The organism is Streptomyces sp. WY228 (assembly GCF_019287315.1).
Lineage (GTDB): Bacteria > Actinomycetota > Actinomycetes > Streptomycetales > Streptomycetaceae > Streptomyces > Streptomyces caviscabies.
Genome location: NZ_CP079114.1, coordinates 2,874,412 through 2,928,957, shown reverse-complemented (window position 1 = coordinate 2,928,957; position 54,546 = coordinate 2,874,412). Strand labels below are relative to the sequence as shown.

Here is a 54,546-nt window from a genome sequence, read left to right as displayed (position 1 = left end):
GGTTGCCGAACGGCACGGTGGTGGTCGCCCTGACCCTGACCAGACCGGCCGACGGCACCGGATCCTGCGGCGGTACGGAAGCCGGGCCCGGAGCCCCGGTACGGGTGCTGGTGCACGCGGTGAACCGGGCGCGCGCCCTGACCAGGCTGCGCAATCTGGGGCTGCGGGCGGTCTATCTGCGCGGCAACGACCAGCCGCCGACGCCGGACGAGGTCACGGCGGTGCTGCACCATCCGGACGGGCTGCTGTGGCGGGCCGCGCCACCGGCGGACCCGTCCGCGCTCCCCGGCGGCCTGGGGCGTCAGGCGGCCGGGCCGGTGTCGTCGTGCCAGGAGCTGTGGCACCCGATCAGGGCGCTGCTGGGCCCCGGCGGGTACGCCGGACCGGCCCGCCCGGCCGCGTAGGGCGCTGCCGGGTCCCGACGGATATCCGGCGGCCGGAGAGGGCTACGACGCGACGACGGGAGTGCCGGAGAGCTTCACGCCCGCCGTACGCAGCTCCGCCAGGGCCCGCTCGGTGGTCGCCCCGGACACGCCCGCGGTCAGATCGAGCAGCACGTGCGTGACGAAGCCCTCACGGGCCGCGTCCAGCGCGGTGGCCCGCACACAGTGGTCGGTGGCGATGCCGACCACGTCGACCTCGGTGACCTCGCGGTCGCGCAGCCACTGGGCGAGGCCGGTCCCGTTCTCGTCGGAGCCCTCGAACCCGCTGTACGCGGCCGCATACGCCCCCTTGTCGAACACCGTGTCGATCGCACCGGAGGCGACGGCGGGCGCGAAGTTCGGATGGAAGCCGACGCCCTCCGTGCCGGCGACGCAGTGCACCGGCCAGGAGTCGACGTAGTCCGGGTTCGGCGAGAAGTGGCCGCCCGGGTCGATGTGGTGGTCACGGGTGGCCACCACATGGCGGTAGGCGGGCTGGGCGTCGCCGATCAGGTCGGTGATGGCTGCGGCGACGTCGGCACCGCCCGCCACCGCGAGGCTGCCGCCCTCGCAGAAGTCGTTCTGAACGTCCACGACGATCAATGCGCGGTGCATGGCGGGTGTCCTTCGGTGGGGGCGGGAGCGGATGGGGTGGAAGCCGGAGCGGTGCGGCCGGGACGGGGGTGCCCGGGTGGGTCCGAGGGTTCGAGCCTAGGCACTGGAACGTCACAATCAAGCCCGTCGGCCAAACCCCCGGTTCCGGACCCGGCCGGTCCGGACGGCCGGGGCGGCCCACCGCGGGCCGCCCGAGCCGTTCCCGGGAGTTCTCCGGCGTGCTCACCGGCGTACTTCACGCGTGCTCAGGCGTACTCGGTCGGGATCACCGGCTCGCCCCGCGACAGCTGGATCGCCGACATCGGCAGCTCCGAGCGCGCGGCCACGTGCCGCTCGCGGACGGCTTCCAGGGGCTCCCGTACGAGCACCTCGCCGCCGCGCACCAGCTCCACCAGCAGCGGCCGGCCGGCCGACGCGGGCACCGGGCCGGTGCCGATCACCTCGGCCTCGGCGACGCCGTGCTCATCGGTCCGGCGCGCCGCCCACTTGCGACCGCCCTTCGACGACTTCGCGCCGAGCGACTTCTTCGCCACCGGCACCAGCGGGGCGTCCGGCTCCGCCGAGCCGGCGCGGGCCACCAGCTTGTAGACCATCGAGCAGGTGGGGTGCCCGCTCCCGGTGACCAGCTGGGTGCCGACCCCGTACGCGTCCACCGGCGCGGCGGCCAGCGAGGCGATGGCGTACTCGTCCAGGTCCGAGGTCACCACGATCTTCGTGCCTGTCGCCCCCAGCTCGTCCAGCTGCTGCCGCACCCGGTGCGCGACCAGCAGCAGGTCCCCGGAGTCGATCCGCACGGCGCCCAGCTCGGGCCCCGCGATCTCGACGGCCGCCCGGACCGCCTCGGTCACGTCGTAGGTGTCGACCAGCAGCGTCGTGCCCCGGCCCAGCGAGTCCACCTGCGCCCGGAACGCGTCGCGCTCGGTGTCGTGCAGCAGGGTGAAGGCGTGGGCGCTGGTGCCGACGGTCGGGATCGCGTAGCGGAAGCCCGCCGCCAGGTCGGAGGTGGCGTCGAAGCCGCCGACGTACGCCGCGCGGGCCGAGGCCACCGCGGAGAGCTCGTGGGTGCGCCGGGCGCCCATCTCGATCAGTCGGCGGCCCCCGGCGGCGGCCGACATCCGCGAGGCCGCGGCGGCGATGGCGGAGTCGTGGTTGAGGATGGAGAGGATCACCGTCTCCAGCAGCACGCACTCGGCGAAGGAACCCTCCACCCGCAGGATCGGGGAGCCGGGGAAGTAGACCTCGCCCTCCGGATAGCCCCAGATGTCGCCGCTGAAGCGGTATCCGGCCAGCCATTCGAGGGTCGGCTCGTCGACGATCTCCTGCTGCCGGAGGAAACCGATCATCTCGTCGTCGAAGTGGAAGTTCTCCACCGCGTCCAGCACCCGCCCGGTGCCCGCGACGACACCGTAGCGCCGCCCCTCGGGCAGCCGGCGGGTGAACGCCTCGAAGACCGAGTGCCGGTCGGCGGTGCCGGCCTTGAGGGCCGCCTGCACCATGGTCAGCTCGTACTGGTCGGTGAAGAGCGCGGTCGACGGAACGCCGACCCGTCGCCCGAGGTCCGCTGTGTTCATGGCTGAGATGCTACCCCCTATTCGTCAAAGTGACGAGATGTGGGTCCGTTTGTGCGCCGGACCCGCCCGGGTGGCAGCATGGGACAGGTGAGCGTTGCTACCCCGCTAGAGATCGAACGTCCCGATTCGGCCGAGGAGACCTTCGCGGTCCCCGAGCCGGACGTCCCGTGGGTGACGCTCGTCCACAATGACCCGGTCAACCTGATGAGCTATGTGACCTACGTCTTCCAGGCCTACTTCGGCTACCCGAAGGACAAGGCCCACAAGCTCATGCTGGACGTGCACCAGAAGGGTCGCGCCGTCGTCTCCAGCGGGAGCCGCGAGGAGATGGAGCGCGACGTCCAGGCCATGCACGGGTACGGGCTGTGGGCCACCCTCACCCAGGACCGCAACTGACCCCTGCGAGCGTCACCCGCCCCGCCCCCACCCGCCCCGCCCCCACCCGCCCCGCTCGACCCACCATCGGAGAATCCATGGCCGGCCATTTCGAGGCCACCCCAGGCGGCGGCGCGGCCGTCGCGCTCGACGAGGTCGAGATCTCCATCCTGCGCTCCCTCGTCGTCCAGCTGCTCGAACTGATCGGCCCGGGCGACCAGCCCGCCGAAGGAGAGGACCCGCTCGCCGCCCTCTTCGCCGAGGGTCCCAGCAAGCCGCCCTCCGACCCGGCGCTCGCCCGGCTCTTCCCGGACGCCTACAACGGCCCCGACCGGCCCGCCGACGGCGGAACGCCGGAGGAGGAGCTGCGCGCGCTGTCCGCGGAGTTCCGCCGCTTCACCGAGATGGACCTGCGCTCGCGCAAGCGCGACGACGCCGTCGCCGCCGTGCGCACCCTGGACGCGCTCTCGCCCGTCGGGGACGGCGGCGCGGTCCTCACCCTCACCGGTGACGAGTGCCGCAACTGGCTGGGCACCCTCAACGACCTGCGGCTGACCATCGGCACCCGGCTGGAGGTCGCCGACGAGGACCAGGGCGAGGAGGGCTCCCTCTACCGCCTCCCGGACACCGATCCGCGCAAGCCGATGGTGATGGCCTACCTCTGGCTCGGCGCCCTCCAGGAATCCCTGGTCGAGACCTTGATGCCGTAGGCAGCCTCCGGAAAACAGGAGCCGCCCACCCCGACGGGTGGGCGGCTCCTGTTCGCTCAACGGACGCTCAGATCCGAGTAACGATCCACCCAAGTCATTCGGGTCATTCGTTCCGGGCGGGGCTCTATGTCCTCTTATGCCTGTGGTGTGCACCACAGAATGTCCCATGGTGTCCCGTGACGGCCGTGATAAATCTTCACGACCGCCCGGGGACGCCACCCCTGTTTCCCGGGGGCGCTACACACCGGCCGAACGCCGGTCGCACTCCATCCATATCCGGGGGGATCAGGACCTGATCCGCAGCCTTTTACGGCGCGGATCGGCGTGGAGAAAGGCGCACCACCATGACATCGGCGCAGGTCGACGAGGGACAGGTCGACAAGGGTCGGCCCGGCGGCGACGCCGGGGACGCCGGAACCGGTGGCGAGGGATACCAGCGCGGTCTGGGAGCTCGTCAGATTCAGATGATCGCCATCGGCGGAGCCATCGGCACCGGGCTCTTCCTCGGCGCGGGCAAGGCCATCGACCGGGCCGGGCCCAGCCTCATCCTGGCCTACGTGATCGCGGGCCTGGTCATCTTCTTCATCATGCGGGCACTGGGCGAACTCCTCATGTACCGCCCCGTCTCCGGCTCCTTCTCGGAGTACGCCCGGGAATTCATCGGCCCGTTCTTCGGATTCGTGACCGGCTGGACGTACTGGCTCTTCTGGGTCGTCACCGGAATCACCGAAGTCACCGCCGCGGCCACCTACATGACGTACTGGTGGAACATTCCGCAGTGGCTGTCCGCCCTGGTGTTCACCGTCATTCTGTACGGCGCGAACCTGATCTCCGTGAAGCTCTTCGGTGAGCTGGAGTTCTGGTTCTCCATGGTCAAGGTCACCGCCATCATCGGCATGATCCTGATCTGCGCGGGCGTCCTCACCGTCGGATTCTCCGACGCCGGCGACACCGCGACCGTCTCCAATCTCTGGAACGACGGCGGCTTCTTCCCGAACGGCATCACCGGCACGCTCATGACGCTCCAGATCGTCATGTTCGCCTTCCTCGCCGTGGAACTCGTCGGCGTCACCGCCGGGGAGTCCAAGGACCCCAAGACCGTGCTGCCCAAGGCCATCAACACCGTGCCGTGGCGCATCGCCGTCTTCTACGTCGGCGCGCTCATCATGATCCTGTCGGTCGTGCCCTGGTCCACCTTCAAGCCCGGCGTCTCGCCGTTCGTGAAGGCCTTCGAGGAGATGGGCCTCGGCATCGGCGCCGCCATCGTCAACTTCGTCGTCCTCACCGCGGCGCTCTCCTCCTGCAACTCCGGCATGTACTCCACCGGCCGCATGCTCCGCGACCTCGCCCTCAACGGCCAGGGCCCCCGCGCCTTCACCAAGCTGACGAAGAACGGCCTGCCGCTGGTGGGCACCACGTTCTCCGCCGCCCTGATGCTCGTCGGCGTGTGGATCAACTACCAGTGGCCGGGCGAGGCGTTCAACTACGTCGTCTCCTTCGCGACCATCTCCGGCATGTGGGCCTGGATCATGATCCTGATCAGCCAGATCCGCTACCGCCGCATGGCCGACGCGGGCATGCTGCCGCAGTCCTCGTTCAGGGCCCCCGGCGCGCCGTACACCAGCTGGTTCGCGCTCGCCTTCATCGGCATGGTCATCGTGATGATGGCGATCGACAAGGACGCCAGGATCTCGCTCTACTGCGCACCGCTGTGGGCGCTCATCCTCTTCGTCTCCTACCGGGTGCTCCAGTCGCGCACCCCGGAGAAGACCGGGAAGGCCACCTCCGGCACCCACTGACCCGGGCGGCGGGCCCCACACCGCCCCCTTCCTCCCGGACCGCCCCCGGCCTCCCCAAAGGCCGACGGCGTCCAGCATGCGGGCCCCCGCGTACCACCCACCGGTACGGGGGGCCCGCCTGCATATCCTGGCGCCATGCTGACCATCACCCAGACGCTCTACGACCAGATCGTCGCCCACTCCCGGGCCGACCACCCCGACGAGGCGTGCGGAGTGGTCGCGGGCCCGGCCGGGACGGACCGGCCCGAGCGCTTCATCCCGATGCTGAACGCCGCCCGCTCGCCCACGTTCTACGAGTTCGACTCGGCCGACCTCCTCAAGCTCTACCGCGAGATGGACGACCGCGACGAGGAGCCCGTGATCGTCTACCACTCGCACACGGCGACCGAGGCCTACCCCTCCCGCACCGACGTGACCTACGCCAACGAGCCCGGCGCCCACTACGTCCTCGTCTCCACCGCCGACACCGACGGCTCCGGCCCCTTCCAGTTCCGCTCGTACCGCATCGTGGACGGCGAGATCACCGAGGAAGACGTGCAGGTCGTCGAGGCGTACTGAGCACCCGGGCAGCTCACGGACCCGCCGCGCGGGTCTGGCACACTGCACCCCAGACCCGACCACAAGGCAGCAGGATCCAGGAAGCCGGTGCGAATCCGGCACGGTCCCGCCACTGTGACCGGGCCCCCTCCCGTACGGACTCCGACTCCGTGCCGGAGGGCGGCCCGGAAGCCAGGAACTGGCCCGCCGCCTTCTCGCATCGACCAGGGGACGCGGAAATCCCCCGGAGAGGCCCCGCCATGTCCCGGCGCACCCCCGCGCTCATAGCCGCCGCCGTGCTGCTCCCGCTCGCCCTCACCGCCTGCTCCGCCTCGGAGCGCGCCGAGCCCGAGGCCGCGGCCACGAGCGACGGCTTCCCGTACACCGTCAAGAACTGCGGTGTCACCACCACGTACCAGGCCCCGCCGAAGCGCGTGGTCACCATGAACCAGCATGTCACCGAGATCATGCTGGAACTGGGCCTGAAGAGCTCCCTCGTCGGCACCGCCTACCTCGACGACCAGGTCCTGCCGAAGTACGCGAAGGACTACGCCGCCGTCCCGGTCCTCGCCAAGGAGTACCCCTCCTACGAGCAGGTCCTCGCCGCCGACCCCGACTTCGTCTACGGCGGCTACGCCAGCGCGTTCGCGGCAGGCGACGGGCGCGGCCGCGAGGCGCTGAAGAAGTCCGGCATCGAGACCCGGCTCAACACCGAGAGCTGCGCCAAGACCGGCACCCCGATGGAGACCCTCTACGAGGAGATCCGCGAGGTCGGCCGCACCTTCGGCGTCCCGGACCGCGCCGAGGCCTGGATCAAGCAGGCCAAGGCCGACAACGCCGCCACCGCGAAGAAGCTGGCGGACCTGAAGCCGCTCCCCGTCTTCGTCTACGACAGCGGCGACAAGACCGCGTTCACCGCGGGCGGCAAGGGCATCGGCAACGAGCTGATCGAGCGGGCCGGCGGCGCCAACGTCTTCGCCGACCTCGACAAGGCCTTCGGCGACGCCTCCTGGGAGAACGTCGTCGCCCGCAAGCCCGAAGCCATCGTGATCTACGACTACGGCTCCACCACCGTCGAACAGAAGAAGAAGCGCCTCCTGACCGACCCGGCCCTCGCCGACGTCCCCGCCATCAAGAACAAGCGCTTCGCCGTCATGCCGCTTTCCGACGCGGTCCTCGGCGTCCGCGTCCCCGCCGCCGTCGACAAGCTCGCGGCCCAGCTCCACCCGGAGGCGGTCAAGGCGGCCACCACCCCGTGAGCTGCCGCGCCTCCGCACCGCGGCGGCCGCTCGGTTACGTCCTGGTGCTCGGCGTCCTCGCCGCGCTCCTGGCCGCCGCCGTGCTCGCCGCCCTCGCCCTCGGCTCCGTCCGCATCCCGCCCGGCCAGGTCCTCGACATCCTGACCGGGCGGGCGGAGGCGAGCCCGTTCCGCACGATCGTCCTGGACGTGCGGCTGCCCCGGGTGCTGCTCGGCATCGTCGTCGGCGCCGGACTCGCCGTCATCGGCACCGTCCTCCAGGCCCTCGTACGCAACCAGCTCGCCGACCCGTTCCTCCTCGGCGTCTCCTCCGGAGCCTCCACCGGCGCGGTCCTGGTGATCGTCCTCGGCATCGGCGCCACCCTCGCCACCACCGTCACGATCCCCGCCGCCGCCTTCGCCGGAGCGCTGCTCTCGCTGCTGCTCGTCTACACCCTGGCGCGCGGCGGGGGCGGCCTCACCACCAACCGGCTCGTCCTCGCCGGGGTCGCCGTCTCCTACGTCCTGTCCGCCCTGACCAGCCTGATCCTGGTCACCTCGGCCCGCGCCGACCACCTCCAGGAAGTCCTCTACTGGACCCTCGGCGGCCTCGGCGCGGCCCGCTGGGACATGCTCGCGCTGCCCGCGATCACCCTGGTCGCCGGCACCGCCGTCCTCCTCACCCTGGCCCGGCCGCTCGACCTGCTCCTGGTGGGGGAGGAGGGCGCCACCGTCCTCGGCCTCGACACCGCCCGCTTCCGGGCCGCCGTCTTCGTCCTCGCCTCCCTGATGACCGGCGTGCTCGTCGCGTACAGCGGGGCCATCGGCTTCGTCGGCCTGATGGTCCCGCACATGGCCCGCATGGTCGTCGGAGCGGCCCACCGCGCACTGCTGCCCGTGGTCGCCCTCGGCGGAGCGGCGTTCCTGGTCCTCGCCGACCTGGCCGCCCGGACGCTCGCCGCCCCGCAGGACATCCCGGTCGGCGTGCTCACCGCCCTGACCGGCGGCCCGTTCTTCCTCTGGATGCTGCGCCGCAGGCCGGAAGGAGCGCCCGCATGAGGCCAGTTCCCGCCCGGAGCACCGGCATGAGGCCCTTCGCCGCCCGGAGCGCCCGCACGACGACCGTTCGCACGGCTGAGGGAGCCCACCCGTGACCACCCTGCGCACCGAAGGCCTCTCGTACGGGACCGGCGAGGGCCGCCATCTCGTCGACGCCGTCGACCTCACCGCCGCCGACGGCGAGACCGTCGGCCTCGTCGGCCCCAACGGCAGCGGCAAGACCACCCTCCTGCGCTGCGTCTACGGCACCCTGCGCCCCACCCACGGCCGGGTCCTGCTCGACGGCGACGACCTCGCCACCCTCCCGGTGAAGGCCCGCGCCCAGCGCATCGCCACCGTCCCGCAGGACGGCCACGCCGGATTCGAGCTCACCGTCGGCCAGGTCGTCGCGATGGGCCGCGCCCCGCACAAACGGTTCTGGGAGGCCGACACCGCCGCCGACACCGCCCTCGTCACCGAGGCCCTCGACCGGGTCGGCATCGCCGCCCTCGAACCCCGTACGTTCGCCTCCCTCTCCGGCGGCGAACGCCAGCGCGCCCTGGTCGCCCGCGCCCTGGTCCAGCAGCCCTCGCTCGTCGTCCTGGACGAACCGACCAACCACCTGGACATCCGCTACCAGCTGGAGATCCTCTCCCTGGTCCGCGACCTCGGCACCACCAACCTCCTCGCCCTGCACGACCTCAACCTCGCCGCGTACTACTGCGACCGGATCTACGTCCTCCAGGACGGCCGCGTCGTCGCGTCCGGCACCCCGGAGAAGGTCCTCACGGCCGAGCTGCTGAGCGAGGTGTACGGCGTGACCGCCGAGGTCAGCACCCACCCGAAGACCGGCGCACCCACGGTCGTCTACCTCCCGGAGGGCCGCGCCGCGCGGCAGAAGTCCACATAGCGGTCGCTGACCATCCACCATGCGGGACGGCACTCGGGTTTCCGCACAGGGAATCGATACGATGCCCGCATGGTTCCCCATGACGTGAGCAACAAGACGCCGGGCACGCTGCTCGTCGCGCGGCTGCACGTCGACCTGTGCAGGCTCGCGAGCGCGATCTGTCCCACCGCAGCCTGCCCGTGAGCCGCCCGGCCTGAGCCGCGGTCCGCGCGCCCACCCACACGCACCACCCCCTGCGCGGGGGCAGAAACGCGCGCCCCACGCCACCACTCCGCTTTCGACAGGAGCCCACGCCATGGCCATCGAGGTCCGCATCCCGACCATCCTCCGCACCTACACCGACGGCGCGAAGGCCGTCGAAGGCAACGGGGACACCCTCGCCGACCTCTTCGCCGACCTGGAGAGCCGCCACACCGGCATCCGTGAGCGCATTGTCGACGGCGAACAGCTCCGCCGCTTCGTGAACGTCTACCTCAACGACGAGGACGTCCGCTTCCTCGACGGCATCTCCACCAAGCTCAGCGACGGCGACAACGTCACGATCCTTCCGGCCGTCGCCGGCGGCATGCGCTGATGCGGTACGACTCCCCGCTGGCGGCCGTGGGGAACACTCCCCTCGTCCGCCTCCCGCGGCTGTCCCCGTCCGAGGACGTCCGCATCTGGGCCAAGCTGGAGGACCGCAACCCCACCGGCTCGATCAAGGACCGCCCGGCGCTCCACATGGTCGAACAGGCCGAGAAGGACGGCCGGCTCACCCCCGGCTGCACCATCCTGGAGCCCACCAGCGGCAACACCGGCATCTCGCTCGCCATGGCGGCCAAGCTCAAGGGCTACCGCATCGTCTGCGTCATGCCGGAGAACACCTCCCAGGAGCGGCGCGACCTGCTCGCCATGTGGGGAGCCGAGATCATCTCCTCCCCGGCCGCGGGCGGCTCCAACACGGCGGTCCGCGTCGCGAAGGAACTGTCGGCCGAGCACCCGGACTGGGTGATGCTCTACCAGTACGGCAACCCGGACAACGCGGGCGCGCACTACGCCACCACCGGACCCGAGATCCTCACCGACCTCCCGTCCATCACGCACTTCGTCGCGGGCCTCGGCACCACCGGCACCCTCATGGGCGTCGGCCGCTACCTCCGCGAGAACCGCCCCGGCATCCAGATCGTCGCCGCCGAACCGCGCTACGACGACCTGGTCTACGGCCTCCGCAACCTCGACGAGGGCTTCGTCCCCGAGCTCTACGACGCCTCGGTCCTCACCACCCGCTTCTCGGTCGGCTCGGCTGACGCGGTCACCCGCACCCGCGAACTCCTCCAGCAGGAGGGCATCTTCGCGGGCGTCTCCACCGGCGCCGCCCTCCACGCGGCGATCGGCGTGGGGAAGAAGGCGGTCAAGGCGGGGGAGAGCGCCGACATCGTCTTCGTGGTGGCGGACGGCGGCTGGAAGTACCTGTCGACGGGCGTCTACACGGCGGAGACGACAGAAGCCGCGATCGAAACCCTCCAGGGCCAACTCTGGGCGTAGAGCCCGCCCGCTTTCAGCCCGTCCGGACGCACCTCTCAGCCCGGCCGGGCACACCTTCCAGCTCGCCCGCGCAAACCCAGCCCGTCCGGCGCTTGAGGACACCTTTCAAGCCCGGCCGGGCACACCCTCCGGCCCGCCCGCGCAACCCAGCCCGTCCGGCGCTTGAGGACGCCTTTTCAAGCCCCTCCGGCGATTGAGGAGCGGGGCCCGGGGCAGCGCCCCGGAAACGCCCCGCCCCTCACCCCGCCCCCAGCTTCCGCACGCGCTCCCACAACGACGGATCCACCGCCCCCACCCGCCGCCGGAACCCGGCGAGCCGGACCTCGCGCAGCTCGTCCGTCTCCAGAAAGCTCTGCCGCCCCTGCCGGTCCCCGACCGTCCCGGCGGGCAGCGCGATCACCCCGGGCCGCTCCTCGTGATGCTTGCTGGTGATCTTCGCGACCAGCGCCGTGCGCCCCCGGCCCCGCCCCCGTACCGAGATCACCAGACACGGCCGGTCCTTCGACCCGGGCCCGTCCTCGTACGGCACGTCGGCCCACCACACCTCACCGGCCCGCGGCGTCCGCCCCTCCTCGCGCCCGCCCCCACGCGCGTCCGGACCCGAAGGCCGGGACGGCCGCGAAGGCCGGGACGGCGGCCGGGCCGACCCCACCGGCTGCCGGGGCCGCCGCGAACGGGGCCCGCGGTCCGAGCGCCCCCGCCCGTCCACCACCGCGGCGACGAGCGCGAGCAGAACCACGGCGGCCAGCGCCACCCACCAGAACGTGTCCATTCACCGACCGTACCCGTGGGCGCGCTTCCATCGAACCGGTGACAGAGCAGGTGAGTTCCCCCACAACGGCGGGCAGCGGAGGAGCGACGTGGAGTTTCGCGCCTTACGCTCGACAAACCGCAAAACCCGTCCGGCAGGAACCGCAGGAACCGTACGAAGCTCCGGCGGCATCGCACGAACCCTCCCCGTTCCCACGTCTCGGAGGTTCACGCTCCATGAAGCTCACCGTCGTCGGCTGCTCCGGCTCGTTCCCGTCCACGGGTTCGGCATGCTCGAGCTACCTCGTAGAGGCCGACGGCTTCCGGCTGCTCCTCGACATGGGCAACGGCGCCCTCGGCGAGTTGCAGCGCCACGTCGGTCTCTACGACCTCGACGCGATCTTCCTCAGCCATCTGCACGCCGACCACTGCATCGACATGTGCGCGTACTTCGTCGTGCGCTACTACCGGCACGACGGCGCCCGCCCCGTCCCCATCCCGGTCTACGGCCCCGAGGGCACCGAGCAGCGCCTGACCGCCGCCCATGGCGACACCCCGTCCGACCGGGCGATGAGCGAGGTCTTCGACTTCCACACCCTCAAGTCGGGGTCCTTCGAGATCGGCCCCTTCTCGGTCCGTACGGAGAAGGTCTGCCATCCCGTCGACACCTTCGGCATCCGGGTCGAGCACGGCGGTTCCTCCCTCGTCTACTCCGGCGACACGGGGACCTGCGACGCGCTGGAGGACCTGGCCACCGACGCGGACCTGTTCCTCTGCGAGGCGTCGTTCGTCGACGGCAAGGAGGACATCCCCGACCTGCACCTCAACGGCCGAGAGGCCGGCGAGGCGGCGGCCCGCGCCGGAGTGCGCCGGCTCGTCCTCACCCACATCCCGCCGTGGACCGACGCCGACCGCAACGTCGCCGACGCCCGTGCGGTCTACCCGGGCCCGGTGGAGCTGGCGGTACCGGGCGCGGTGTACGAGATCTGAGCGCCGGCCGCCGCACCGCGGCCCGCTCTGCGAGACTCCCGGGATGATCACGATCAGACCCGCCCGGGTGGGCGATCTCGACGGCTTCCTGACCCTGGCGTCCCAGGTCGAGCACTGGTTCGGGCCGATGGTCGGGGAGCCGGGCTTCCACCGGGCGGTGAACGCCCACATCCGTGACGGAGCGGCCCTGCTCGCCGAGTCCACGGACCCCGCCGGCCCGCCCGGCCCGGCCGGCGGTCTGCTGTTCGGCGCCGAGCCGCCCGCGTACCACGTGCACTGGCTCGTCACCGCCGAGCGCTGCCGGGGCACGGGCGTGGGCCGCCTGCTGATGGCGGAGGCGATGCGCCGGTACGTGAGCGGGCCCGGCACCGTCGAGGTGGTCACCTTCGGGCCCGACCACCCGGGGGCGGTGGCGAGCGGGGCCCGGGTCTTCTACGAGAGGCTCGGCTTCGCGCCCGCCGAGCCCACCGAGCCCGGCCCGGAGGGCGGCTCCCGCCAGATCTACCGGCTGGACGTGCCCGTACGCCAAGGGTGACGCGCCCGTACGAAAGACACACCGAAGCCCCCGCCACCCGGAGAACATCTCGGGCGGCGGGGGCTTCGGCGTAGGGACGTACGGGGAAGCGGCGGAGGCTACTTCGCCTCGGCCTTCTGCAGCTCGGCGAGCTCCTCGTCCGACTCCCGGCCCGGGGTCGGGAGGTTGAACTTGATGATCGCGAAGCGGAAGACCACGTAGTAGACCACCGCGAAGCAGAGGCCGACCAGGACCAGCAGCCACGGCTTCGACGCGATGCCGAGGTTCAGCAGGAAGTCGACCAGACCGGCGGAGAAGCCGAAGCCGTCCTTCATGCCGAGCGCCCAGGTCAGGGCCATCGACACACCGGTCAGCACCGCGTGGATCGCGTACAGCACCGGGGCGATGAACATGAACGTGAACTCGATCGGCTCGGTCACACCGGTGACGAACGAGGTCAGCGCGAGGGAGAACATCATGCCGCCGACGACCTTGCGGCGCTCGGGGCGGGCGCAGTGGACGATCGCGAGGCAGGCCGCCGGGAGGGCGAACATCATGATCGGGAAGAAGCCGGTCATGAACTGTCCGGCGTCGGGGTCACCGGCCAGGAAGCGCGCGATGTCACCGTGGGCGCCGTCGTACTCGCCCGCCTGGAACCACGGGAAGGAGTTCAGCAGGTGGTGCATGCCGACCGGGATCAGCGCACGGTTGGCGACACCGAAGATGCCCGCGCCGACGGCGCCGGAGCCGACGAGCCACTCACCGAAGTTGTGCAGACCGGCGCCGAGGACCGGCCAGATCAGACCGAAGACGATACCGATGACGAGACCCGCGAAGGCGGAGAGGATCGGGACCAGACGGCGGCCGCTGAAGAAGCCCGCCCAGTCGGGCAGCTTCGTCCGGTAGAACTTCTGGTAGATCAGGGCGACGACTATGCCCATCACGACACCGCCGAGGACACCGGCGTTGACGGGCGCGTCGTTCATCACGATCTTGCCGTCGACGACGCTCGCGACCTGGGGCAGGTTGCTGTCGGTGAAGGTGGCGAGCACCTTCTGGAAGACCAGGTAGCCGGTGACGGCGGCCAGCGCGGTGGAGCCGTCCGACTTCTTCGCGAAGCCGATGGCGATACCGACGGCGAAGAGCAGCGCCATGTTGTCGAGGATCGCGCCGCCGCCCGCGGCCATGTAGCCGGCGAGCTTGGTGATGAAGGTCGGGAACGAGTCGCGGCCCAGCATGTCGCCGTTGCCGAGGCGGACCAGGAGCGCGGCGGCCGGCAGCACGGCGACCGGCAGCATGAGGCTGCGGCCGATGCGCTGCATGACGGCCATCGCGCCGGCGCCCTTCTTCTTCTCGGCCGCGGGTGCGGTCTCAGCCGTGGTCATCAACTTCCTCCATGGGACACGGTGCCGCCCAGGTCGTTGATGCGGGGAGGCGGCGACTCGACAGACCCTGCGGCAGAGCGCCGTGGTCTGGACCACTCAGTGGTGTAGACCAGTTTTAGCACGGTGAGGGTTAGATAAGGAACCTTCAATTCCCTATCTCATTCGCAGTAGCAGACGCGATACGTTCGGTGACATGCCGAAGGCCCCCGGACCGGGCGGTCCGAGGGCCTTGCGGGGCCGGGGGTGAAGCCCCGGTGTGCTGCTACTTCGTCAGATCCCTCTCGATCTCCTTCTCGATCTCCTCGGGTTCGCGCCCCGGTGTCTTGAGGTTGAACTTGGTGATCGCGAAGCGGAAGATCACGTAGTAGACGACCGCGAAGCACGCGCCGATCGGGAGGATCAGCCAGGGTTTCGTATCGAGGTGCCAGTTGACGACGTAGTCGATCAACCCGGCCGAGAAGGTGAACCCGGCATGCACCCCCAGCAGCCAGGTGATGCCCATCGAGGCCCCGGTGAGCACCGCGTGCACGCCGTACAGCAGCGGCGCGACGAACATGAACGAGAACTCGATCGGCTCGGTCACCCCGGTGATGAACGAGGTCAGCGCCACCGAGAACATCAGCCCGCCCACCTCCTTGCGGCGCTCGGGCCGTGCGGTGTGGGTGATGGCCAGGGCCGCGGCGGGCAGGCCGAACATCATGATCGGGAAGAAGCCCGAGGTGAACTGTCCGGCCGACGGGTCCCCGGCGAAGAAGCGGGTGATGTCGCCCTGGACGGTCGCGCCGTTGGCTCCCGTGAACTCGCCCGCCTGGAACCAGAAGAACGTGTTCAGGAACTGGTGCATACCGACCGGGATCAGCAGCCGGTTCGCGAAACCGAAGATCGCCGCGCCCCATGAGCCGAGGTCGATCAGCTGCTTGGAGAACCACGTCAGCCCGTCGCCCACCGGCTGCCACAACAGCCCGAACAGCACGCCGAGGATGACGCAGAGGAACGCCATCAGGATCGGGACCAGGCGGCGGCCGTTGAAGAAGCCGAGCCAGTCCACCAGCTTGGTGCGGTGGTAGCGCTGCCAGACGACGGCGGTCAGCAGTCCGATGAGGATGCCGCCCAGCACTCCGGGGTTCTGCGGCTCACCGGCCGGCAGCTCGTCGGTCACCGTGCCGTCCATGGGGAAGGCGGTCAGCACCCCCCGGTAGACCAGGAAGCCGACGACGGCCGCCAGCGCGGTGGAGCCGTCCGCCTTCTTCGCGAAGCCGATGGCCACGCCGATGCAGAACAGCAGCGGCAGGCCCAGCTCGCCGTTGAGGATCGCGGTGCCGCCGTTGAGCAGGACCGCGGAGGTCTTGTCCCAGAACGCGCCGTGCAGATAGGAGCTGAACAGGTTGCCGAGGCTGACGAGCAGACCGGCGGCGGGGAGGACGGCCACCGGGAGCTGGAGGCTCCGCCCGACCTTCTGCAGGCCCTGGACCGGTCCGTTCCACCATTTTTGCTGCGGTACCGCAGCGGCGCTCGAACTCATGGGCGTCCTCCCGGAACACTTCACGTTTGGCGGGCGTTGCAAACTGGTGTAGACCAGTTGCGTCACGGTCCGGGGTCCGTCCCGAAGGCAGGGCGCCGGTGATCGTCATCTTTCGGGATCGTCCGGTTACCCGCCCGCGAAGTTGGGCCAACCGTGCGTTACCGTGACGAAACGGACCCGCAGCGGGCGGCCGTCTGCGCGTGAAACAGGGAGAAGGACATGGCCACCAAGGCTGAGAAGATCGTCGCCGGGCTCGGCGGTATCGACAACATCGACGAGATCGAAGGCTGCATCACCCGCCTCCGCACCGAGGTCCACGACCCCAGCAAGGTCGACGAAGCCGCCCTCAAGGCCGCCGGCGCGCACGGCGTCGTCAAGATGGGCACCGCGATCCAGGTCGTCATCGGCACCGACGCCGACCCCATCGCCGCCGACATCGAAGACATGATGTGACCGGCTGACCCCAGGCCGGCCCCGCGCCCGCGCAGGCCCCGCACCCGACCCGGTGCGGGGCCTGCGCCGTACCGGGCCGGGCCGGTACGGGGCCACGGCCGACGGCGCAACGCGCACCCGGCGCCCCGGAATCCCGCCCCGGCGCGGACGGTTCCCCCGGACGGCCGCCCACCGCACCCGAACGGAGCCACCCCCGCCAGCGGATAAAGTCGGGCCCATGTCTCGCATCGACGGCCGCACGCCCGAACAGCTCCGCCCCGTCACCATCGAACGCGGCTGGAGCAAGCACGCCGAGGGCTCAGTCCTCATCTCCTTCGGCGACACCAAAGTCTTCTGCACCGCCTCCGTCACCGAAGGCGTCCCGCGCTGGCGCAAGGGCAGCGGCGAAGGCTGGGTCACCGCCGAATACTCCATGCTGCCCCGCTCCACCAACACCCGCGGCGACCGCGAGGCCGTCCGCGGCAAGATCGGCGGACGCACCCACGAGATCAGCCGCCTGATCGGCCGCTCGCTGCGCGCCGTCATCGACTACAAGGCCCTCGGCGAGAACACCATCGTCCTGGACTGCGACGTCCTCCAGGCCGACGGCGGCACCCGTACCGCCGCCATCACCGGCGCCTACGTCGCCCTCGCCGACGCCGTCTCCTGGGCCCAGGGCAAGAAGATCGTCAAGGCCGGCCGCAAGCCGCTCACCGACACCGTCGCCGCCATCAGCGTCGGCATCGTCGACGGCACCCCGCTCCTCGACCTCTGTTACGAGGAGGACGTCCGCGCCGAGACCGACATGAACGTCGTCTGCACCGGCGACGGCCGTCGATCGGGCGCGCAAGGCGCCTCGACAACCGACACGGGCGTCCTCCAGACCTCGCCGCGAACTGCGTCGACCTCGCCGCACTCCAGCGTGACGCACTCGCCACCCCGCCACCCGCTGACGGACCACGCCGTGCGCCGGACTCGACAAGGCGCTCGACTGCGTCCGTACCGCCGACGCCATCGCCACCAGCGTCGGGAACCTCCAGCAGGCCGTCTCCAACGCCTCCGAGGACATCACCCAGGCCTCCGAGTCCCTGGACGAGATCGACCGCGAGCTGAAGAAGCTCGACGACACCACGGACAACGCCGACCTCTCCCAGGCCGTCGACGACCTCCAGAAGGGCGTCACGGAGGTCCGTAAGTCCATCGAGGCGGGCGACGCCACCCCCGACATCACCCCCGTGACGGACGCGGCGACGGAGATCGGCAAGGTCTGCACGCCGTAGGCCGAGCAGCCCCGGGCCGACGGGAGCGCCGGCCCGGCGACAATGGGCCCATGAAGCGCCTGATCCTCGCCACCCGCAACGCCGGGAAAATCACCGAACTCCACGCCATCCTCGCCGACGCGGGCCTCGACCTCGACCTCGTCGGCGCGGACGCGTACCCCGACATCCCCGACGTCAAGGAAACCGGCGTCACCTTCGCCGAGAACGCGCTCCTCAAGGCCCACGCCCTGGCCCGCGCCACCGGCCTCCCGGCCGTCGCCGACGACTCCGGCCTCTGCGTGGACGTCCTCGGCGGCGCCCCCGGCATCTTCTCGGCCCGCTGGGCCGGCACCCACGGCGACGACAGGGCCAACCTGAACCTGCTCCTGGCCCAACTCGGCGACATCGACACCCCCCACCGCGGCGCCTCCTTCGCCTGCGCCGCCGCCCTGGCCCTCCCCGACGGCACGGAACGCGTGGTCGAGGGCCGCCTGGACGGCACCCTGCGCCACACCCCGTCGGGCACCGGAGGCTTCGGCTACGACCCGATCCTCCAGCCGGAGGGCGAGACCCGCACCTGCGCGGAGCTGACCCCGGCGGAGAAGAACGCGATCAGCCACCGGGGGAAGGCGTTCCGGGCGCTGGTGCCGGTGGTGCGGGAGTTGGTGGGGTGACAAACAGAGCTGGGCGGCTGCTTCCTTCGAAACGAAGGTTGCAGCCGCCCAGCACCTGTGGGCCCGGTGGGACTCGAACCCACGACACACCGGACCTAAACCGGCGCCCTCTAGGCCAGCTGGGGTACGGACCCGCGCGCACCACTCTACTGTGCGAGCTTGCGCGGCCTCGAGAAGGATTGTGTCTGGCTGTGACACGAGGGGCAGAGGTAGCGGAGGTTCTCGCGGCGATTGTCGATCCGGTCGCCGTTGACGTGGTCGATCTCCAGGACGAGCCGTTTGCCCCGCCAGGTGTCTCCGGTTCCGCATCTCGCGCAGGCATGGGGAACGCCGATGTCGTCCAGAGCTCGTCGTAACTGAGCCGTTTTCGTCCGGGACGCTCCGGTGTCCAGGCGCTGGAGAATCTCCGCAGCGGACTTGCGGTTCGGGGAGCGCGTTCCGCGACTGTGGCCCTGGCCGGTGAAGTGGACCGTGGCCAATCCGTACGTTTCGATGTCCCGCTTCACGCGAGCGCGAGCAGTGCCGTTGTTGCTCAGTCCCAAGGCCCTCAGGACGCCGGCCAGGCTGCGGGACGCGGCGACGGCCTCGGTCAGGGCGGTGCGTGGTGTGGCGGGCGTTCCGTACCTGCGCCCGCTGGTGAAGTGGGAGGTGTCGATGCCGAGCCGGTCCATTCTCCCGCGAAGGTAGCCGTACGGGCTGTCGCTCGGCGGCAGGCCCATGTACGTGAACATCTCCCGGATGCTGTGGGAGTGAGCCGCTGCTTCGGCGAGGAGATCGCGCGGAAACGTGCGGCGCTCCCGTGCGGGGAGCTCCTCCTCCACGAAGTGGGACGTGTCGACTCCGTAGTGTGCGAGCCGGTTGTGTACGTACCGGAGTGTCCGGCTGCCCAGGGGCGCGTTCAAGCGGCGCAGGAGATCGACGAGACTGCTCGCCTCCGCGGCCCTCCGCACCAGCAGGTCGCGCGGGTACTTGGCGCTCACGCCGTCCTCCTGCGCTTACGGCCCCGGTAGGTGTCGGTCGCCGCGTGGCAATTGGGGCACAGGAGGCGCAGGTTCTCCGGTCGGTTGTCCCACCAGTCGCCGTTGACGTGGTCGACTTCGAGCCGGAGAGGCTGCCCCAGCCACTCGCCGTTGTTGCCGCATTCGGCGCACTTGTTCTCCACGCCCATGTGCACGAGCTCCCTGCGGAGCCGCTCGCCGGGCACTCTGCCGTCCGACGGCGTACGGAGCGTCAGGAGATCCCCCGACGAACCCTTGGACCTGCGTCCGCCCGGAGGCGCTGCCGTGAAGTGCGAGGTGTCGATCCGCAGAGCGGTGATGCGGCGGCCGATGTGTGCCTGGTTGCCGCCTACCGGACTGATGCCCAGTCTGCGCACGACTTCGGCCACGCTCGTTGAGCGGGCGACCAGTTCGCGCAGCCTCTCTTCTGTGTGGCGTACCCGTGTGTCGGCGAAGTGCGAGGTGCTTATGCCCGCCTCGGCCATCTTCTGGCGCAGATAACGCCGACTGCCGGGCGTAGGTGTCCTTCCGCACCACCGCACCGCGTCGGTGGCGTTCGTCGTCATCCGAGCTGCTTCTTCAAGCAGCTCACGGGTATAGCGAGCCGGCCCCATGCCCTGCCCCCTCCGATCCGGCCGCACGTTCGCAGCCTCGTACGGAGTAACGAACCGTTTATCGGATGGTCACGTCCGAAATCCGGAGGGGGAACCCGGCGAGGTGCGCGCCGGACGGGGCGGGGTCAGAACTTCGGTTCGGGTGCCTGTGCCTGCACCAGTTCCGCCGCCTCCTCGTCCGTCTCGACCGACGGCGGGGAGCCGATCAGCGGCTGCTGGGCGGTCTCCTTCATGCAGGCGACCGCGATCACGCCGACCAGGGCCGCCGCCATCGCGTAGTACGCGGGCATCAGGTTGGAGCCGGTCCAGCTGATCAGGGCCGTGATCACCAGCGGGGTCGTGCCGCCGAAGATCGACGCGGAGAGGTTGTAGCCGACCGACAGGGACCCGTAGCGGACGTTCGTCGGGAACAGGGCCGGCAGCGCCGCCGACATCGTGCCGAGCATGCAGACCAGGGAGAGGCCCAGCATCAGCATGCCGACCGTGATCGGGAAGATGCCGTCCACCCGGATGAGGAGGAACGCGGGGAGGGAGAGGACGAGGAAGCCCAGCATGCCGGTCATCAGCAGCGGTTTGCGGCCGAAGCGGTCGGAGAGCTTGCCGACCTGGCTGATGATCAGCATCAGGAACACCATCACCGCCAGCAGGATCAGCAGACCGTGGGTTTCGCTGTAGCCGAGCTCGTCGGAGAGGTACGTCGGCATGTACGACAGCAGCATGTAGTCGGTGATGTTGTACGCGCCGACCAGGCAGATGCAGAGGATCAGCGTCGGCCAGTACTGCCGGAAGATCTTCGCCAGGTCGCCCTTGGCCGTGGACTCGACGCCGTCCGCCGCCTCGCTCGCGTGCGCCGTGCCGCCCTCCAGCTTCTGGAAGGCCGGCGTCTCGTCCAGGCGCAGTCGCAGGTAGAGGCCGACCAGACCCAGCGGGCCCGCGACGAGGAACGGGATCCTCCACCCCCAGGCCTCCATCTGGGCGTCGTTCAGCAGGGCGTACAGGGCCGTGACGAGGCCCGCGGCGCCGACGTACCCCGCCAGCGTGCCGAACTCCAGGAAGCTGCCGAAGAAGCCGCGCCGCTTGTCGGGGGCGTACTCCGCGATGAACGTGGACGCACCGCCGTACTCACCGCCCGTCGAGAAGCCCTGGAGCATCCGGAAGAAGATCAGCAGGACCGCGGCCCAGACGCCGATCGTGTCGTGCGACGGGATCAGGCCGATCGCGAACGTGCCGACCGCCATCAGGATCATCGTCAGCGCGAGGACCTTCTTGCGGCCGACCTTGTCGCCCATCGGGCCGAAGAACATGCCGCCGAGCGGCCGTACGAGGAAGGCCACCGCGAAGGTCGCGAAGGAGGAGAGGAGCTGGGTGGTGTCGTTCCCGGACGGGAAGAACACATGTCCGATCGTGACGGCCAGATAGGAGTAGATGCCGAAGTCGAACCACTCCATGGCGTTGCCCAGCGAGGCCGCCTTCACGGCCCGCTTGACCGCGGCGTCGTCCGTGACCGTGATGTCCGTCCGGCGCAGCCGAGGATTCCGCCGCTTCCGGATGGCCCGGAAGAGCGTGGGGTGGCGTTTGACCGCTGCGGGGTCGGCCGCCTGGTGGGGGTCGGGGGCCGCCATGGCCGGGTCCTTTCCTCGGAGTGTGTATCCAGGAAAGGCTTCTGCGCAGTCATGGCGGTCGCAAACCGACTTCCTGGGCCGATGCGATCTCCCTCACATGATCTGAACACGTTCTCCCGGCGGCCGCCGACCGGACATCGCCGGTCCCGCCGGAATCGTGCGAGGGGCGGCCCGGGGCCGGAACTCCGGGCCGGGCGGGCGTCAGATGCCCAGATCCCTGATGATTTTCGCGACGTGACCGGTCGCCTTCACGTTGTAGAACGCGTGCTCGACCTTTCCGTCCTCGTCGACGACGACGGTCGACCGGATCACGCCTGTCACCACTTTGCCGTAGAGCTTCTTCTCGCCGAAGGCGCCGTACGCCGCCAAAGTTTCCTTGGCCGGGTCGCCCACCAGGGTGACCTTGAGGTTTTCCGTGTCGCGGAACTTCGCGAGCTTCTCCGGCTTGTCGGGCGAGACGCCGATGACGTCGTACCCGGCGTTCGCCAGAAGGTCGAGGTTGTCCGTGAAGTCGCAGGCCTGCTTGGTGCATCCGGGGGTAAGAGCGGCCGGGTAGAAGTACACGATGACCTTGCGGCCCTTGTGGTCCGCGAGCGACACCTCGTTGCCGTCGGCGTCGGGAAGGGTGAAGGCGGGAGCGGTGTCGCCGGGCTTCAGTCGCTCGCTCATGTGGTTCTCCTCGGGTGGTGCACGGGTCGGACGGGACCGAGGGTAATAGGGGTGCCGCCGGGTGTGCGGAGGTTCGAGCTGACAGACTGTCGACGAAGGCCCAGACGAAGGTTTACCGGACGACGACCACGGAGGCGGCGCAGTGTCGGATGCCAGGACCCCTGCGCAGATCGAGGCGGACATCATCAGCAGGCGCGAGCAGCTCGCTGTGGTGCTCGACGAGATCGGGGTGCGCGTACACCCGAAGACGATCATCGGAGACGCCAAGGCGAAGGCGGCCCAGTCCGTGGACCGGACGGCCGGCCGCGCCTTCGTCGCGGTGAACCGCTCGGTGTCGGAGGTGAAGGCGCAGTTCGTCGCGGAGGACGGTTCCCCGCGGCTGGAGCGCGTGATTCCCGCGGCGCTGCTGGTGGTCGGTGTGGTGGGGCTGCTCACCGTGTCCAAGCGCCGCCGTCGCGGGTGAGCCGAGCGTCGCGGGTGCGTGGAACGCCGCCGGTGAGCGGCGCGTCGCGCGTGAGCGGAACCCGGCGGCGTACGGTGCCGGGCACGCCAGGTAGGTTGCGGGCGTGAGCGAGAACACCCACGACGACAAGCTGCCCATCCGGATGCTGCACGACCGGGTGCTGGTGCGGAACGACACGGCCGAGGGCGAGCGGCGTTCCGGCGGCGGCATCCTGATCCCGGCGACGGCCGCGGTGGGCCGGCGCCTCGCCTGGGCCGTCGTCGTGGCGGTCGGCCAGAACGTACGGACGGTGGAGCCCGGCGACCGGGTGCTGTACGACCCCGAGGACCGTGCCGAGGTCGAGGTGCGGGGCGTGGCGTACGTCCTGATGCGGGAGCGCGATCTGCACGCGGTGGCCGCCGACCGGTTCGAGGGTTCGGTGGATTCGACCGGGCTGTATCTGTAGGACGGCCCAGGACAGCCGCGGGACCGCGCGGCAGGGGCAGGGGCTGTTCAGGGCCTGGTGACCGGTGTCACCGGGCCCTTTCCCGTTTTTTGCTACGGTGGGACCACCCCGACGAGACGCGCCGTACCGGGTTGGCAAAGACGACGCACCCGTTCTGTTCGCGTGGTTTCGTCGGAGGTGCCTGTCATGGCGTGGGTTCTGTTGGTCGTCGCCGGTCTGCTCGAAGTGGGCTGGTCGATCGGGATGAAGTACACCGAGGGGTTCACGCGGCTGTGGCCGAGCGTGTTCACGGGCCTCGGGATCGTGGCGAGCATGGTGCTGCTGTCGCATGCGGCGAAGACGCTGCCGATCGGTACGGCGTACGGCGTGTGGGTCGGTATCGGCGCGGCCGGTGCCGCGATCCTGGGCATGGTCGTGCTGAACGAGCCGGTGACCGCCGCCCGGATCTTCTTCGTCTGTCTGCTGCTGGTGGCCGTGGTCGGCCTGAAGGCGACGTCCGGCCACTGAGGGCGGGCTCGGGCGCGAGCGCTGGTGCTGAGGGCGGGGCCGGTTATGCCGGCCGGTCACGTCGGGCGTTACGTCAAGCGGTCGAGCCGGGCGGTCACACCGGTCGGCCGTCCGGGAAGTCCGGGCCGCGGGCGCCTTCGGTGAGGCCGCCCGTGCCGCCCGCCCCGCCGGTGCCCTCGGTGCCCCCTGTCCCTCCCGAGCCGCCGGAGGCGTTGCCCCCGCCCGTACCGTCCGCTCCGCCGGTGTCCGTGCCGGATGTGGGTGCGGAGCTGGCGGCCGGGCTGCTCGGTGCGGTGCCGGAAGGGGCGGTGGCGGAGGGCGCGGTGGGGTCCGACGCGGCGGACGGCTCCGTGCTTCCGTCGGAGTCCTCGTCGAGCAGGGGCTCGTCCTCCTCGTCCGACCCCGGCATCGTCTCCAGGTCGAACTCCTGGGCCGGGGAGGAGCGCAGCGCCGCCTCCGTATAGGCGGCCCAGGTCTCGGCCGGTGCGCCGCCGCCGTTGATACGGGGCAGGCCGAGGGCTCCGTACAGCGAGGTCTGGGCGCCGGTGTCCGGGTTCTGGCCCATCACGGCGACGACGGTCGCGAGGTCCGGGGTGTATCCGGCGAACCAGGCGGCCCGGTCCTCCTCCGCCGTGCCGGTCTTGCCCACGGCGGGGCGGCCGACCGCCTGGGCCGCCGTGCCGGTGCCGCCCTCCACGACGCTGCGCAGGACGGCGGTGGTGGTGTCGGCGGCCTCGCGGCTGACGGCCTGCTCGGTCGTGCGCTCGGGCAGTTCGACCTCGGCGCCGTCCTTGGTGATCTTGTCGACGAGGACGTACGGGCCGTGCCGCCCGTGGTCGGCGAGGGTGGCGTACGCCTCGGCCATGTCCAGGACGCTGGCGTTGGCCGGGCCGAGCGCGATGGAGGGCGAGGCGGTGAGGTCGGGGGTGTCGGCGGGGATGCCGAGGGCGATCGCGGTGTCCCGGACCTTGCCGGGGCCGACGTCCTGGGCCATCTGCGCGTAGACGGAGTTGACGGACTCGTCGGTGGCGGTGCGCACGGTGATGTCGCCGTGGTCGACGTCGTCCTCGTTGGCGGGGGCGTAGTCGGTGGCGCCCTGCGGGCCGACGACCGTGCGTTTGTTGCTGCCGTCGTAGACGGTGTTGGGCGTGATGGGGCGGCCGTCCTGGGTGGTGGAGTCGTTGACGACGGCCGAGGTGAGGACGAACGGCTTGAAGACGGAGCCGACCTGGTAGTCGCGGCGGGTGGCGTTGCTGACGTACTGCTGCGTGTAGTCGATGCCGCCGTACAGGGCGACGACCGCGCCGCTGCCGGGGACGATCGAGGCCCCGCCGACGCGGACGTCGCGGTCGGCCTTGCGGTCGGGGCTGGTCCTGGCCGTCACGTTGGTGTCGACGGCCTTGACGAAGGCGTCCTGCTTGGCCTTGTCGAGGGTGGTGGTGATGCGGTAGCCGCCGGTGGCGAGGGTCTTCTCGTCGAGGATGCCGTGCCGGTTCAGATAGTCCTCGACGGCCTGCACGATGTAGCCGCGCTGGCCGGAGAGCCCGGTCGACGGTTTCGCCTCGCCGGGGGTGGGGAAGCGTGTCGTCGCCCGTTCGGCGGCGGGCAGCCAGTCCTCCTTGACCATGCCGTTCAGGACGTAGTTCCAGCGGCGTTGCGCCGCGGGCTTGTTGTCGGGGTGGGCGACGACGTCGTAGGCGCTGGGGGCGTTGAGGAGGGCGGCGAGGTACGCGCCCTCGGCGGTGCTGAGCTCCTCGACGTTCTTGCCGTAGTAGGCCTGGGCGGCGGCCTGGATGCCGTACGCGTTGCGCCCGAAGTAGCTGGTGTTGAGGTAGCCCTCGAAGATCTGGTCCTTGGTCACCTCGCGGTTGAGCTTGACCGCGATGATGGCCTCCTTGGCCTTGCGCAGGACGGTCCGTTCCTGGCCGAGGTAGTAGTTCTTCACGTACTGCTGGGTGATGGTCGAGCCGCCCTGTTTGCCCTTGCCGGTCACGGTGTTCCAGCCGGCCCGGACCATCGCCTTCACGTCCACGGCGCTGTCGTCGGAGTAGAAGTCCCGGTCCTCGGCGGCCAGGACCGCGTGCTGGACGGTCATGGGGACCTGCGAGAGCTTGACCTTCTCCCGGTTCACGTCGCCGTCGCGGGCGATGACGCTGCCGTCGTTGTAGAGGTAGACGTTGGACTGGGCGGTGGCCGAGGCGTTGGCGGCCGGGATGTCGACGAGCTGGTATCCGGCGACGATCCCGCCGACGAGGAGCAGGCCGAGGCCCAGCACGGTGCCGAGGACCATCCGCCAGGTGGGGACGGCGCGCCGCCAGCCGGTGCGCCGGGGCCGCCGCTTCTTTCCGCCCTTGCCGCTCTTCGCGCCCTGCGCACCGTGCGCGTCCGTCCCGGGCGGCCCGCCCCGGTCGCCGCCGGGGGTGGCGGCCGCGTCCGAGGGCTCGCGGGGGGCCCAGTGCTGTGGCTCGTCGCTCATGTCCGTGGGGCTCCTCGGGCGTGGTCGGTTCTCCCATAGTGCCCGTTTCACCGGAAAAGCCTCGGTTCTTGACGGTCTGTTCCCTCCTCCGGCGTCACCCCCCGCATGACATGCGCGAAACGCGTGCGCGAAATACGTTCGCGGCCGCCGTCAGCCGTGCACTACGCTCGTGCGCTTTGGTGCCGGGAGCCGGTGGCGGCGGGGGAGAGGGGACGGCGTGCGGCTCTACGCGGTGGTGGCGGGGGGTGCGTTCCGGCGCTACGCCACGTACCGGACGGCCACGGCCGCGGGGGTGTTCACCAACACGGTCTTCGGTTTCATCATGGCGTACACCTACATCGCGCTCTGGGACGCGCGCCCGCAGCTCGGCGGGTACGACACGTCCCAGGCGCTGACGTACGTCTGGCTCGGGCAGGCCCTGCTGATGACCTGCGCCATGATGGGCGGCGGCTTCGAGGACGAGCTGATGGAGCGGATCCGTACGGGGGACATCGCCGTCGATCTGTACCGTCCGGCCGACCTCCAGCTGTGGTGGCTGGCCGGGGACCTGGGCCGGGCGGCGTTCCATCTGCTGGGCCGGGGGATCGCGCCGATGGTGCTGGGGGCGTTCGCCTTCGATCTGGCGCTGCCCGGTTCGCCGTGGACCTGGCCGGCGTTCCTCCTCTCGGTGTTCCTGGGCGTGGTGGTGAGCTTCGCGGTGCGCTATCTGGTCGCGCTGTCGGCGTTCTGGCTGATGGACGGGGCGGGCGCGCTGCAGATCGTGTCGCTGGCCGGGCTGTTCTTCTCCGGGATGCTGCTGCCGCTGAACCTCTTCCCCGGGCTGCTCGGCGAGGTGGCGCGGGCGCTGCCGTGGTCCTCGCTGCTCCAGGTGCCGGCCGATGTGTTCCTCGGCAAGCACACGGGGTGGGGGCTGGTGGAGGCGTACGCGTTCCAGGGCGGCTGGGCGGTGGTGCTGCTGCTGGCGGGCCGGCTGCTGCAGACCGCGGCGACCAGGAGGGTGGTGGTGCAGGGTGGCTGACACGGTGGTGGTGCGGACCGGCGGGGAACAGGCCCCGGAACCGGGCGGCTTCGCGTTCGAGGAGCGGCCGCGGCTGCTGGAGGGCGTGCGCGCGTACGGGCTGATCATGGCGATGTGGGTGCGTTCGACGATGGCGTACCGGGCCTCGTTCGCCATGACGACGTTCGGCAACCTCGCGGTGACGGCCTTCGACTTCGTGACGATCCTGCTGATGTTCTCGCACGTCGACGCGTTGGGCGGCTACACGCTGGCGGAGATCGCCCTGCTCTACGGGGTGTCGGCGACGGCGTTCGGGCTGAGCGATCTGCTGCTGGGCTCGATGGACCGGGTGGGCCGCCGGGTGCGCGACGGCACGCTCGACACCCTGCTGGTGCGGCCGGTGCCGGTGCTGGCGCAGGTGGCGGCGGACCGGTTCGCGCTGCGTCGGCTGGGGAGGATCACGCAGGGGCTGCTGGTGCTCGGCTATGCGCTGCTCTCGCTGGACATCGCGTGGACGCCGCTGAAGGTGCTGATGCTGCCGATGATGGTGGTGAGCGGAGCGGCGATCTTCGGGGCGATCTTCGTCATGGGGGCGGCGTTCCAGTTCGTCGCGCAGGACGCCTCGGAGGTGCAGAACTCCTTCACGTACGGCGGGACGACGCTGCTCCAGTACCCGCCCACGATCTTCGCGAAGGACCTCGTGCGCGGGGTGACCTTCGTGGTGCCGCTGGCCTTCGTCAGCTGGCTGCCCGCGCTGTACGTGCTCGGCCGGGACTACCCGGTCGACCTGCCGCGGTGGGTGGCGTTCCTGCCGCCGCTGGTGGCGGCCGCCTGCTGGGTGCTCGCGGGCCTCGCGTGGCGGGCGGGGCTGCGGGCGTACCGGAGCACGGGCAGTTGAGGAACCAGGAGCCGACCGGGTCGGCCGGGACTACGCGGGAGAGCACGGGCATGGCGGACGACGGCTTCATCACCCTCGACGGCGTCGAGAAGGTGTTCCAGGTCCGCCGGAAGGCCGGCCTGGTGCGCAGGGAACGGCACGAGGTCCGGGCCGTGGACGGGATCAGCTTCCGGGTCGCGCGCGGCGAGATGGTCGGCTACATCGGCCCGAACGGGGCCGGCAAGTCGACCACGATCAAGATGCTGACGGGCATCCTCACACCGAGCGGCGGCCGGCTGCGCGTCGCGGGCATCGACCCGTCCCGCGAACGCACCCGGCTGGCCCACCGCATCGGCGTGGTCTTCGGACAGCGGACGACCCTCTGGTGGGACCTGCCGCTGCGCGACTCGTACCGGCTGATGCACCGCATGTACCGCATTCCCGACCGGCGTTACCGCGAGAACCTGGACCGCTGTGTCGAACTCCTCGACCTGGGCGAGCTGTTGGACGTCCCCGTCCGGCAGCTCTCGCTCGGACAGCGGATGCGCGGCGACATCGCGGCGGCGCTGCTGCACGATCCGGAGGTGCTGTACCTGGACGAGCCGACGATCGGCCTGGACGTGATCTCCAAGGCCAAAGTGCGGCAGTTCCTCAAGGAGTTGAACGCCGAGCGCGGGACGACGGTCCTGCTGACGACGCACGACCTCACCGACATCGAGCAGCTGTGCAACCGGGTGATGGTGATCGACCACGGCCGGCTGATGTACGACGGTTCGGTCGCCGGTCTCCATGAGGCCGGGGAGAGCGAACGCATGCTCGTGGTGGACCTGGAGCGCGAACTCCCCCCGATCGTGCTGGCACCGGAGGCGGCGGGCGGGACCCCGGCACTGCGGGCGGTCAAGGTGGAGGGCCCGCGCCAGTGGCTGGCGTTCCCCGCGGCCGTGTCGGCGGCCCCGCTGGTGGCGCGGATCGCCGCGGAGTACCCGCTGGTCGACCTGTCGGTGCGGGAGCCGGACATCGAGGCCGTGATCGCGAGGATGTACGAGTCCGCGCCCTGACGGGCACGCACGGGAGGGCCGCGGGGCCTTCCGATTCGCCTTCCGAGTTGCCCTCCGGGGCGGCGCGCGCAGGTCGTGGGCCTGCGGGTCTGTGCCGGGAACGGGTCCGTTCAATAGGCTGCGCGGTATGACAAGTGAACGTCCGGAAATGCGCGCCTCCGACGCCGAGCGTGAGCGGATCGCGGAACTGCTGCGCGAGGCCGTGGCCGAGGGCCGACTGGATATGGACGAGTTCGACCAGCGCCTCGAAACGGCCTACAAGGCCCGTACGCACGGGGAGTTGGAGCCGCTGGTCCAGGACCTTCCGGCACCGGGATCGGCGGTCGCCCCGGTCGGCTCGTCCGCGCCCGCCCCGCTGCGGGGCTCCGCGGCGAACTGGCCCGCGCGCATCGGCGGCAACGCCACCTCGAAGGGGGCGTTCGCCTTCTGGGGCGGGTTCAACCGGAAGGGCCGCTGGACGGTGGCCCGGAAGTTCACCGCGTTCGCGATGTGGGGCGGCGGCGAGATCGATCTGCGCGAGGCCAACTTCGAGGACCGTGAGGTCGTCATCCGCTGCTTCACGATCATGGGCGGCCTCCATGTGACCGCGCCGCCGGAGCTGAACGTCGAGGTCCGGGGCATCGGCATCATGGGCGGCTTCGGCGAGGGCTCCAACGAGGACGGCGAGATCGCCCCCGACTCCCCGCATGTGCGGATCACCGGCTTCGCCCTGATGGGCGGCGTCGGCGTGGAGCGCAAGCGGACGAAGGCGGAGCGCCGCCGGCTGAAGGCCGCGGAGGAAGCGGAACTGGAAGCACGCCGCCGGCGCGAGCTGGAGGGCCCGGACAGCGGCGCGGACGGTGGCGGCGGCCGCAAGGAGCTCTGAGCGCCACACCCGCCTCGGGCGGCCCGACCGACCGGCCCGCCCCGCTCGTACGCACGTCTCCTCAGCGGCTCACAGCGCGTCGGACCGGGGCGCGCCGGCCCGGTCCAGGAGCTTCGGGTCCACGTGGTCGCCGAGCGCGCGGTAGCCGTCGTCGTTGAGGTGCAGGTGGTCTCCGGAGTCGTACGAGGTGAGGATCCGGCCCGGCGCGGCGGGGTCGCGTACCGCCGCGTCGAAGTCCACGTACGCGTCGAAGACCGTGCCCGCCCGGATCTGCTCGTTGACCGCCTGGCGCACGGCCTCGCGCTGCGGCGTCCAGGTGGCGAAGCCCTCGAACGGGGTCAGCGTCGCGCCGACGACCGAGAGTCCGCGGGCGTGCGCCCGGTCGGCGAGGGCGCGCAGGCTGTCCACGATGCGCTGGGGGTCGGCCTCCTGCGGGGACTGCTGTACGTCGTTGATGCCGAGCGCCACGACGAGCGTCCGGGCTCCGGCGACCGACAGCGCGTCGCGGTCGAGCCGGTCGGTGCCCGCCTGGCCCCCGGTGCCGCGGCCGACGCCCACGACCCGGTTGCCCGCGATGCCCGCGTTGGCGACCCCGTACCGGCCGCCCAGCCGGTCGGCGAGGACGTCGGGCCAGCGGGCGTTGGCGTCGGTGGTGGAGCCGCTGCCCGCGGTCAGGGAGTCCCCGAGGGCGACGACCGCGCCGCGCGCCCGCTCGCTGCGGACGTCCACGGCGGTCAGATAGCGCCAGTGGGTGGTGGTCCAGGTGCCGCGTTCGTCGATCAGGTACGAGGTCTGGTGGGAGTTGGGGTGGTAGGTGACCGGCCCGCCCGCCTGCGGGGTGCGGAAGCTGACCTGGAGGTCGGAGTCGGGGGCCACGGGCACCACGACCGGATCGCTGATGACCCGTCCGCCCGCGGCGACGGTGACGGCGGCGGCGCCCTTGAAGGTCACCGGCCGGGTGTTGACGGTGGCCTGGTCGATGACCAGAGGGGCCGTACCGAAGAGGTTCGACAGCGTGATGCGGGCGACGTTCCCGCCGATGCTGGTGTGCACGACGTTACGGATGGTGCGCCCGGGAAGCCCGCCCTCGGTGCCCGGTTCGCCGCGGACGGGCGCGGCGGTCCAGGTGGCGATCCAGGTGCCGCCCGAGGCGGCGGGGTCGACCGGGTTACGGGCCGCCGCCTGGGTCTCGGCGGGCGGGAGCGGGGTCGACCGGGGACCGGAGAGCAGCGTCGTACCGAAGGCGACGGCGGCGGCGAGCACGGCGGTGCCCGCCACTAGGGCGATGAGCAGGGCATACCCCTGGCGCCTGGGCATGTGCGGTGTTTCTCCTTGTGATGATCGTGCTGGTCCCATGATGCGACAGGCCGTCGGGAACTCGACGTGCGGCCCGGGAGTAGGGGAGGTAGGGACAATGCGTACGTCACGGGGGCGAGACGTACGCGGACGGGTGGAGCGGATGGAACGGACCGGATCCGGCGAGCAGGAGCAGGACGCGGTGGCGGCGCTGCCATCGGGACGAGAGCGGGAGGAGGAGCGGGGGACGAGGGCGGGCGCGGGCCCGCTGGCCTCGTTCGCGTACACCGCCGCCGACGAGGAGAAACAGCGCGGCGTACGGCGCATGAAGCTCACGGCCACCGGCCTCCTTCTGCTCGTCGCGCTCGTCTACGTCCTGGCCACCTGGGCGAAGAACTCAGGCGTGGGGGGCTGGCCGGGCTACGTTGCGGCGGCTGCCGAGGCGGGGATGGTGGGCGCGCTGGCGGACTGGTTCGCCGTGACGGCGCTCTTCCGGCGCCCGCTCGGCCTGCCCATTCCGCACACGGCCATCATCCCCACCAAGAAGGATCAGCTAGGACAGTCCCTCGGTTCCTTCGTTGGCGAGAACTTTCTCTCCGGGGACGTCATTCGTGACCGAATTCACGCTCTGGGGGTCGGCCGGAGGCTCGGCGTGTGGCTCGCGGAGCTGGCCCACGCGGACCGGGTCACCGCCGAGCTCGCGACGGCGCTGCGCGGTGCGCTGACGGTCCTTCGGGATTCCGATGTGCAGGCGGTGGTCGGCGAGGCCATCACCCGGCGCGCGGACGCGGTCGAGGTCGGCCCGGGTCTCGGCAAGATGCTGGAGAAGGTCGTCACGGACGGCGGTCACCGCAAGGTCGTCGACCTCGTCTGCGTACGGGCGCACGACTGGCTGGTGGAGCACGGCGACTCGGTGATGAACGCGGTCCAGGGCGGGGCGCCCGGCTGGACGCCGAGGTTCGTGGACAAGCGGGTGGGGGAGCGGGTCTACAAGGAACTGCTGCGGTTCATCACGGAGATGCGGGACATGCCGGAGCACCCGGCGCGCGGCTCGATCGACACGTTCCTGACCGACTTCGCGGCCGACCTCCAGAGCGACGCCGACACCCGGGCCCGGGTGGAGCGGCTGAAGTCGGAGATCCTGGGCCGCGGCGAGGTCCAGGACGTCATCGCCTCGGCCTGGTCCTCCGTCCGCACGATGATCCTCTCGGCGGCGGAGGACGAGCGCAGCGAACTGCGGCTGCGCGCCCGCGCCTCGCTGATGTCGCTGGGCGCCAGGCTGGCGAGCGACACACGGCTCCAGGGCAAGCTGGACGGCTGGCTGGAGGACGCGGCGGTGTACGTGGTGACGACGTACCGCGCGGAGATCACCTCGCTGATCAGCGAGACGGTCGCGGGCTGGGACGCGGACCAGACCTCGAAGAAGATCGAGGCGCACATCGGCCGCGACCTGCAGTTCATCCGGATCAACGGCACGGTGGTCGGCGCGCTGGCGGGCCTGGCGATCTACACGGTGTCGCACGCGCTGGGGGGCTGAGGCCTCGCGGGCCGGAGGTTCCGGGTGCGTACCCGTCCTGTCGTACGGGTACGCACCCGGCTTACGCGGGGGAGTTGCCCGGTAGTACGGGCGCGGGGCGGCGGGCGTTCAGCGCGGCGCGGGATTCTTTCCGGCCCGTGATGCGGGGCCGGAGCAGGACCGGATCCTTTCGGACGCCGGGCGGGCTCAGCGGTGGGCGGTCCGGTCCGGTGGACGCCGGGCGGGCCCAGCGGTGGGCGGTCCGTCGAACGCGGGGCGGGGCTCAGCGAGGGCGACCCGGCGTCCGGCGGGGATCAGCCGGCGGCGTCCCGGCTTCTGGCGGGGCTCAGCCGTGGGCGGCCCGGCGCCGATAGGGCTCAGCCGTGCGCGGCCCGGCGGGTGACGGCCCAGGACGCGGCCGCCACGCCGCCCGCGACGGCGAACACGGCGGGCCAGGCGCCGACCTTCTTGGCGAGCGGGTGCGATCCGGCGAAGGCGGCGACGTAGGCGACGCTCAGCCCGGCGGCGGCACGCGGCCCGGCCTGGCGGTTCCACTCGTACGCGGCGAGGGACCCGGCGGCGGCGAGCGCGACGCCGCCGAGCGGCCGCTTCTTGGTCCACCGGGCGACGCCGTAGCCCCCGATGAGCCCGCTCGCCGCCACCGCCGCCGCCGGTACGTTCGCCATCGCCGCCACCTTCGCTTTCCTGTGAGTCATCGGCCGAGCCGTCGGTATATCTGTGGTTGGCTCCTCCGCCCGAGGCTAGCGTTCGGGGCGACGCGGCCGGTGGGCGGTCCGGGGGAGGCGGGGGTTCCGGGTGGGAGTGGGCATGAGGACGACCACGGTGACGGTGACGGTCCCGGGCGAGGACGCCGGAGAAGCGGCCGGGGCAGGGGCGGGGGCCGGCCCCGTACGTCTCTTCTGCACCGACCACGGCGGCGAGGGCCCGCCCCTGCTCCTGCTGCACGGGCTGGCAGGACACTGCGGCGAGTGGGACGCGCTGGCGGCCCGGTTCGCGGCCACGCACCGGGTGATCGCCTTCGACGCCCGGGGCAGCGGGGCGAGCACCCGCCGCCCCGGTGACGTGACGCGGGCGGCGCATGTACGCGACGTCCTCGCCGTCGCGCGCCGCTTCGGTCTGGCCGGCCCGGACACGGTGCTGGTCGGCCAGTCGATGGGCGGCCTCACCGCACTGCTGACGGCGGCGGCGCACCCGGAGCTGTGCCGTGCGCTGATCCTGATCGAGGCGGGACCGGCGGGCCCGAGCCCGGGGCTGCCGGAACAGATCGGGCGCTGGCTGGACTCCTGGCCGGTGCCGTTCCCGGACGTGGCAGCGGCCGAGGCGTTCTTCGGCGGCGGCCCGGCCGGCCGGGCCTGGGCGGCGGGCCTCGCACCGGGCCCCGGCGGACTGCACCCCCGCGTCGACCGGGACGTGATGGTGGCCACGGTCCAGGAGAACGCGCACCGCGATCTCTGGGACGCCTGGGACCGGGTGCGGTGCCCGGTGCTGGTGGTACGGGGAGAGAACGGCACGATGAAGCCGGAGGAGGCGGAACGGATGCGGGCCCGCCACCCGGCGACACGGACCGTCGTGATCCCGGACGCCGGCCACGACGCCCACCTGGACAACACGGCCGCGGTGTACGGGGAGATGGCGGCCTACCTCGCTGTGATATCCGGCAGCGACCCGGGGTAGTGTCTGGACCCTTCGCACGAGGGGGGTCTCATGCTGTTCCGCAACACTGCCCGTACCCAAGGTCACCGTCCGGCGCGAACGGGGCTGCGCGCAGGCGCACTTGCCGTGGTCGTGGCCGCGGCGTTGGTGTCCTGCACCCAAGCGTCGAGCGGTGGCGGCCCCGGCACGGACGTCCCGAACGCGGCGGCGGATCCGGCGGCTGCGGACGCCGCCCGGAGCGCCGAGAACGCGGACGCGGCCGAGCGGGAGGCGGGCGAGGCGGAGCCCACTGCCGCTCCCTCACCCGGCCCCGCACTGGTCCGCGACGCCTTCGCGACGCTCCAGGCGACGCTGAACGAGACCTGCACACCGGGCGCGGGCGACTGCGCCTACTTCCTCGGCCGGGTGACCCGGGAACTCACCGAGCTGGACGAGTCGATGCGCGCGGACACCAAGGGCCCCGGCCACTTCAAGAAGCCGCTCGCCGACATGAAGGTCCTGTTCGACAAGCTGGGCGACGACCGGTCCGAGGCGCATCTGGAGAAGCACTTCTCCGAGATCGTCGGCACCCGCGACGGCATCAACACCTGGATGCAGGACCACCCCGACGACTACCGCTGACCGCCCGCGGGCGCGGTGACGGTGAAGCGGACGACGGCGGTGGCGGCGGGGACCTCGCTCCCCTTCACGAGGACCTGGTACGTCAGCTCGTCCTCACCGGCGTACCCCTCCCTGGCGGTGTACGTGACCGTCGCCCCGGACACCGACGCGGAACCGTGGGCGGGCGCGGTGTCGATGTCCAGGGACAGTTCGGCCGGGTCGTAGGCGTCGAGCAGTCCCGCTCCGACTCCGCTCTCCAGGATGACGGAGTCGTTGTCGAGGACGTCCACGTCCAGGCTGTCGCCGGCGTCCACGTTCTGCTCGTCGTCGTCCATGAGGGCCAGCGCCCGCTTCACGGAGGGCGACGAACCGGTCGACGCGGCACCCTCGTCCCCGCACCCCGCAAGGAGCAGCGCGAGCGCGCCCGCTCCGGCCGACACCTGTATCCGGAGGACGCCGCGCCGCGGCCGCCGTGTCTGCTTCCTCGTCTGCATGTGTTGCCCCCCAAGGCCGGACTACGTGCGGTGGAGCAGCCGATGCTCGCAGCGCGCGGCGGTGCGCATCAGGGGCATGAGGGAAGCGAAGCGGAATTGTGATGAGAGCGTGTACAAAGCATGGACGCGTAGATGAGTGAACGGTCTCAAGCGGCGGTCCGCCGACCCAGCAGCCGGTTCTGCTCCACCTTCAACGAGGTGAACCCCTCCCGCGCGTAGTCGGCGAGCTCCTGGCTCGGGAACGACACGACGGACAGGTGCTGGTCGAACCGGCCCTGCGCCCACCGGGCGGCCGTGATCTCGTAACCGGATACGTGGGCACACAGCTTGAGCAGAATCGGCGGCATCCCGGATTCGCGCAGCAGATCGGCGTGGGTGACCACGAGATCGCGCATGGCGCGGATGTTCGGCAGGAATACGGTCGTCACCCACAGCCGCCACTCGGCGAGTTCCTCCTCGGTGGGCGGGTCCTCGTGGTCGAAGGGGGAGCGCCCGTCGGGCCGGACGTTGCGCTGGGCGAAGGCGTCGAAGGCGCGGCCGTTGGCCTCGGTGATGGCGAACAACGGCCCGTAGAAGTCGCTGAGTTGCCGGTTCACCCGCGCGAGCCGCTCGCTGCGCTGGGCGAGCCGCAGCCCGTTGAGGTAGGCCGCGACGTACCCGACGAAGGCCAGGGCGATGGTGACGACCAGAGCAATCATGGAGGGTGATGCTACTGAGGCGGAGGCGAGAGGCAACCGGGCCGACCGCCGAACTCCGCTCACAACTCTCCTCGCAACTCCCCTCACCACTTCCCTCACAGGAGGACACACCCATGCGCACGCTCTACGTCGTCACGCACCCGGAGGCGACGCATCACGTCGAAGGAGTCGTCGGGGGCTGGCACGACTCGCAGCTGACGCCCGAAGGCGTCCGTGCGGCGGCCGCGGTCGCCCGGGCGCTGCGGGACCGGATTCCGGACGGGGCCGAGGTGGAGCTGTACTCCTCGGATCTGCGGCGCACCCGGCGGACGGCGGACGCGGTGGCCGAACTGTTCGGTGTGCGGACGGTCCTGGACCGCAGGCTGCGGGAGAAGTCCTACGGCGAGGCGGAGGGAAGGCCACAGGAATGGCTCGACCGCCGCTTCGTCCCTCCGCCGGCGGTCGGGGAACGGATGGACCACGACGAGGGGGTACGGGGCGCGGAGACCAAGATGGTGTGGGCGCGGCGCGTCTACGCGGCCATGGACGAGATCCTGAGCAGCCCGTGCGAACACCAGATCGTCGTGACGCACGGCGGCTCCCTGACGTGCGTCGTGGCGTCCTGGATCAGGATGCCGATCGAGGCGGCCGGTTACGCCGCCTTCCGGGCGCCCGCAGGCAGCATCACCACCCTGCGCGAGGACGACTTCTTCCACAACCGCCAGGTGGCCGGCCTCGGCGACACCCGCCACCTCGACCAGGAGCGCGCCTTCCCAGAACCTGAAGGTAAAGCCCTTCCTCCCCGCCTGCCGGACTCCAGTAGATTTCAGCGGTGAGCGAGCAACTACCCAGCGGTGGCGTCGAGCTGTCACCCGACGAGATCGAGGCCCTCGACGCGAGGTGGTCGTCCTCCTGGACCCCGAGCGAGGTCGCACAGCGGCTGGCCGGGATCGGCACCCCCTGGTACGTGGCCGCAGGCTGGGCGCTGGACCTGTTCCGTGGCAGGCGGACGCGTACGCACGGGGACATCGAGATCGGGATTCCGCACGCGAACTTTCCCGAGGTCCGTCGCCGCTTTCCCGGGTACGTCTTCGACGCGGCGGGCAGCGGCCGGATCTGGGAGGACGCCACACCGGAGGCGCTGGCCGCCGTCCATCAGACGTGGCTCCGCGACCCGGCCACCGGCGACTACCTGCTCGACGTGTTCCGGGAACCGCACGACGGCGACGTCTGGATCTGCCGACGGGACGAGAGGATCCGGCTCCCGTACGGCGAGATCATCCATCACGATCACGACGGCATCCCGTATCTGGCACCGGAGCTGGTCCTGCTGTTCAAGGCCAAGCACGCCCGCGGAAAGGACCGGAGAGACTTCGAGGCGACCGTCCCGCACCTCACCCGGTCGCAACGCGAGACCCTGGCCGAACTACTGGCCCAGGTGCACCCGGGCCACGCCTGGCTCAAGGCCCTATGACCGTCGGCGTCCGACGTCGGACAGATGCACGGGTCACCTGCGTCACCGATGGCCCGGCAGGACCACCCGGGCGACGACGGGCAGATGGTCGCTGCCGGTGGCGGGCAGGGTCCGGATGTGGCCGACGACGGCGGAGCGGGCCATGACCTGGTCGATCCGGGCCACCGGAAAGGCGGCGGGAAAGCTGAGGGCGAACCCGCGCTCGGCGACGTTCAACCGCGAGGTGAGAGGCCTCAACCCCCGGTCCTCCACAGCTCCGTTGAGATCCCCGAGCAGAATGACGGTCTCGACGCTTTCGTCCGCGATGGCGCGCCCCAGCAGCGCGGCGCTCTCGTCTCGCCGCTGGGACGCGAGCCCGCCCGCGCCGACCCGGACGGAGGGAAGGTGTGCGACGTACGCGGCGACGTCCCCGTACGGAGAACGGACCACGGCCCGCACACCACGGCTCCACCCCTCCTCGATACTCGGGGGCTTGATGTCGACGAGCCGCGCGCCGCTGAGCGGGTACTTGGACCAGAGCCCGACGGTGCCGCGTACGACGTGATGCGGATAGTCCGACGCAAGGGCCTTCTCGTACACAGCCAGTTGCGGATCCACCAGCTCCTCCAGCGCGACGAGATCGGCCCCCACGTCACTCAGCGCCCGGGCGGTCGCCGCCGGATCACGGTTCTCATCACTGACGTTGTGCTGCACGACGACAAGCTCCCGCCCGCCGCTCTCCCCGTAGGGCAGGAGCAGCCCCCCGAAGAGATGCACCCACACACCCACCGGCAGCAGCAGAGCCACGAGCGCGACGGCGGACCGCCGCACGAGGGCGACGACCAACAGCACGACAACGAAGACGCCGACCCACGGCAGAAACGACTCCAGCAGACTCCCGACCCGTCCAGGCGAATTGGGTACGACCCGATGGAACGCCAGCCCCCCGGCCACGACCACAGCGAGCCCGGAGAGCACCCGACCCCGCCGACCGCCTCCCGCGCCAGGCGCTACGGGCCTCGCCACCGACGCCACACCAGGGTCCGCTTGCTCCACCATGACTTCCCATCCGCTTGATCCCGCTTCACAGGACGCGTGACCAGGGCGAACGGGTTCCGATATTCCCTCGCGATCCAGGGCGACGGCTGCTGAGCCGGCTCAGGAGTCGCACCGATCGTTTTACCGTCCCGGTCTCCGAGAATCCTCTGCCGCATGACTTTGTAAAGTGAGGGCCATGGCGATGGGCGGGGCGGTGCGGCGGGTCATTGGTGACCGGTTCGAGTTGCTGGAGCGGCTCGGGGCCGGGGGGATGGGGTTCGTGTGGCGTGCACGCGATACGGAGCTCCATCGTGAGGTAGCGCTCAAGGAGGTGCGTCCGCTCGACCCCAGGATCGCGGAGAGCGGGTCGGGGGAAGCGGCGGTGTTGCGGGAGCGGGTGTTGCGTGAGGCCCGCGCGCTGGCCAGGCTGCGGCATCCGCATGTCGTGACCATCCACCACATCGTCACCGGACACGTGACCGACTTTCCGTGGCTGGTCATGGAGTTGGTGCCGGGCGGGTCCCTTGCGGACCGCCTGGAGCAGGGGCTGCTGTCGCCTGTTGAAGCGGCGAGGCTGGGGCGTGGCCTGCTGGCGGGGCTGGGTGCGGCGCACGCGGCGGGCATCCTGCACCGGGACGTGAAGCCGGCCAACGTGCTCATCCGCGAGGACGGCAGCCCGGTCCTCACTGACTTCGGTATCGCCGCGCTGGGCGAAACGAGCACGCTGACCGCCACCGGCGCGTTGATCGGGTCGCCCGAGTACATCGCCCCCGAACGTCTACGGGGCGAGGAGGGAAACCCCGCGTCCGATCTCTGGTCGCTCGGCATGCTGCTGTACGTCGCCATCGAGGGCACCCACCCGTTGCGCCGCGGCACGGTGCTGGCCACTCTCACCGCCGTCCTGGAGGTACCCGTACCGGCCCCCACCCGGGCCGGGCCTCTCGCTTCCGTGCTGATCGCTCTGCTCGACCGTGATCCCGGCGCCCGCCCGGACGCCGCGCAGCTGGACCGGCTACTGGCAGAGGTGGAGGCTGCGGAGAAGGTCGAGGCGCCGAAGGACGCGGCACCGCAGGGCCCCGGAACGACCATGGACGCCGGGCCCGAACAGGCCCGCTTCCGGGGGTCGTTGCCGCGAAGTCCCGGATCGGCGCCGCCCGCCCCTGGCTATTTCGACCTGCCGACGCGCTCGGCTCCCGCACCCGGTTCCGGCCCGGGGCCCGCCCCTGCCGACGCGAGCCCGGGCAAGGTCCAGGACGCGGAGGAGTCCTCGGACGCCGGCCCCGGACCGTCTGAGGCCGACACCGTCCTTCCTCTCCGGCCGCGGCGGTTCCGTCCGTCCAGGCGCCTGGTCGGGGCGGCCGTCGCGCTGGTGCTGATCGGTGCCGGGCTGGCCTACCTGCCCGATCTGTTGGACGAGGTCAGGAACCGGGGTGGCTCGGCAGCCGGCGCCACACCGCAGAAGAAGGAGTCGGACGACCACCTCTTCACCCCGGAGGGCATACGCGAGGTGATAGCAGCGCTGCAGTCGGAGATTGGGAGCACCACCGTTTCGAGCATGAGCGTCTCCGGAAGTCATGTCGTGGTCGCGGCCCAGCGAAAGGACAAGCCGGAGGTGAGGCACTGGTACACCTACCGGGACGGCAAGGTGGAGGACGACGGACCGGCGGGTCTCACCAAGAAGCCGGACGGAATCGACCTGCGCGAGTTCGACTGGGACCTGCTGCCCGACCTGTGGCACACGGCCCAGACCGGTCTAGGCATCAAGAACGCCGAACGCGATCGCATGGGGATGGACCTTCTACAGCCGAAAGTCGGAGTGAGACTGACGCTGTGGGTCCGTGACAAGTACGGCAACGCGAGCATGGACGTGAACAACACCGGGAAGATCATCAGCAGAACCCCACGGGAGCCGATGCAGTCGGGTCAGTGACAAGCAGACCGCCTGGGCGGCCGGGGGCGGGGTCACGAAGGCGTGGGAGTAGTTGCTGTAGCCGGTCTCCCGCTGGATGCCACGGGAGACGTACAGACGGCGCAGCTTCGCAGGGTCGGTCCGGCCCGCCGCGCGATGACGTTCGGGGTGCAGAGCTGCGCCGTCACTCACGACGGCGATCTCGTCGGCGGGCATGCACCCGGTGTCGATGCAGTGGCCGATGCTCTCCGCGGTGATGACACGGTCCAGCGCGCCGGCCTCGCCTTCGTACACGCGCGGCTCGTCCGGTCAGAAGGCCAGGAGGTCGGCCACGCCCGGGTCGGGCAGTAAAAGGCTGAGCGACACGGATTTTCGTCCTCGCTTCACATCACCGGAGGGGTAGGGGGGTCAGGCGGGCGGGAGAGGGCACGGAAGGCTGGGATGGTGGTGGTTGAGGCAGCAGACCACCGAGAACGAGATCAGGCTCTGGGACTTCGTGTAGTGGACCCAGCAGACGTCGACCCCTCGGGGAAGGCAGTCCATCGCGTACGCGATCTTGTGCTCGAGGGTGACGTAGGCGCGGCTGCCATCGTCCCTCTCGGCAGGAGGATTCGCCTCGTACGTGCTCTTCAGCCACGTGACGGCACCCACCGCACGGGTCCAGGTGCGCTCCACCGCGGTCTGGTTCTGCCGCATGAGCCAGTGCCCGTTCATGAGGGGCGGCAGCGTCGAGGCGACGAACGCGCGGGTCTGTTCGGAGTTCAGTTCTGCACCCGGACGGCGTAGGGCCTCCTGCCCGTACGCGTCCCTGCTTCCGGTCCACGGACCGTATCCGTGCCAGTGCCCTGACCAGGTCATCTGCGCCCTTCGCTAGGGGAGACGGGCCGGCCCGGAGGATGTCCGGTCCGGCCCACTGCGTGGTGCTTCGTGCTCAGGAAGGGGGCCAGGTTAGAGCGTCAGGCCCCTCGTCCTGACCCACCCGGCGGCGAAGTCGTCGAGCTCGGTCCCGGTGAAGCGCAGCTCCTTGCCCGCCCCCTCGGGCTTGCTGTCGCGGATGACGAAGGATGCCGCCGCGCCGGGGATCGCGGCGAGGCTCACGCAGGTCTCGTGGGGGCCGCCCGCGTTGCCCCCGCAGAAGTCGGCGAAGGCGTCGACCGCGGGGGCCGGCAGGGCATAGAGGTTCCCGTTCATGGGAGAGTCCTTCCGGTGCTGATGTCGCGGAGATACGGTCTCCGCACCGTCGTGCTCCTGGCCCCGCCCGGCTGCCGACCGTCCATGGAGACAGCCGGGCGGGGGTCTGTGGAGGGTTCGCCTGAGCTATACGCAAGCTGAGGCGGACCCGAGGCAAGGCCTACGAAGGGGTCACCCCGCCTACACCGACGGCATCACTGCTGGAACCACATCGCCGCGACGATTGATGAGCCGATGGTGACGAGGCAGACGACGTAGGCGATCTGCCTGGCCCGTTCGCTCATCCGTCACCCTTTGGGGATGGCGAAGCGAGCCCGCCAGGCACTACGTACGTTCCGGCGCGCTCGGCGCCCTCCGTCGTGCGGTTGGTCCGGGGCCGAACGGGGAGCGGTGGGCGAGCTGCGGCTGAGCCGGCAGACAGCTTTTCGGGCTGCTGCTTCATAGCGATGAGTTTCCGCAGGACACGTGCTTGAGCGCGGACGTGTGCGTAGACCTCGTGAGAGTAGGCAGCTGGACGTGGCGGGTTGTCAACGAGGTGAGCTACTTCGAGTTGAAAGCCGCGATCGGACGAGGTCAGGTCTGCTTCCACGGCGAAGACTTCGTCCGCAAAGGCGATGATGTTGCCTCGCAGTAAAGAGACTGCCTCATCTAGCGTTGAACGAGTGGTCGTACCCAACCGGAACGCAAGGGCGCGGCATACATTGAGCTCCGCGCTGATCACGTCCTGACGTAATCCTTCGGCCGCCGTGTTGCTAGCCGCCTCCGGTGGACTGGTGTCCGGTCGGTGAGTCATCACGATCTCCTGTGCCCAGGCGCGTAGCGCTCTCGATGTGCGTACACGGGTGGCGAGTTGAGTTCGTGAACACCCGTGCGGGGACGCAGCACAGCCATATAGATCCGTCACCAAGCCACTACACAGGCCCAGTTGGGCTGGCCGAGTGCTGCTTCTCAACAGACTGCACCTAACTGGCGACCATGTGCAACACGAGTGAGCTCAACGTTGAGATTTGGCTAGCATTGGGAAACTCAACAGGCATATGACGAAACCCTGAGCGGGCCCATGCGGCACACTGGTCCGCGGCGAAGGAGGGGAGAGACGGGTGGCACATCCGGAACCGAAGGTGCGGAAGAAGAGGCTCGGGTCTGAACTGCGCAGGCTCCGGGAGGAGTCCGGTATCAGCCTTCAGCAGGCAGGTGAGACCGTCGACGGCGACAAGACGAAGATGAGTCGCATCGAGAACGGGCGGCAAGGGCTACGGCCCCTGGAGCTCAAGACCCTGCTCGACATGTACCAGGTTGATCCACCGATGAGGGAAGCGCTGCTCGCCCTTCAGCGCCAGAGCAAGCAGAAGGGCTGGTGGTCGCAGCACTCAGACAAGCTCAAACCAGACTTCCAAGAACGACTCACGTTGGAATCGGACGCCGTCAGGATCTACGCCTACCAGAGTGTGGTGGTCCCTGGCCTGCTTCAGACCGATGCGTATGCCGAGGCGGTGATCCGCGGTACGGGTAGCAAGCGGATGAGCGACGAGGAAGTGCGGACGCTCGTCGACCTTCGTCTTGCCCGACAGGCGATCTTCGATCGAGAGGATGCACCTCAATACCTCTGCATACTGGATGAGTCGGTACTTCATCGTCAGGTGGGTGGTCCTGCCGTGACTGCTGCGCAGCTACGCAACCTCGTGGAAGTGTCCGACCGCCCTGGCATTGCAGTACAGGTGATCCCCTACTCGCAGGGCGCGTACGTGGGCATGGACGGTCCGTTCACCGTGTACTCGTATCCGGACCCGATGGAGCTGGACGTCGTCGGCCTCGACAATCTCGATGGCGGCCTGTACCTCGAAGAGACAGGGGCTGTAGAGAACTACCGCAGTGCCTTTGACCAGCTGCGTGCAGCCGCTCTATCTTCGCGACAGTCCATGGATGTGATCTCACGCGTTGCGCGGGATCTTGAGAACGAGTAAGAGGCTCACGATGATGCGGCACGATCTCCCGACCGAAGCATGGATCAAGTCGTCCTACAGCGGCGATACTCAGGGCCAGTGTGTCGAGTTCCAGGTAGCACCGGACGGAGCTGTCGCCGTGGGCGACTCCAAGCACCGCGACCGTGGAGCCTTTGTTTTCCCGTCTGCTGCGTGGGGGACGTTTGTGGCCGGAGTGAAGAGCAGCAGCGGCATCTAGTCGCACCCGTTGACCCGGCCGCCTCCCCCGGGGGCGGACCCTCCACGCAGTCGAACGTGGCCGCCCGCTTACCGTCCCAACTCTCGGTGTATGGCACTGCTCAGGCGGGTGTGATCGCCGGAGCCGGGACGGCGAGAGGCTGTCAGCCGGCGGCGATCGCCGAGTAGGTCAGCACGTCAGCCGGGATCTGATGGAAGAGCTTCCACTCGATCGCCATCGGATTGCTGCCCGTGTGCTTGACGTACTCCGCCGGCCCCATCAGCATCCACGGCTGAGGCCCACCGATATCCGTCTGCTTGTATCGGCGGACAAAGAGCAGGACGTGAGTGCCCTTCTCCTTGTGGGTCTGGTAGCGGACACCGGTGGGTGAGCTCTCCGAAGTCTGGTTCTGCGACTCCCAGTGGAGCAAGGAGTCATTGAGGGCGTAGTCCTTGTAGCGGGTCTCGGGTGAGAAGTCCTTCTCATCCTTCTCCAGGGTGACGAGCAGGGCATCGGTCTGGATGCTCTCGCACCACTTCACTCCTTCGCGGAAATGCCCGGGCTTCCGACCATCTACGGAGGCCTGGCCCAGTGCAGGGAGGATCTCCTCGCGGCTGTACGAAGCGTGGACGGTCAGCGGGATGGCGGTGTGCGCCCCGAGGAGCGGCACGGGAACGTGGTCGGCCTGCTGTAGGACGTGCGCGAGCACCTGACGCAATTCGTCCCGGAACGCATGCTGGGGGCGCAGCGAGTCCAGCCCAGCTTGGTAGCTGGGGAAGTCCCCGCCCAACGGCCAGAGCGAGAAGAAGAACATGCGGGCGTACGCCTGTTCCTGCTCGCTGAGGTCGTCGTAGGCAGGGGCGTCGTCGGCCAGCAACTTGCTGTACGCCGCAACGCGCAGCGGGTCATCGACGTGCAGGAAAGCCGAGACTCGCTTGAGGAGGGGCAACTCGCCTTGAGGGCCGACCGCATCCAGGAGCTTCGCTCGACGCAACAAGCCCGTCCACGAATTTTCTTTGCCTCGGTAAAGCTCCTTGAGCTCCCGGCCACTCTCCTTGAGGAAGTCCGCAAGGCGTGGGTGCGCGTAGGAAGCGACCTCGCGGGCCAACTGCGTGACATTGACCCCGATCTGCGTGCGGATGTTGTCGATGATCAGGTCCTTGGCCTTCGTCTCAAGGATGATCTGGCAGCCAGAGGGGAGTTGGGGGAAGTCTTGCTCGATGTTGTCGAGGAGGCGGTTGCGCGTCAGGTTCGTCAGAGCGCGGAACTGTTCTTCGAACCGGAACTCCTTGCGGTGCTGACCGATGAAGTCCAAGACGGTGAGGACTGCCTTGTCCTCGGTTCGGCGCAATCCCCGGCCCAACTGCTGGAGGAAGACCGTGGCACTGGAGGTGGGGCGCAGCAGGAGCAAGGTGTCGACGTCGGGGATGTCGAGTCCCTCGTTGAACAGGTCGACGGAGAAGATGACCTGGAGTGCTCCCGAGCGCAGGTCATCCAGTGCCGCCTTGCGCTCATGCGCTGGAGTCCCACCAGACAGGGCAACTGCGTTGAGGCCCGCGCGTCGGAAGAAGTCGGCCATGAAGTGTGCGTGCGCGACCGACACGCAGAATCCCAGGGCGCGCATTGAGCCAGGGTCGGTGACCTTGTCCTTCACCGCTTGCACCACGAGGCGAGCTCGTGCGTCGTTGCCCGTGAACAGGTTGCTCAGCGCTGTTGAGTCGTAAGCGCCGCGCTTCCACGTGACAGCGCTCATGTCCGTGTTGTCGGTGACGCCGAAATAGTGGAACGGGCTGAGGAGCTCATTCTCCAGCGCCTCCCAGAGTCGCATCTCCGCCGCGATGCGACCGTCGAAGAACTCGTCCTGGATGTTCAATCCATCTATGCGTTCCGGGGTCGCCGTCAGCCCCAAGAGCTCCCGGGGCTGGAAGTGGTCCACGATCTTGCGATAGGTGGGCGACGTGCCGTGATGGAACTCGTCGATCACGATGACGTCGAAGTGATCCGGGGCGATACGGTCCAGAGCCTGTGTCGTGAGCGACTGGACGCTAGCGAACACGTGGGTCCATCGACTGGGGATCTCGCCACTGAACAGCAACTCACCGAAGTTCGCATCGATGAGAACGTTCTGGTAAACGCGCAAGGACTGCTCCAGGATCTCCTTGCGATGCGCTACGAAGAGCAGGCGCGGGTCTCGGCCAAGCGTCTGACGTAGGCGCTTGTAGTCCAGCGCCGCCATGACGGTCTTGCCCGTACCTGTTGCTGCGACGAGGAGATTGCGGTGTCGGTCGTGCACCGTGCGCTCGACTTCGAGGCGTTCGAGCATGTCCCGCTGGTGCGCGTACGGGCGGACCTCCAGGCCGGAAAGGGTGATGCTCGTAGACCCGGGGCGGCCACTCCCACCAGCACGGGAGAGGGCATCGTCCAACCGCTGGGCGTCCCTGTCAGGGTCGTACGACTCGAAAGCCGGCTCACTCCAGTAGGCGTCGAAGGTCGCCTCGAACTTGCGGATCACCGAGGGTGTCGCAACGGAGGAGAGACGGACGTTCCATTCGAGCCCATCGAGGAGGGCGGCCTTGGAGAGGTTCGAGCTGCCGACATACGCCGTGTCGAAACCACTGTCACGGCGGAAGAGCCACGCCTTGGCGTGAAGGCGGGTCGAGCGAAGCTCGTAGTTGACCTTCACCTCGGCGCCGAAGTCTCGCACCAGCCGGTCCAGAGCACGGCGCTCAGTAGCGCCGATGTATGTCGTCGTGAGTACGCGGATGGGAATGCCGCGCTCGCGCGCCGACGACAGAGACTTCTCCAAGACGCGGAGGCCATGCCACTTCACGAATGCGCAGAGGAGGTCGACTCGGTCGGCGGTGGCCAGCTCGGAGCGCAGCTCGAAGCCGAGACTGGGGTCCTCGGGGGAGTTCGTGATGAGAGCCGTCTCGGACAGCGGGGTCGCCGGGCGTATGGCGTACACGCCGGGTGCTTCCTGCTCCGCGACGGCCAACAGCTGCCGCGGCCCATCGGAGACGAGGTCGACCCACTCTGTCGCGCCCTCGATCGTATTGAGCGATTCCAGGATGTGATTGGCCGCAATCACCTGCTCGGCAGGGGAGAGGCCTTGGAGCACCCGGCGCACTGTGGCGCCGATATGGCGGGAGAGGACATGGGGTGCCGACTCTGTGCCGACCGAGGCTTCGATGGAGTGCCAGCCCGAGGAGTCGAGCTGCTTCATCCGCTCGGCGAGCCGATGCGTGATGAGTGATTCATAGAGCCCAGCAACTGGCGCTTCAACCGGAAAGTCGTTGGGCATGCCCTGAGTCCCCCTCATTTTGGCCGCGTACCCCATATGCAGTTGTATCAAGGAGGGCTGACAGCCGGGTCCTATGGCTGGCGAAATGCAGCAGGGGCCGCCGCCCGAGAAGTCGTGGGCGGCGGCCCCTGCTAGGACGTACACCAGAGGTTCAGACCCCGTGGCACCCCCCATAAGCCTCCCCCGACCCGCACCAGCAGGCGGCCGTGCGGGACGGGGGCCACGGGATGGCGCGGCCCCGGGCGGCGAGGGTGGTGGCGTACTGGGGGAGGAGGCCCGGGGTGGACGGGGTGGCGGCTTCCGAGGCGGCGAACGCCTCGTACGAAGGGACCGTGCCCGTCACGATGCCCAGCGGAGTTCTGGGTGCCGTGCGGTCGCGTGGAGGTCGCAGTGCCCAGGCGGTTCAGGGTCTCCGGTCCAGCGGTACCGGTCGGTGCAACTCGTAGGCGTCGTGGTCCAGCCAGCAGTCGCGGAGTGCGTCCTACGGGCTCCAGCCAGGGTCAGCGCGGCAGGACCGCCACCGGGAACGGGCGGGACAGCGCCGTGCGGTACGTGCCCGCCCGCGCGAGGGGCGATCTCGGCCTCAGCGCGGTCGAGTTCAGGTGGGCCGCGGCCTGGAGGATCAGCGGTTCGTGGTCCTCGGGGTACTGCGCCGCGGTGCGGAGCAGACGCTCGGCTTCGGTGGTGTGGTCGGCAGGCGTGTCGGGGCGCATGGACCACACGGTACTGCCGGACGGCGACGGCGGGGAGGAGAGGTCGGGGGATGAGAAGGGGGAGAAGTCTGGAGAGTTGTGAGGTTTGCCCCTACCGTGCGCCCCGAGCCATCAGCGGTGCGCGACCTTGCGCCCCGAACCATCAGCGGCGCGCGAACCTACCCTGCGCCCCGAGCTATCGGCGGCGCGCGCGGCCGTGCGTTCCGTGTTCTTACCGTGCGGGAGGGTGACGTCGATGCGGAGGTGGGGCGCCGGGCCAGGGCGAAGGTGTGGGCGTGGGGTGTTGTCGCGTGGGCGTGGGCGTGGGCATGGGGGCGGGGGTGGTCGCGGGGGTAGCGGTGCGTATCTTTTCGCCCGGGGGCTCTGGGTGTCCGCCGAAGTCGTCGTGACCCTCGGTGTCGTGCTCCTCCTCCTCGTCGTCCATCAGCTCTGGTGGACCAACCGCGAGGCCCGCGCCGACGCCGGGCGCACCGTCCAGAGCCTTCAGCGGGAGTGGGGCGAGCCCGGCCCCGAACTCGCCCCCGAGCCCGACCCGGGTGGTGGTGAGGGCGCGCTCGACGCCGAGCCCCGTCCTTCGGCCTCCGGTCGTGGGGCCGAGGCCGCGCCCGCCCCGCCCGCCCGCCCCCGTACCGCCCCCCGCTGGGACCAGGCGTACGCCGTGCTGCGTATCCCCCGGATCGGGCTCACCGCCCCCGTCGCCGAGGGGACCAGCAAGGGCGGGGTGCTCGACCGGGGGTACGTCGGGCACTACGCGCGCACCGCGCAGGCCGGGCAGGCCGGGAACTTCGCGCTCGCCGGGCACCGCAACACCCATGGCGAGCCCTTCCGGCGCATCGACCGGCTGCGCAGCGGCGACCGGATCACCGTCGAGACACGGGACGCCGTCTACACGTACACCGTCGGCAAACGCCTCGCGCGGACCGCCCCGTCCGACAGCGGGGTCATCGCGCCCGTGCCGCGCAGCAACATCACCACCTCCGTCGGCTACAGCGAGCCCGGCCACTACCTCACCCTGACCACCTGCACCCCCGAGTTCAGCTCCCGCTACCGGCTCGTCGTCTGGGGGAAGCTCACCGCGATGCGCCCGCGGTGAGGAACGGCGGGCGACGGGCGACGGGCGTAGGGTCCCTGGGTGCTTGGAGTGATCAGACGGCGTCCCCATCTGTTGTGGCTGCTCGTCCCCTATGTCCTGTATCTCGGTGCGCTGCCCCTCGTGAACCGCGTGACCCCGCTCCTGTTCGGCGTGCCCTTCCTCTTCGTGTGGCTCCTCGGGGCGACCCTTCTGACGCCCGTCGCCGTGTGGCTCACCAGAAGAGGGGACCTTCGGGACCGGCAGCGGGGTGGTCGCGCGTGAACGCCGCCGTCGCCACCTCCGTCTTCGCCGTCTTCATGGTCGCCACCGTCGCCCTCGGCCTCCTCGCCCTGCGCGGGCGCGGCGGAGGCGGCGGGCTCGACGAGTGGTCCGTGGGCGGGCGGAGCCTGGGGCCCGTCTTCATCTGGGTGCTGATGGCGGGCGAGGGCTACACCAGCTTCAGCTACCTGGGGGCCGCGGGCTGGGGCTACAACTACGGGGCGCCCGTCCTGTACGTCGTCGCGTACATGTCCTGCGGTTACGCGATCGGGTACGTCGTCGGGCCCATGCTCTGGAGTTACGCCCGCCGGCACGGCCTCGTCGGGATCACCGACATGGTCGCCCACCGCTTCGGGCGGCCCTGGCTCGGCGCGGTGGTCGCGGTGCTGGCCACCGTGTTCCTGCTGCCGTACATCCAGCTCCAGATCACCGGCATGGGCGTGGTGCTCTCCGTCATCTCCTACGGGGCCGTCAGCCTGAACTGGGCCTACTTCGTCGCCTTCGCCGTCACCACCGGCTTCGTCGTGGTCAGCGGGCTGCGCGGCAGCGCCTGGGTGTCCGTGCTGAAGGACGTCCTGGTCATCGCCACCCTCGGATTCCTCGCCCTCTACGTACCGCTGCACTACTTCGACGGGTACGGGTCCTTCCTCGACCGGCTCGTCACGGAGAAGAGCGACTGGCTGACCCTTCCCGGACACGGCGGGGGCGGCGCGGGCGGGAGCGGCGGCAACGGGCTCGGCGAGGTGTGGTTCATCAGCACCACGTTCCTGAACTCGCTGACCGTGGTGATCTTTCCGACCACCGTCGCCGGATACCTCGGCGCCCGGAACGCCGACGCGCTGCGCCGCAACGCCATGTACCTGCCCGCCTACAACGTCCTGCTCTTCGTCCCGATGCTGCTCGGTCTCGCCGCCCTGTTCGTGGTGCCGGGGCTGGCCGGCGCTGAGTCGAACCTCGCCCTGTTCAAGCTGGTCGTCGACGCGCTGCCCGCCTGGGCGGTCGGCGTCATCGGGGTCGCCGCGGCGCTCTCCTCCATCGTGCCCATGGCCGTCTTCATGCTGGTCATCGGGACGATGTGGGGGCGCAGTGTGCTCTCGCTCCTGCCGCGCCTCGCCCACGCCGACCGGCAGAAGTCCGCCGCGCAGGTCGTCGTGGTGGTCGCGGGTTCGCTCGCGCTGCTCCTCACGTACACCGCGCCCAACACGCTCGTACGTCTCTCCCTCATCTCGTACGAGGGGATGGCGCAGCTGCTGCCGATGGTGCTGCTCGCCCTGGTCTGGCGGCGGCTCACCTTCCGGGGCGCGTTCAGCGGGCTGATCGTGGGCGTCGCGGTGGTCTGTGTCCTCGTCTTCAGCGGGAACGATCCGGTGTGGGGCGTGAACGCCGGGCTCGTCGCCCTCGCCGCCAATCTGGCCGTCGCGCTCGCCGTCACCTTCGCCGGCCGCCCGGACGCGGACCCGCGGCCCGACGCCGAGGTGCTGGCCGACGACCGGGACGAGTACGCCGCCGACCCGGTGTGAAACCGATCATCGTGTATAACGAATGGAGTGCCGTACGCATTCTCGTACGGTGGGAACGAGCCTTACGAGGGTCAGGAGGTGCACACGGTGCGGGACGCCAACGCCCTGCGCCGCGCCTTCGCCCGGCTGCTCCGGCCCGCCGGACTCCTCGTCCTCTTCCTCACCGAGGTCCTCCTCGCCGAGGGCGGCAGCCTCTCCGCCGCCGTCGCGCTCGCCGCCACAGCGGCCGCGGGCTCCGCGCTCCTCGCCTGCTCCGTCATCAGCGCCCGCTGCGCGCCCCCGGTGCCCCGCACCCGGGTCCGTACGGCCATCAGGGACCGGGAGCAGCGCACCGCGTTCCTGCCGCAACGCGACCCCGACGCCCGGGGCCGCACCAGGCCCCGAGCACCCGGGCACGCCCTCCTGACGGCCGCCGCGTAGCGCACCTCCGCACCGCATTTCGTACGTGTCCGTACGTGTCCGTACGTGTCCTTTCGTACGTGTCCGTACGTGCGGTGCGCGCCCGCGCCGGTCGTCCTGCCGAGTGATCACCCCGTACCTGTCCGCCCTGCCGCACAGGTACCTCCCGGCACGACGAGACCCCCGGAGGGCTCACCCATGTCCGCCTTCATGTCCGCTTTCGCGAACCTGGTCGGCTCCCTCGCCGATCTGCTCGAACCGCTCTTCCAGACCGCGTCCACCGCCGCCGCGATCATCCTGTTCACCGCGCTCGTCCGGCTCGCCGTCCACCCCCTGTCGCGGGCCGCCGCACGCGGGCAGAAGGCCCGCAGCCGGCTCCAGCCGCAGATCGCCGAACTCCGCAGGAAGCACGGCAAGAACCCGGAGAAGATGCAGAAGGCGATCATGGAGCTGCACGCCGCCGAGAAGGTGTCGCCGCTCTCCGGCTGCCTGCCGAGCCTGCTCCAGATGCCCGCGTTCTTCCTGCTCTACCACCTGTTCTCCAGCAGCTCGATCGGCGGTGAGCCCAACGCGCTGCTCAGCCACGACCTGCTCGGCGCACCGCTCGGCGGGCGCTGGCACGACGCGCTCGCGCACGGCGGGATGTTCGGCGGGCAGGGGCTGGTCTACCTGGGGCTCTTCGTGATCGTCGCCGCCGTCGCCACGTTCAACTACGGACGCACCAAGCGGCAGATGGCCGCCAACCCGATGACGCCCGCCGCGGGCCCGGACGGACAGGCCGTGCCCGGTATGGGCGCGATGACGAAGCTGATGCCGCTGCTGTCCTTCTTCACCCTGATCACCGTGGCCGTGGTGCCGCTGGCCGCCGCCCTGTACGTCGTCACCACGACCACCTGGACCGCCGTCGAGCGGGCCTGGCTCTACCGCGACATGCCGGTCGGCGGCGGCGCCATGGCCACGGCGGCGTAGTCGGGCCGTCCGGTGCGCCGGTCCAGTGTGTGAACGAGGTCTTGCGGAGTGATCGCATCTCTTGGACGATCGGCCAAGTCCTCCGTCGGCCCGCACCCCGCCGGAGGGCCCCACCTCGACCAAGAGGAGTTGGACCGTTGAAGCTGCTTCGAGTCGGTACGGCGGGCGCCGAGCGCCCCGCACTTCTCGACCGCGACGGGACTCTGCGTGATCTGTCGGGGATCGTCCCCGACATCGACGGCGGACTGCTCGCCGACGCCTCCGCGCTCGCCCGGGTACGGGCGGCCGCCGAGGCGCCCGGTGTGCTGCCCGCCCTGGACGCGACCGGGCTGCGGATCGGCCCGCCGCTGGGCCGCATCGGCAAGATCGTGTGCATCGGGCTGAACTACCACGACCACGCCGCCGAGACGGGTGCGGAGATCCCGACGGAACCCATCCTGTTCTTCAAGGCCCCCGACACCGTCGTCGGGCCCGACGACACGGTCCTGGTGCCGCGCGGCAGCCGGAAGACCGACTGGGAGGTCGAGCTCGCCGTCGTCATCGGGCGCACCGCCCGCTATCTGGAGTCGGCCGAGGAGGGCCTCGCGCACGTCGCCGGGTACGCCACCGCGCACGACGTGTCCGAGCGCGAGTTCCAGATCGAGCGCGGCGGCACCTGGGACAAGGGCAAGAACTGCGAGACGTTCAACCCGCTGGGCCCCTGGCTGGTCACCGCCGACGAGGTGCCCGACCCGCAGGCCCTGCCGCTGCGGCTCTGGGTCAACGGCGAGCTGAAGCAGAACGGCACCACGGCCGAGCAGATCTTCCCGGTCGGCGAGGTCGTCCGCTACCTCAGCCACTTCATGACGCTCTACCCGGGCGACGTGATCAACACCGGTACGCCGGCCGGGGTGGCGATGGGGCAGCCCGAGCCGAAGCCGTACCTCAGGGCGGGCGATGTGGTGGAGCTGGAGGTAGCCGGGCTCGGCCGGCAGCGGCAGGAGCTGAAGGACGCCTAGGGGGAGCGGCCGAAAGAAGGCGCGTAAGCCGGGACGAGGGGCGCCGTTGCCGTACGCGGGTGACGGCGCCCCTTCGCGTACGGCCTCTCAGCCGGCCCGTTTCGCCGCGAACTGCTCCAGCGCCTCGACCACCATCGCGTGGTCCTCGGCCTGCGGCAGCCCGGACACCGTGACCGTGCCGATCACGCCCGCGCCCTCCACCGCGATCGGGAACGAACCGCCGTGCGCCGCGTACGTGTCCGGGTCCAGGCGCGAGGACTCCTCGAACGTGGTGCCCTTCGACCGGAACCGGGTGCCGACCAGGTACGAGCTCTCGCCGTACCGCTCGACGACCTTGCGCTTACGGTCGATCCACGCGTCGTTGTCCGCGCTCGAACCCGGCAGCGCCGCGTGGAACAGCTGCTGCGCACCGCGCCGGATGTCGATCGCGACCGGTGCGTGCCGCTCCCGGGCCAGCGTGACCAGCAGGCTGCCGAGCGCGAACGCGTCGTCGTAGGAGAAGTGCGGGAGCGTGAGCCGGCGCTCCTGGGCGATCAGCTCGGAGATGGTGGGCGAGGCGGTGCTCATGCGGGCCGCTCCTCTTCGTCGTGGTGCGGGAGAAGGGTGACCGAGACGCCCTCGCGGGCCGAGCGGCGGGCGGCCTCCAGCACGTCCAGCGCGGCGGCCGCCTGGAGCGCGGTGACCGGGTTGTCGCCGGTGCCGCGCACCGCTGCGGCGACGGCCGCGTAGTACGCGGGGTAGTCGCCGGGCAGCGTACGGACCGGGGTGCCGCCGCCGGTCAGCGGGGACTCGCCGGAACCGATACGGCCCCACAGCTCCTCGCCCTCCTCGCCCCACGGCACACCGGCCACCGGGCGCAGCCCCTCGCGCAGGGCCGCCTCCTGCGGGTCCAGGCCGTACTTCACATAGCCCGCCGTCGAGCCGAGCACACGAAAGCGCGGGCCGAGCTGGGCCGTGGTGGCGCTGACGTACAGGTGCGAGCGGACCCCGTTGACGTGGGTGATCGCGATGAACGTGTCGTCGTCCGCCGCCGCGCCCGGACGCCGTACGTCGGACTCGGCGTACACCTGGACCGCCGGGCCGAACAGCGTCAGCGCCTGGTCGACGACGTGGCTGCCCAGGTCGTACAGCAGACCGCCGATCTCCTCCGGGTCGCCCGACTCGCGCCAGCCGCCCTTCGGCTGCGGCCGCCAGCGCTCGAACCGGGACTCGAAGCGCTGCACCTCGCCCAGCTCGCCGTCGGCGACCAGCGCGGCGAGCGTGCGGAAGTCGCTGTCCCAGCGGCGGTTCTGGAAGACCGAGAGCAGCAGCCCGCGCTCCTCGGCGAGCGCGGCCAGCTCGCGCGCCTCGGCGGCGGTCCCGGCGACCGGCTTGTCCACGACCACCGGCAGCCCGGCCTTCAGCGCGGCCGTCGCCAGCGGGACGTGCGTCT

At 70.3% G+C, this 54,546-nt stretch carries 58 protein-coding genes, 1 tRNA gene, 2 pseudogenes and 2 riboswitches (2 of these 63 cut by a window edge); of the genes and pseudogenes, 38 read left to right on the top strand and 23 right to left on the bottom strand.

Annotated features, from left to right (window positions below; translation table 11 throughout):
* On the top strand, positions 1-404 hold the 3' portion of the coding sequence (locus tag KV381_RS12700; RefSeq protein WP_030087616.1) for a hypothetical protein. The gene continues 22 nt to the left of window position 1, outside the view; the window shows 404 of its 426 coding nt (coding positions 23-426); its start codon lies beyond the left edge, outside the window; its stop codon occupies positions 402-404.
* Positions 405-446: 42 nt separating this feature from the next.
* On the opposite strand, the gene KV381_RS12695 is transcribed toward KV381_RS12700, so the two are convergent.
* Both KV381_RS12695 and KV381_RS12690 read right to left on the bottom strand, forming a co-directional pair.
* Positions 447-1,037 (bottom strand): isochorismatase family protein, encoded by a 591-nt coding sequence (locus KV381_RS12695; RefSeq protein ID WP_030087618.1) that lies wholly within the window; start codon positions 1,035-1,037, stop codon positions 447-449.
* Positions 1,038-1,282: 245 nt separating this feature from the next.
* A complete protein-coding gene (locus KV381_RS12690; RefSeq protein WP_098026418.1) occupies positions 1,283-2,608 on the bottom strand; it encodes a nicotinate phosphoribosyltransferase in 1,326 nt (441 codons plus the stop codon).
* 78 nt (positions 2,609-2,686) lie between these two features.
* Between KV381_RS12690 and clpS the strand changes: the two genes are divergently transcribed.
* From clpS to KV381_RS12645, 10 genes are all read left to right on the top strand, one after another.
* Positions 2,687-3,004: an ATP-dependent Clp protease adapter ClpS gene (clpS, locus tag KV381_RS12685; protein WP_010062069.1), complete on the top strand. Its 318-nt coding sequence runs from the start codon at positions 2,687-2,689 to the stop codon at positions 3,002-3,004.
* 77 nt (positions 3,005-3,081) lie between these two features.
* Positions 3,082-3,693, top strand: a complete 612-nt coding sequence (locus tag KV381_RS12680) for a DUF2017 domain-containing protein (protein ID WP_193463308.1) — start codon at positions 3,082-3,084, stop codon at positions 3,691-3,693.
* Positions 3,694-4,037: 344 nt separating this feature from the next.
* A complete protein-coding gene (locus KV381_RS12675; protein WP_193463307.1) occupies positions 4,038-5,492 on the top strand; it encodes an amino acid permease in 1,455 nt (484 codons plus the stop codon).
* Positions 5,493-5,627: 135 nt separating this feature from the next.
* Positions 5,628-6,050 carry a Mov34/MPN/PAD-1 family protein gene (locus KV381_RS12670; protein WP_030087623.1) on the top strand — a complete coding sequence of 141 codons (423 nt, stop codon included), beginning with the start codon at positions 5,628-5,630 and terminating at the stop codon, positions 6,048-6,050.
* 77 nt (positions 6,051-6,127) lie between these two features.
* Positions 6,128-6,231, top strand: a riboswitch (cobalamin riboswitch).
* A gap of 58 nt (positions 6,232-6,289) precedes the next feature.
* On the top strand, positions 6,290-7,288 hold the full coding sequence (locus KV381_RS12665) for an ABC transporter substrate-binding protein (RefSeq protein WP_030087624.1): 999 nt from the start codon (positions 6,290-6,292) through the stop codon (positions 7,286-7,288).
* Entirely contained in the window at positions 7,285-8,325 is a 1,041-nt protein-coding gene (locus KV381_RS12660) for an iron ABC transporter permease (RefSeq protein ID WP_086779820.1), read from the top strand. The genes KV381_RS12665 and KV381_RS12660 overlap by 4 nt, the downstream gene beginning before the upstream one ends.
* Positions 8,326-8,416: 91 nt before the next feature.
* Positions 8,417-9,214, top strand: a complete 798-nt coding sequence (locus KV381_RS12655) for an ABC transporter ATP-binding protein (RefSeq protein ID WP_193463306.1) — start codon at positions 8,417-8,419, stop codon at positions 9,212-9,214.
* Positions 9,215-9,283: 69 nt separating this feature from the next.
* Complete coding sequence (locus tag KV381_RS37070; RefSeq protein ID WP_319099102.1) at positions 9,284-9,397, top strand: putative leader peptide; 114 nt, start codon at positions 9,284-9,286, stop codon at positions 9,395-9,397.
* Positions 9,398-9,509: 112 nt separating this feature from the next.
* Positions 9,510-9,788, top strand: coding sequence for a MoaD/ThiS family protein (locus KV381_RS12650; RefSeq protein ID WP_006124874.1), 279 nt, complete (start codon positions 9,510-9,512; stop codon positions 9,786-9,788).
* Complete coding sequence (locus KV381_RS12645; RefSeq protein ID WP_030087631.1) at positions 9,788-10,738, top strand: PLP-dependent cysteine synthase family protein; 951 nt, start codon at positions 9,788-9,790, stop codon at positions 10,736-10,738. The genes KV381_RS12650 and KV381_RS12645 overlap by 1 nt, the downstream gene beginning before the upstream one ends.
* A 238-nt stretch (positions 10,739-10,976) precedes the next feature.
* Here the strand turns inward: KV381_RS12645 and KV381_RS12640 are convergent, their stop codons facing one another.
* Positions 10,977-11,510: a type II toxin-antitoxin system PemK/MazF family toxin gene (locus tag KV381_RS12640; RefSeq protein ID WP_030087633.1), complete on the bottom strand. Its 534-nt coding sequence runs from the start codon at positions 11,508-11,510 to the stop codon at positions 10,977-10,979.
* A 215-nt stretch (positions 11,511-11,725) separates the two neighbouring features.
* Between KV381_RS12640 and KV381_RS12635 the strand changes: the two genes are divergently transcribed.
* Both KV381_RS12635 and KV381_RS12630 read left to right on the top strand, forming a co-directional pair.
* Positions 11,726-12,478 carry an MBL fold metallo-hydrolase gene (locus tag KV381_RS12635; protein ID WP_030087635.1) on the top strand — a complete coding sequence of 251 codons (753 nt, stop codon included), beginning with the start codon at positions 11,726-11,728 and terminating at the stop codon, positions 12,476-12,478.
* Between the two features lie 43 nt (positions 12,479-12,521).
* Positions 12,522-13,013, top strand: a complete 492-nt coding sequence (locus KV381_RS12630; RefSeq protein ID WP_193463305.1) for a GNAT family N-acetyltransferase — start codon at positions 12,522-12,524, stop codon at positions 13,011-13,013.
* Positions 13,014-13,111: 98 nt separating this feature from the next.
* Here the strand turns inward: KV381_RS12630 and KV381_RS12625 are convergent, their stop codons facing one another.
* On the bottom strand, positions 13,112-14,377 hold the full coding sequence (locus KV381_RS12625) for a PTS transporter subunit EIIC (RefSeq protein WP_030087639.1): 1,266 nt from the start codon (positions 14,375-14,377) through the stop codon (positions 13,112-13,114).
* Between the two features lie 262 nt (positions 14,378-14,639).
* On the bottom strand, positions 14,640-15,899 hold the full coding sequence (locus KV381_RS12620) for a PTS transporter subunit EIIC (RefSeq protein ID WP_030087641.1): 1,260 nt from the start codon (positions 15,897-15,899) through the stop codon (positions 14,640-14,642).
* Between the two features lie 219 nt (positions 15,900-16,118).
* Here KV381_RS12620 and KV381_RS12615 point away from each other — a divergent pair, with 219 nt between their 5' ends.
* The 4 genes and pseudogenes from KV381_RS12615 to rdgB all read left to right on the top strand — a co-directional run bounded on the left by KV381_RS12615 (position 16,119) and on the right by rdgB (position 18,264).
* The gene (locus KV381_RS12615) at positions 16,119-16,352 is read left to right on the top strand and encodes a glucose PTS transporter subunit EIIB (RefSeq protein WP_010062050.1); all 234 of its coding nucleotides are present in this window, start codon (positions 16,119-16,121) and stop codon (positions 16,350-16,352) included.
* A 217-nt stretch (positions 16,353-16,569) separates the two neighbouring features.
* Positions 16,570-17,267 (top strand): annotated as a pseudogene (gene rph / locus KV381_RS12610) (ribonuclease PH); the annotation flags it as partial.
* Positions 17,268-17,296: 29 nt separating this feature from the next.
* Positions 17,297-17,611: pseudogene (locus KV381_RS12605) on the top strand (hypothetical protein); the annotation flags it as partial.
* A gap of 50 nt (positions 17,612-17,661) precedes the next feature.
* On the top strand, positions 17,662-18,264 hold the full coding sequence (gene rdgB / locus KV381_RS12600) for an RdgB/HAM1 family non-canonical purine NTP pyrophosphatase (RefSeq protein ID WP_218785231.1): 603 nt from the start codon (positions 17,662-17,664) through the stop codon (positions 18,262-18,264).
* Positions 18,265-18,322: 58 nt separating this feature from the next.
* Here rdgB and KV381_RS12595 read toward each other — a convergent pair.
* From KV381_RS12595 to bcp, 5 genes are all read right to left on the bottom strand, one after another.
* A tRNA-Leu gene (locus KV381_RS12595) sits at positions 18,323-18,398 on the bottom strand.
* Between the two features lie 12 nt (positions 18,399-18,410).
* Complete coding sequence (locus KV381_RS12590; RefSeq protein WP_218785230.1) at positions 18,411-19,244, bottom strand: HNH endonuclease; 834 nt, start codon at positions 19,242-19,244, stop codon at positions 18,411-18,413.
* Positions 19,241-19,876: an HNH endonuclease gene (locus KV381_RS12585; RefSeq protein ID WP_086778205.1), complete on the bottom strand. Its 636-nt coding sequence runs from the start codon at positions 19,874-19,876 to the stop codon at positions 19,241-19,243. The genes KV381_RS12590 and KV381_RS12585 overlap by 4 nt, the downstream gene beginning before the upstream one ends.
* A 125-nt stretch (positions 19,877-20,001) precedes the next feature.
* On the bottom strand, positions 20,002-21,498 hold the full coding sequence (gene proP / locus KV381_RS12580; protein WP_030087653.1) for a glycine betaine/L-proline transporter ProP: 1,497 nt from the start codon (positions 21,496-21,498) through the stop codon (positions 20,002-20,004).
* 201 nt (positions 21,499-21,699) lie between these two features.
* A complete protein-coding gene (gene bcp, locus KV381_RS12575) occupies positions 21,700-22,167 on the bottom strand; it encodes a thioredoxin-dependent thiol peroxidase (RefSeq protein ID WP_006124862.1) in 468 nt (155 codons plus the stop codon).
* A 142-nt stretch (positions 22,168-22,309) separates the two neighbouring features.
* Between bcp and KV381_RS12570 the strand changes: the two genes are divergently transcribed.
* From KV381_RS12570 to KV381_RS12560, 3 genes are all read left to right on the top strand, one after another.
* On the top strand, positions 22,310-22,630 hold the full coding sequence (locus KV381_RS12570; RefSeq protein ID WP_030087656.1) for a DUF3618 domain-containing protein: 321 nt from the start codon (positions 22,310-22,312) through the stop codon (positions 22,628-22,630).
* Positions 22,631-22,733: 103 nt separating this feature from the next.
* Complete coding sequence (locus KV381_RS12565) at positions 22,734-23,075, top strand: co-chaperone GroES (RefSeq protein ID WP_030087658.1); 342 nt, start codon at positions 22,734-22,736, stop codon at positions 23,073-23,075.
* A gap of 75 nt (positions 23,076-23,150) precedes the next feature.
* A riboswitch (guanidine-III (ykkC-III) riboswitch) is annotated at positions 23,151-23,225 on the top strand.
* Positions 23,226-23,261: 36 nt separating this feature from the next.
* On the top strand, positions 23,262-23,582 hold the full coding sequence (locus KV381_RS12560) for a multidrug efflux SMR transporter (protein WP_006124859.1): 321 nt from the start codon (positions 23,262-23,264) through the stop codon (positions 23,580-23,582).
* A gap of 94 nt (positions 23,583-23,676) precedes the next feature.
* Here the strand turns inward: KV381_RS12560 and KV381_RS12555 are convergent, their stop codons facing one another.
* Positions 23,677-26,058: a transglycosylase domain-containing protein gene (locus KV381_RS12555; RefSeq protein ID WP_218785229.1), complete on the bottom strand. Its 2,382-nt coding sequence runs from the start codon at positions 26,056-26,058 to the stop codon at positions 23,677-23,679.
* Between the two features lie 217 nt (positions 26,059-26,275).
* On the opposite strand from KV381_RS12555, the gene KV381_RS12550 reads away from it, so the two are divergent.
* The 4 genes from KV381_RS12550 (at position 26,276) to KV381_RS12535 (ending at position 29,855) form a co-directional block, all read left to right on the top strand.
* Positions 26,276-27,076, top strand: a complete 801-nt coding sequence (locus tag KV381_RS12550) for an ABC-2 family transporter protein (protein WP_030087664.1) — start codon at positions 26,276-26,278, stop codon at positions 27,074-27,076.
* The gene (locus KV381_RS12545) at positions 27,069-27,953 is read left to right on the top strand and encodes an ABC transporter permease (protein ID WP_030087666.1); all 885 of its coding nucleotides are present in this window, start codon (positions 27,069-27,071) and stop codon (positions 27,951-27,953) included. Before KV381_RS12550 ends, KV381_RS12545 begins: the two co-directional genes overlap by 8 nt.
* Before the next feature lie 50 nt (positions 27,954-28,003).
* The gene (locus KV381_RS12540) at positions 28,004-28,990 is read left to right on the top strand and encodes an ATP-binding cassette domain-containing protein (protein ID WP_218785228.1); all 987 of its coding nucleotides are present in this window, start codon (positions 28,004-28,006) and stop codon (positions 28,988-28,990) included.
* A 148-nt stretch (positions 28,991-29,138) separates the two neighbouring features.
* Positions 29,139-29,855 carry a DUF1707 domain-containing protein gene (locus KV381_RS12535; RefSeq protein ID WP_218787209.1) on the top strand — a complete coding sequence of 239 codons (717 nt, stop codon included), beginning with the start codon at positions 29,139-29,141 and terminating at the stop codon, positions 29,853-29,855.
* A 69-nt stretch (positions 29,856-29,924) separates the two neighbouring features.
* Here the strand turns inward: KV381_RS12535 and KV381_RS12530 are convergent, their stop codons facing one another.
* Entirely contained in the window at positions 29,925-31,172 is a 1,248-nt protein-coding gene (locus KV381_RS12530; protein WP_030629031.1) for an SGNH/GDSL hydrolase family protein, read from the bottom strand.
* A 142-nt stretch (positions 31,173-31,314) separates the two neighbouring features.
* On the opposite strand from KV381_RS12530, the gene KV381_RS12525 reads away from it, so the two are divergent.
* The gene (locus KV381_RS12525) at positions 31,315-32,688 is read left to right on the top strand and encodes a DUF445 domain-containing protein (protein ID WP_256995057.1); all 1,374 of its coding nucleotides are present in this window, start codon (positions 31,315-31,317) and stop codon (positions 32,686-32,688) included.
* Between the two features lie 356 nt (positions 32,689-33,044).
* On the opposite strand, the gene KV381_RS12520 is transcribed toward KV381_RS12525, so the two are convergent.
* A complete protein-coding gene (locus KV381_RS12520) occupies positions 33,045-33,353 on the bottom strand; it encodes a hypothetical protein (RefSeq protein WP_030087675.1) in 309 nt (102 codons plus the stop codon).
* 142 nt (positions 33,354-33,495) lie between these two features.
* Here KV381_RS12520 and KV381_RS12515 point away from each other — a divergent pair, with 142 nt between their 5' ends.
* Together KV381_RS12515 and KV381_RS12510 are read left to right on the top strand one after the other, a co-directional pair.
* Positions 33,496-34,362 carry an alpha/beta fold hydrolase gene (locus tag KV381_RS12515; RefSeq protein WP_218785226.1) on the top strand — a complete coding sequence of 289 codons (867 nt, stop codon included), beginning with the start codon at positions 33,496-33,498 and terminating at the stop codon, positions 34,360-34,362.
* 105 nt (positions 34,363-34,467) lie between these two features.
* Positions 34,468-34,962 (top strand): hypothetical protein, encoded by a 495-nt coding sequence (locus KV381_RS12510; RefSeq protein ID WP_078845991.1) that lies wholly within the window; start codon positions 34,468-34,470, stop codon positions 34,960-34,962.
* On the opposite strand, the gene KV381_RS12505 is transcribed toward KV381_RS12510, so the two are convergent.
* Together KV381_RS12505 and KV381_RS12500 are read right to left on the bottom strand one after the other, a co-directional pair.
* On the bottom strand, positions 34,953-35,435 hold the full coding sequence (locus KV381_RS12505) for an Ig-like domain-containing protein (RefSeq protein ID WP_218785225.1): 483 nt from the start codon (positions 35,433-35,435) through the stop codon (positions 34,953-34,955). The genes KV381_RS12510 and KV381_RS12505 overlap by 10 nt on opposite strands.
* Positions 35,436-35,581: 146 nt before the next feature.
* The gene (locus KV381_RS12500; protein WP_030087682.1) at positions 35,582-36,133 is read right to left on the bottom strand and encodes a hypothetical protein; all 552 of its coding nucleotides are present in this window, start codon (positions 36,131-36,133) and stop codon (positions 35,582-35,584) included.
* Between the two features lie 113 nt (positions 36,134-36,246).
* Here KV381_RS12500 and KV381_RS12495 point away from each other — a divergent pair, with 113 nt between their 5' ends.
* Entirely contained in the window at positions 36,247-36,948 is a 702-nt protein-coding gene (locus KV381_RS12495) for a histidine phosphatase family protein (protein WP_218785224.1), read from the top strand.
* The gene (locus KV381_RS12490; RefSeq protein ID WP_218785223.1) at positions 36,945-37,586 is read left to right on the top strand and encodes a nucleotidyltransferase domain-containing protein; all 642 of its coding nucleotides are present in this window, start codon (positions 36,945-36,947) and stop codon (positions 37,584-37,586) included. The genes KV381_RS12495 and KV381_RS12490 overlap by 4 nt, the downstream gene beginning before the upstream one ends.
* Before the next feature lie 42 nt (positions 37,587-37,628).
* Here the strand turns inward: KV381_RS12490 and KV381_RS12485 are convergent, their stop codons facing one another.
* On the bottom strand, positions 37,629-38,624 hold the full coding sequence (locus tag KV381_RS12485; protein ID WP_218785222.1) for an endonuclease/exonuclease/phosphatase family protein: 996 nt from the start codon (positions 38,622-38,624) through the stop codon (positions 37,629-37,631).
* Between the two features lie 175 nt (positions 38,625-38,799).
* Here KV381_RS12485 and KV381_RS12480 point away from each other — a divergent pair, with 175 nt between their 5' ends.
* Positions 38,800-40,533: a serine/threonine-protein kinase gene (locus tag KV381_RS12480; protein WP_256995056.1), complete on the top strand. Its 1,734-nt coding sequence runs from the start codon at positions 38,800-38,802 to the stop codon at positions 40,531-40,533.
* A gap of 387 nt (positions 40,534-40,920) precedes the next feature.
* Here the strand turns inward: KV381_RS12480 and KV381_RS12475 are convergent, their stop codons facing one another.
* The gene (locus tag KV381_RS12475) at positions 40,921-41,370 is read right to left on the bottom strand and encodes a hypothetical protein (protein ID WP_218785221.1); all 450 of its coding nucleotides are present in this window, start codon (positions 41,368-41,370) and stop codon (positions 40,921-40,923) included.
* 90 nt (positions 41,371-41,460) lie between these two features.
* Positions 41,461-41,703 (bottom strand): DUF397 domain-containing protein, encoded by a 243-nt coding sequence (locus KV381_RS12470; protein ID WP_193463296.1) that lies wholly within the window; start codon positions 41,701-41,703, stop codon positions 41,461-41,463.
* A gap of 1,100 nt (positions 41,704-42,803) precedes the next feature.
* On the opposite strand from KV381_RS12470, the gene KV381_RS12465 reads away from it, so the two are divergent.
* The gene (locus tag KV381_RS12465) at positions 42,804-43,667 is read left to right on the top strand and encodes a helix-turn-helix transcriptional regulator (protein ID WP_098024930.1); all 864 of its coding nucleotides are present in this window, start codon (positions 42,804-42,806) and stop codon (positions 43,665-43,667) included.
* 10 nt (positions 43,668-43,677) lie between these two features.
* Positions 43,678-43,884, top strand: a complete 207-nt coding sequence (locus KV381_RS12460; RefSeq protein WP_098024929.1) for a DUF397 domain-containing protein — start codon at positions 43,678-43,680, stop codon at positions 43,882-43,884.
* Positions 43,885-44,026: 142 nt separating this feature from the next.
* On the opposite strand, the gene KV381_RS12455 is transcribed toward KV381_RS12460, so the two are convergent.
* The 3 genes from KV381_RS12455 to KV381_RS36450 all read right to left on the bottom strand — a co-directional run bounded on the left by KV381_RS12455 (position 44,027) and on the right by KV381_RS36450 (position 47,877).
* Positions 44,027-47,164: a DUF3427 domain-containing protein gene (locus tag KV381_RS12455; protein WP_218785220.1), complete on the bottom strand. Its 3,138-nt coding sequence runs from the start codon at positions 47,162-47,164 to the stop codon at positions 44,027-44,029.
* 151 nt (positions 47,165-47,315) lie between these two features.
* The gene (locus KV381_RS36455) at positions 47,316-47,507 is read right to left on the bottom strand and encodes an SEC-C domain-containing protein (RefSeq protein WP_373461023.1); all 192 of its coding nucleotides are present in this window, start codon (positions 47,505-47,507) and stop codon (positions 47,316-47,318) included.
* A gap of 157 nt (positions 47,508-47,664) precedes the next feature.
* A complete protein-coding gene (locus KV381_RS36450) occupies positions 47,665-47,877 on the bottom strand; it encodes a hypothetical protein (RefSeq protein ID WP_256995265.1) in 213 nt (70 codons plus the stop codon).
* A 367-nt stretch (positions 47,878-48,244) separates the two neighbouring features.
* Here KV381_RS36450 and KV381_RS12445 point away from each other — a divergent pair, with 367 nt between their 5' ends.
* From KV381_RS12445 to KV381_RS12420, 6 genes are all read left to right on the top strand, one after another.
* Entirely contained in the window at positions 48,245-48,970 is a 726-nt protein-coding gene (locus tag KV381_RS12445) for a class E sortase (protein ID WP_086779864.1), read from the top strand.
* 39 nt (positions 48,971-49,009) lie between these two features.
* The gene (locus KV381_RS12440; RefSeq protein ID WP_030087726.1) at positions 49,010-49,231 is read left to right on the top strand and encodes a DUF3311 domain-containing protein; all 222 of its coding nucleotides are present in this window, start codon (positions 49,010-49,012) and stop codon (positions 49,229-49,231) included.
* Entirely contained in the window at positions 49,228-50,748 is a 1,521-nt protein-coding gene (locus tag KV381_RS12435; protein WP_218785219.1) for a sodium:solute symporter, read from the top strand. Before KV381_RS12440 ends, KV381_RS12435 begins: the two co-directional genes overlap by 4 nt.
* Before the next feature lie 87 nt (positions 50,749-50,835).
* A complete protein-coding gene (locus tag KV381_RS12430) occupies positions 50,836-51,168 on the top strand; it encodes a DUF6412 domain-containing protein (protein ID WP_030087732.1) in 333 nt (110 codons plus the stop codon).
* A gap of 177 nt (positions 51,169-51,345) precedes the next feature.
* On the top strand, positions 51,346-52,116 hold the full coding sequence (locus KV381_RS12425; RefSeq protein ID WP_030087734.1) for a YidC/Oxa1 family membrane protein insertase: 771 nt from the start codon (positions 51,346-51,348) through the stop codon (positions 52,114-52,116).
* 137 nt (positions 52,117-52,253) lie between these two features.
* Complete coding sequence (locus KV381_RS12420) at positions 52,254-53,114, top strand: fumarylacetoacetate hydrolase family protein (RefSeq protein ID WP_098027121.1); 861 nt, start codon at positions 52,254-52,256, stop codon at positions 53,112-53,114.
* 87 nt (positions 53,115-53,201) lie between these two features.
* Here KV381_RS12420 and KV381_RS12415 read toward each other — a convergent pair whose 3' ends face one another.
* Together KV381_RS12415 and KV381_RS12410 are read right to left on the bottom strand one after the other, a co-directional pair.
* Positions 53,202-53,681, bottom strand: a complete 480-nt coding sequence (locus KV381_RS12415) for a heme-degrading domain-containing protein (RefSeq protein WP_193463290.1) — start codon at positions 53,679-53,681, stop codon at positions 53,202-53,204.
* Positions 53,678-54,546, bottom strand: the 3' portion of a protein-coding gene (locus tag KV381_RS12410) for a Gfo/Idh/MocA family oxidoreductase (protein WP_256995054.1). It continues 313 nt past the right edge of the window; only the last 869 of its 1,182 coding nucleotides appear in the window; its start codon lies beyond the right edge, outside the window; its stop codon occupies positions 53,678-53,680. Before KV381_RS12410 ends, KV381_RS12415 begins: the two co-directional genes overlap by 4 nt.

Excerpts from the sequence above, each read along its gene's own strand:
- KV381_RS12695 (WP_030087618.1), bottom strand. The coding sequence starts at position 1,037 with ATGCACCGCGCATTGATCGTCGTGGACGTTCAGAACGACTTCTGCGAG.
- KV381_RS12690 (WP_098026418.1), bottom strand. The coding sequence starts at position 2,608 with ATGAACACAGCGGACCTCGGGCGACGGGTCGGCGTTCCGTCGACCGCG.
- clpS (WP_010062069.1), top strand. The coding sequence starts at position 2,687 with ATGGGACAGGTGAGCGTTGCTACCCCGCTAGAGATCGAACGTCCCGAT.
- KV381_RS12680 (WP_193463308.1), top strand. The coding sequence starts at position 3,082 with ATGGCCGGCCATTTCGAGGCCACCCCAGGCGGCGGCGCGGCCGTCGCG.
- KV381_RS12675 (WP_193463307.1), top strand. The coding sequence starts at position 4,038 with ATGACATCGGCGCAGGTCGACGAGGGACAGGTCGACAAGGGTCGGCCC.
- KV381_RS12670 (WP_030087623.1), top strand. The coding sequence starts at position 5,628 with ATGCTGACCATCACCCAGACGCTCTACGACCAGATCGTCGCCCACTCC.
- KV381_RS12665 (WP_030087624.1), top strand. The coding sequence starts at position 6,290 with ATGTCCCGGCGCACCCCCGCGCTCATAGCCGCCGCCGTGCTGCTCCCG.
- KV381_RS37070 (WP_319099102.1), top strand. The coding sequence starts at position 9,284 with ATGGTTCCCCATGACGTGAGCAACAAGACGCCGGGCACGCTGCTCGTC.
- KV381_RS12650 (WP_006124874.1), top strand. The coding sequence starts at position 9,510 with ATGGCCATCGAGGTCCGCATCCCGACCATCCTCCGCACCTACACCGAC.
- KV381_RS12645 (WP_030087631.1), top strand. The coding sequence starts at position 9,788 with ATGCGGTACGACTCCCCGCTGGCGGCCGTGGGGAACACTCCCCTCGTC.
- KV381_RS12640 (WP_030087633.1), bottom strand. The coding sequence starts at position 11,510 with ATGGACACGTTCTGGTGGGTGGCGCTGGCCGCCGTGGTTCTGCTCGCG.
- KV381_RS12635 (WP_030087635.1), top strand. The coding sequence starts at position 11,726 with ATGAAGCTCACCGTCGTCGGCTGCTCCGGCTCGTTCCCGTCCACGGGT.
- KV381_RS12630 (WP_193463305.1), top strand. The coding sequence starts at position 12,522 with ATGATCACGATCAGACCCGCCCGGGTGGGCGATCTCGACGGCTTCCTG.
- KV381_RS12625 (WP_030087639.1), bottom strand. The coding sequence starts at position 14,377 with ATGACCACGGCTGAGACCGCACCCGCGGCCGAGAAGAAGAAGGGCGCC.
- KV381_RS12620 (WP_030087641.1), bottom strand. The coding sequence starts at position 15,899 with ATGAGTTCGAGCGCCGCTGCGGTACCGCAGCAAAAATGGTGGAACGGA.
- KV381_RS12615 (WP_010062050.1), top strand. The coding sequence starts at position 16,119 with ATGGCCACCAAGGCTGAGAAGATCGTCGCCGGGCTCGGCGGTATCGAC.
- rdgB (WP_218785231.1), top strand. The coding sequence starts at position 17,662 with ATGAAGCGCCTGATCCTCGCCACCCGCAACGCCGGGAAAATCACCGAA.
- KV381_RS12585 (WP_086778205.1), bottom strand. The coding sequence starts at position 19,876 with ATGGGGCCGGCTCGCTATACCCGTGAGCTGCTTGAAGAAGCAGCTCGG.
- proP (WP_030087653.1), bottom strand. The coding sequence starts at position 21,498 with ATGGCGGCCCCCGACCCCCACCAGGCGGCCGACCCCGCAGCGGTCAAA.
- bcp (WP_006124862.1), bottom strand. The coding sequence starts at position 22,167 with ATGAGCGAGCGACTGAAGCCCGGCGACACCGCTCCCGCCTTCACCCTT.
- KV381_RS12560 (WP_006124859.1), top strand. The coding sequence starts at position 23,262 with ATGGCGTGGGTTCTGTTGGTCGTCGCCGGTCTGCTCGAAGTGGGCTGG.
- KV381_RS12555 (WP_218785229.1), bottom strand. The coding sequence starts at position 26,058 with ATGAGCGACGAGCCACAGCACTGGGCCCCCCGCGAGCCCTCGGACGCG.
- KV381_RS12540 (WP_218785228.1), top strand. The coding sequence starts at position 28,004 with ATGGCGGACGACGGCTTCATCACCCTCGACGGCGTCGAGAAGGTGTTC.
- KV381_RS12535 (WP_218787209.1), top strand. The coding sequence starts at position 29,139 with ATGCGCGCCTCCGACGCCGAGCGTGAGCGGATCGCGGAACTGCTGCGC.
- KV381_RS12530 (WP_030629031.1), bottom strand. The coding sequence starts at position 31,172 with ATGCCCAGGCGCCAGGGGTATGCCCTGCTCATCGCCCTAGTGGCGGGC.
- KV381_RS12525 (WP_256995057.1), top strand. The coding sequence starts at position 31,315 with ATGGAACGGACCGGATCCGGCGAGCAGGAGCAGGACGCGGTGGCGGCG.
- KV381_RS12520 (WP_030087675.1), bottom strand. The coding sequence starts at position 33,353 with ATGGCGAACGTACCGGCGGCGGCGGTGGCGGCGAGCGGGCTCATCGGG.
- KV381_RS12515 (WP_218785226.1), top strand. The coding sequence starts at position 33,496 with ATGAGGACGACCACGGTGACGGTGACGGTCCCGGGCGAGGACGCCGGA.
- KV381_RS12505 (WP_218785225.1), bottom strand. The coding sequence starts at position 35,435 with ATGCAGACGAGGAAGCAGACACGGCGGCCGCGGCGCGGCGTCCTCCGG.
- KV381_RS12500 (WP_030087682.1), bottom strand. The coding sequence starts at position 36,133 with ATGATTGCTCTGGTCGTCACCATCGCCCTGGCCTTCGTCGGGTACGTC.
- KV381_RS12495 (WP_218785224.1), top strand. The coding sequence starts at position 36,247 with ATGCGCACGCTCTACGTCGTCACGCACCCGGAGGCGACGCATCACGTC.
- KV381_RS12485 (WP_218785222.1), bottom strand. The coding sequence starts at position 38,624 with ATGGTGGAGCAAGCGGACCCTGGTGTGGCGTCGGTGGCGAGGCCCGTA.
- KV381_RS12480 (WP_256995056.1), top strand. The coding sequence starts at position 38,800 with ATGGCGATGGGCGGGGCGGTGCGGCGGGTCATTGGTGACCGGTTCGAG.
- KV381_RS12475 (WP_218785221.1), bottom strand. The coding sequence starts at position 41,370 with ATGACCTGGTCAGGGCACTGGCACGGATACGGTCCGTGGACCGGAAGC.
- KV381_RS12470 (WP_193463296.1), bottom strand. The coding sequence starts at position 41,703 with ATGAACGGGAACCTCTATGCCCTGCCGGCCCCCGCGGTCGACGCCTTC.
- KV381_RS12460 (WP_098024929.1), top strand. The coding sequence starts at position 43,678 with ATGATGCGGCACGATCTCCCGACCGAAGCATGGATCAAGTCGTCCTAC.
- KV381_RS12455 (WP_218785220.1), bottom strand. The coding sequence starts at position 47,164 with ATGCCCAACGACTTTCCGGTTGAAGCGCCAGTTGCTGGGCTCTATGAA.
- KV381_RS36450 (WP_256995265.1), bottom strand. The coding sequence starts at position 47,877 with ATGCGCCCCGACACGCCTGCCGACCACACCACCGAAGCCGAGCGTCTG.
- KV381_RS12425 (WP_030087734.1), top strand. The coding sequence starts at position 51,346 with ATGTCCGCCTTCATGTCCGCTTTCGCGAACCTGGTCGGCTCCCTCGCC.
- KV381_RS12415 (WP_193463290.1), bottom strand. The coding sequence starts at position 53,681 with ATGAGCACCGCCTCGCCCACCATCTCCGAGCTGATCGCCCAGGAGCGC.